A 57,516-nucleotide genomic window follows, 5' to 3' on the forward strand; every position below is an offset into this window, starting at 1 on the left:
TTCGAGAGCCCCTACCACTATGGCGGCGAGCCCAGTCGCTGGGACACCACGGACCTGACGCCCGGCTGGCACCGCGTGCGCTTCGTGGTGGTGGACACGACGGGACAGCAGGGGGCCGCCGAGGCGACGGTGTGCGTGGGGGAGGTGCCCTGCGAGCCCCTGCCTTCCGACGCCGGGACGGATGCGGGGACGGACGCGGGCTCTGAGGAGCCTCCGCCCCACGAGCCCGGGGGCTGTGACTGCTCCGCGATGCCGCTGGCGCCTGTCGTCTGGGGCTCGCTGGCGTGGCTGGCGCTCCAGCGCCGGCGGACGCGTCGTCACTGAGCGTGGCTAGGCGTGCCCTCGCGCGCGGGTCTTCTCGACCGCGTCGTGCAGGGCATCGCTCAGCAGGAGCGCTGGAGCCACCAGGGACTCCAGCGCTTCGACGCTGTTGGGGATGCCGTGCGCTTCCAGCTGGAGCCGCTCGTCCTCGATGGAGAAGCGCGCGAAGCGCTGGTGCAGCACCAGGAGCTGCCGCCGCACGGCGGGCGCTCGCAGCACATCCCGGGCCTCGTCGGACAGGTTCTGCAAGGCGAGCGCGTCATCCAGCTCCGCGTCGCCGATTTCTTCGTCCCGCCGGCCTACCCGCTTGAGGAGCCTGTCACCGAGGCGCTCGGGACGGATGCTCAGGTCGGGGGGCAGCGCCCGGCCGAGCTCCAGCTGCACCACCGTGTACTCGCGCGCCTTTCCACCGTCCCTGCGTTGCTCGGCGTTCATCCGGACCTGCCGTCCTTGGTAGAGCCCTCCGATTTCCCATGACGCCAGGGAGGAGGTGCAGCCCCAGTCTCGGCGGGCCGCGAACGTTCGCCACGCTCGGTTCCGACGCTGGTGTTCCTTCCAGAACGCGAAGGCGAAGAGGGCCAGCGCCAGGATGGCGCCGATCGGCAGGAGGTAGATGGACAGGGTGTCGAAGCTCATGCGCCGGTGCGCTCCTGGCCGGCGCCGGTCGCACGCCAGCGGGTATGGCCGTGCGTGTCCTGGATGGCGTCGGCCAGCTCGCGCGCGGGCGTCAGCAGCGCATACATCGCGACGGTGGTACGGGGGACGTCAATCACCTCCGCCGTCAGCTGGCCGCCCTCGATGGAGAAGGTCTCGAAGGTGCGGACCAGGTTCAGCAGGGGCCTCCGCATGCCCGAGCTGAGGAGGATGGCGCGGGCCTGGGGCGTGACGTTCTGCAGGTCCAGCGCGGCGTCGAGGGTGGCATCTCCAATCTCCTCGTCCTTCACGCCGAACAGCTTGAGGAACTTGTCACCCAGCTTCTCGGGCCGGATGGTCACCTCGCGCGGGAAGCTGTCGTCCAGCGCGTGTCGGACGATGGTGACGATGTGCCAGTGCTTGCCGCTGCCGCGGTGCTCGGTCTCCACGATGAAGGGCCGTCCGGCATGTTCGCCCTGCAGCTTCAGCGTGCCCGCGGAGTACATGAAGCCCGGCGCCGACTCGAAGCGCCAGCCTCGGGTCTTCGCGAAGCCCTGCCAGACCTCGAGCTGCCGCTTCCAGGTGCGCCAGCGGAAGTAGCCGATGACGGCCGACACACTGAGTCCGACGCCGATGAACGCGGCGAAGATGCCTGCTTGTAACCCGGTCATGGCCGCGAGCATCCCTGCTCGGGCCGTGTCGGCCAACCCCCTCCGCGCGTGAGGGTGCCCTGGGGGGACGTGGCAGGGCGTCCCCTCCGGAACGGCCTGGAGTTACAGGAACTTGCGCACATGTCAGGGGGAGGGAGTAAGGGAGCAGGCGCCCGCCGCTTGGAGCGAGCAGCCCCTCCGTTGGAGGCTGCCCGCCGGCCAGCGCGCCACGGGAGAGAGGGAGGGTGAACGCCTGATGCGTCTGCTGCACACGTCCGACTGGCACCTGGGGCACACGCTGTACGACGTCTCGCGGGAGGCGGAGCACGCCGCCTTCCTGGACTGGCTGCTGGAGACCCTGGAGGACCAGGCGGTGGATGCGCTGCTGGTGGCCGGGGACATCTTCGACACGGCGAACCCCAGCGCGGACGCGCAGGCGGCCTGGTACCAGTTCGTCGCCCGGGCGCGGCGCAGGCTGCCCCGGCTGGACGTGGTGGTGATTGGCGGCAACCACGACTCGGCGGCGCGGCTGGACGCGCCGGACCCGTTGTTCGCGGCGCTGGGCGTGCGCGTGGTGGGAGGGCTGCCTCGAACCCAGGGCGCGTTGGACTGGGAGCGACTGCTGGTGCCGCTGCATGACGCCAAGGGGCGGGTGGGCGCGTGGGTGGCGGCGGTGCCGTACCTGCGGCCCTCGGACCTGCCGCCCGTGCCCGGGGACGTGGGCGACCGGCTGGTGGAGGGCGTGCGCGCGGTGTACGCGGAGGTGCTGGCCGCGGCGCGGCGCAGGCGCCAGGCCGGGCAGGCGCTGGTGGCCATGGGGCACTGCTACATGACGGGCACCGAGCTGTCCGCGCTGAGCGAGCGGAAGATTCTGGGCGGCAACCAGCATGCGCTGCCCGTGGACCTGTTCCCGGAGGACGTGGCCTACGCGGCGCTGGGGCACCTGCACAAGGCGCAGCGGGTGGGCGGGCGCGAGGGGGTGCGCTACAGCGGCTCGCCCCTGCCGCTGTCACTGTCGGAGGCGGGCTACCGGCACCAGGTGCTGCTGGTGGAGTTGGAGTCAGATGCGCTGGTCGAGGTGAAGCCCCTCTCCGTGCCACGGAGCACGGACATGGTGCGCGTGCCCGCGCGAGACGCGGCGCCGCTGGACGCGGTGCTGGCGCTGCTGGAGGCGCTGCCCGCGCACGAGGCGGACGCGCTGGAGTGGCGGCGGCCCTATCTGGAGGTGTGCGTGTCGCTGCCCCGGCCGGAGCCCGCCCTGCGGCAGAAGGTGGAGAAGGTGCTGGAGGGCAAGGCGGCGCGGCTGGTGAAGCTGACGCCCGCCTACACCGGGACGGGCGGCGCGCTCGCGGAGGTGCAGCCGGGCCTGTCCCTCAAGGAGCGCACGCCCGAGGACGTCTTCCGGGCGCGCTACGCCCGTGACTTCGAGGAGCCGCCAGCGCCGGCGCTGCTGGAGGCCTTCCATACGCTGCTGACCGGCGTGCAGGAGGAGTCGCCGTGAAGGTGCTCGCGATTCGCGGTTCCAACCTGACGAGCTTCGCGGGGGACTTCGCGCTGGAGCTGGACCAGCCGCCGCTGGACCGGCTGGGCCTGTTCGCGATTACCGGCGCCACGGGCGCGGGCAAGAGCACGCTGCTGGATGCGCTGTGCCTGGCGCTGTTCGACCGCACGCCGCGGCTGGGAGGCCGGGGCGGGGTGCCGGTGGGCCGCGCGGACGAGGACGAGGACGCGCGGCTGTCGGCCTATGACGTGCGCGGCATGCTGCGCCGGGGCGCGGCCGAGGGCTTCGCGGAGGTGGACTTCCTGGGCAAGGACGGGCGGCGCTACCGGGCGCGCTGGTCCGTGTGGCGCGCGCGCAACCGCGCCGAAGGGCGCTTCCGGCCCCAGGAGATGCAGTTGATGGACGTGGCCACCGGGCAGCTCACCGGGCGCACCAAGGGCGAGGTGCTGGCCGCCATCCAGGAGCGGCTGGGGCTGTCGTTCGACCAGTTCCGCCGCTCCGCGCTGCTGGCGCAGGGCGAGTTCGCGGCGTTCCTCAAGGCGGATGCCAGTGAGCGGGCGGAGCTGCTGGAGCGGATGACGGGGACGGAGGTGTACAGCCGGCTGTCCATCGCCGCGCACGAGAAGAACAAGGCGGAGCAGGAGGCGCTGGCGAAGCGGGCGCAGGGGCTGGCGGCCATCGCGCTGATGCCCGAGGCGGAGCGGGCGGCGGCGGAGGCGGCGCTCGGCGAGGAGTCCCGGGCGCGCCAGACGGTGGAGGCGCAGCTCAAGGAGGCGGAGGGCGCGGCGGCCTGGCACGTGGCGCGGGCGGGGCTGCGGGACGCGGAGCAGGCGGCGGAGGCGAAGGCGCAGGCGGCCCGGGCGGCGCTGGAGGAGGCTGCGCCCCGCGCCGCCCGGCTGGAGGAGGTCCGCGAGGCGGAGTCCTTCCGAGGGCCGGTGGCGGCGGTGGAGGCCGCGGAGCGCCGGTGGGCGGAGGCCGAGGCGGCGCAGGTGGCGCGGGCCTCGGAGGTGGAGGCGGCGCTGGCGGAGGCCTCGGCGCGGCGGCTGGGGCAGCTGGAAGCGGAGACCGCGCGGGCCACGGCGCAGGAGCAGGAGGTGGCGGCGCGCCCCGCCCTGGACGAGGCGGCGCGGCTGGATGCGCGGCTGGAGGGTGTGTCCCGGGAGGCACGCGAGGCCCAGGCGCGGGCGGAGACGTCCCAGGCGGCGCTGGTGGAGGCGAAGGCGGAGCTGGACGCGGTGCTCGCGCGCGAGGCCGCGGCGCGGGCCGCGGGGGAGGCGGCGCGGACCTGGCTGACGGACAAGGCGCACTGGGTGGCGCTCACGAACGAGTGGCCCCGCTGGCAGCGCGAGCTGGAGCGCTACGAGGTCGCGCAGGGGGAGCGGCGCAAGGCCCGGGAGGAGTCCGGGCGGCTGCTCGGTGAAGTGGAAGGGCTCCGCGAAGCGGTGGGGCTGCGGCGGGAGGAGCGCGATGCCGCGGCCCGCGCGGAGGAGATGGCCCTGGCCGCGGCGACGCATGCCGAGGCCGCGCTGGGGACGGAGACGGGGGCGGAGCGGCGGGCCTTGCGGGAGCGGCTGCTGGCGCGGCAGGCGGCCGTGCGGGACCTGATGTCCGCCCACGCGGGGCTCGTGTCGGACGAGGCCGAGGCCCGCGAGGCGGACGCGGAGGTGACGGCGGCGAAGGCAGAGGCCGACGCCGCGACGGCGGAAGCGCGCGCGGCGGAGGTGCGGCGGACGCAGGGAGAGGCGGCGCTCAAGGAGGCGCAGCGGTCGCTGTCGTTGGCCCAGGCCACGCAGGGATACGCGTCCCACCGCGCGCTCCTTCGCGACGGGGAGGCGTGCCCGCTGTGTGGCGCCGAGGAGCATCCCTATGCGCGCGAGGTGTCCGCGCTCGAAGGGCTGGTCGCGGAGGCGGCCTCGCGCGTGGAGGCGCTGGATGCGGAGCGGACCGCGGCCACCCAGGCGGAGCTGGCCGCGAGCGCTCGGAGCGCGGCGGCGAGTGCTCGCGCCGGACAGGCGGAGGCCCGCAGGCAGTCCGCGGTGGCGCGCGCCAGGGCGCACGGCGAGGCCTGGCGGAAGGGGCACGACGCGTGGCGCGAGGCTGACGCGGACGTGACTTCATCGGCGCTGCCACCGGCCGTGGGCGGCTCGCCCGAGGCCGGAGCCTGGCTGGAGGCGGCGCGCGCCGAGCTGTCGAGCCGGCTGGACGCACTGAAGGCCGAGGAGCAGGCGGCCGAGTCACTGGCGCGGGCAGCGCGCGAGGCGCGCGCGGCGCTGGAGACGCAGCGCACGCGGCGCGAGGTGGCCACCGAGTCGCTGCGCCGGGCAGAGGAGGCGCTGTCGCGCGCGGAGGCCGTGCTCAAGGACGTGCATGCCCGGCTCGAGGCCGCGGAGCAGACGCTGCGGCAGGTGGTCGCGGAGGTGTCGCCCGTCTTCACCGCGGACGCGGGCTGGGAGCGGAAGCTGGAGGAGGACCCGGCCACCTTCCGCCGCAAGTGCGGCGAGCGGGTGGTGATGTGGAAGGGGAAGGAGGAGGCGCGCCTGAAGGCGGAGGCGCGCGAGGCCGAGGAGCAGCGCCACCGCGCCAGGGCGCAGGGCCTGGTGGAGGTGAGCACCCGCCACGCCGAGGAGCACCGGGCCCTCGCCGCGCGCAAGGAAGCGGAGCGCGGCGAGCTGGCCCGCGCGCGCGCGGCGCTGCTGCAAGGCCGCCCCACGGCGGAGGTCCGCGCCGAGCTGCAGGCCCGGCTGGACGCCACGGAGTCGGCCTACGAGCAGGCGCGTGAGCGCGCCGAAGCGGCGAACCAGGCAGTGCAGGTGGCCACGGCGCGGGCCGAGGACGCGGTGCGCGCCAGGGCGGAGGCGCTGGCGCTGCGGGACGCGGAAGGCGCCGCGCTGGCCGCCCGGCTGGCCGCGCGTGGCACCACGCTGGAGGCCGTGAGGGCGCTGCTGTCCCATGACGCCGCCTGGCGCGAGGCGGAGGCCCGGGCGCTGGCGGCACTGCGGGAGGCGCTCGCGCAGGCCACCGCCGTGCTGGCGGAGCGGAGCGAGCAGCGCGCCCGGCACGAGGCCTCCGGTCCACCGCCGCTCTCGGAGCAGGCGGCGGGCGCCGAGTGTGAGCGCCTGCGCGCGGAGGCCGAGGCACGCCGTCACGCCGAGGCCACCCTGCGAGCGCGGCTGGAAGCGGACGACCTCGCGCGGGCGCGCCATGGCGCGGAGGCCGCGGCCCTGGAGGAAGGCCGCCGAGCGGCGGAGGTGTGGAAGGTGCTGGGAGACCTCATCGGCTCGCATGACGGCAAGCGCTTCAAGGTGTTTGCCCAGAGCCTCACGCTGGATGCCTTGCTGCTGCACGCCAACGCGCACCTGCGGGAGCTGGCGCGTCGCTATCGGTTGATGCGCGTGCCCGGACACGACCTGGACCTCCAGGTGGTGGACGGGGACATGGGGGATGAGGTGCGAAGCGTGGCCAGCCTGTCGGGCGGCGAGAGCTTCCTCGTCTCACTCGCGCTCGCGCTGGGACTGGCCTCCCTCTCGTCGGAGACGACGCAGGTGGAGACGCTGTTCATCGACGAGGGCTTCGGCACGCTGGACCCGGAGACGCTGGAGGTGGCCCTGGCCACGCTGGACGCGCTCCAGGCCACGGGCCGGCAGGTGGGCATCATCTCCCACGTCAGCGGCATGGCCGAGCGCATCGGCGTGCAGGTGCGCGTGGTGAAGCAGGGCGGCGGGCGTAGCCGGCTGGTGGTGGAGGGAGACCTGGGCATGGTGCCTCCCGCCAGGGGACAGCAGGTGGCGTAGCGGGCGGCGCGGGTTCAGGTCTCCATCAGCCCGCGCACCACGGCGGCCACGGCCAGGGGCGTGGCCACGCGGTCATCACTGAGCGGCGCGAGCGCCCGGGCGAACTGCTCCGCGGAGCTGAAGCGCTGCGACGGGACGGGCGCGAGCGCGCGGTCCAGCACCAGCGCCAGCGCGTCGGACACCCCGGGCACCCGCATGCGCACCGGTGTCACCCGGCCGCCGCGGATGGAGGACTCCACCTGCTCCTCGGGCCCGGAGGGGAAGGGCGACTCCAGCGTCAGCAGCTCGTAGAGCAGCACCGCCGTCGCCCACAGGTCCACCGCCACGGAGACGTCGCCCGCGAGCAGCTCGGGGGAGCGGTAGTGCTGCTTGCCCAGGCGCCGGATGTCCTTCACCGCCCCCGCGCGAGAGCGCGCCACCCCGAAGTCCGTCAGCTTCACCTCGCCCGTGCGGGACAGCAGCACGTTGTGCGGGGACACGTCACAGTGCACCACGCCCAGGGGGCGGCCCGTGGTGCTGACGGCATGGTGCGCGTGCGCGAGGGCTTCCAGGACCTGCCGGACGATGAGCACGGAGATGTCGATGGGCAGCTCGATGCGGCGGCGGCGGCACCGCGCCAGCACGCGGCCCAGGTCCGGCCCTTCCACCAGCTCCAGCGCGAGGTAGCCGCCGTCTGGCAGCTCGCCGTACTCCACGAAGCCGACGATGTAGGGGTGGCGCAGGCAGCGCGCGAGCTCCGCCTCGTGCAGGAGCTGCTCGTGGGCCTCCGGGTCGCGCATGCGCTCGGGGCGCACGCGCTTGAGGGCCACGGACGCCCCCGCATGCGGGCCCTGCTTCATCCGCGCGAGGAACACCTCCGCCATGCCGCCGCGGCCGAGCCGGGACAGCAGCTCGAAGCGACCATGGTCGCGAGGCCAGGTTTCCCGCGCGTCTTCCATGCTCAGCCTGCGCCACCGGCGAGGCTCGCCAGGTAGCGGTCCAGCGTCTGCGCGAAGGTCGCGTCGTCGTTGAGGAACGCCAGGCCCACGCCGCCAGTGTACGGGTCGTCCACCACGTGGACCACCACCGCGTCACCCTGCAGGCGCTCGCCGTTGGGCAGCTTCACGTCCACGGTGACGACGCTGTCGGGCTGGGGCCGGTGCGCGGTGCGCACGAAGAGGCCGCCATTGGAGATGTTGAGGGCGTGCTCGCGCACGAAGTCCAGCTCGGTCCGGAACTCCATCTCCAGCTTCACCGCGAAGCGACGCCCACGCCGCTGCGGACCACCTTCCGGCCGGACCGGCACTTGATGTGACGCGCCGCTCGGTGAGGGAGCGGGGGCCTCCGCGGGAGGCGCGGCGGCCGGAGCCGGCGCGGAGGCGGGCGTCGCGCTGCCCCCGGGCCCCGAGGGACGCGCGTTCGTCACCGGAAGGGTGGACAGGTGTTGCTGGAGCGCACGGGCGGCGACGGCGCGCTCCTCGCCACGGTAGGTGGAGCCACCGCCGAAGGTCGACGCGCGGAAGGCGTCACGCTCCGCCTTGGGCAGGCGCCACAGCTCCACGAAGGTGCCGCCGCTGCGCTTCGCTTCTTCGGCGAGCCGCTCCACCGCGGCGCGGGGATAGCCGGGCGCCTCCACCTTCAATTCGATGCCTGCATCCTCCGGACGCAAAGCGACCACCAGCTGGAGCGACTGCGCGGAGGTGAGAACCTCGCCAATCCCTTCCACCCAGGCTGCCACGCGCTCCGGGGGAGCCGAGCCATTCCACAATGCCGCAAGGCCAAAGACGGGCACGGGCGGGACGATAACCGAGCGCCTCACACCCGCGAACCCTGTTTGCCAACAGTCTGGCCGCAATCCGGCCACGTCACTGCACTGGGATCATCCGGACCCCGACTCAGAGTTGCCCCAGGGGGAGCAGGCACTCGGAAAGTCGTCCATCGTTCTCTACAATGGAAGTCTCCTTCGACTCACCCCCCATCTCGAGTCGGAGTCATTGGAGTCAAAGACGATGCGCAACCCCCTGATGAAGTTCTTCACCTGCGCGTTGCTGGCAGCGTCGTTGCTGACTGGCTGCGGCGGTGGGGATGACCCCGAGCCGAATCCGCCCAACACCGACGCTGGCGTGGACGGCGGCACGGACAGCGGCACGGATGGTGGCTCGCAAGAGGAAGACGCGGGCGTGATTCCAGACCCGGACCCGGATCCGGGCCCGGTGCCCACCGATATCGACGACCCGGAGAACACGACGAAGGACTCCGACTGCGACGGCCTGACGGACGCGGAGGAGTTCGCCACCATCTACCCCGGTGGTCAGAAGACGGACCCCGGTCGGCGCGACACGGATGGCGACGGCATTCGCGACGGCGTGGAAGTGGGCCGCACGACGAGCCCCGACCCCGACTGCAACTTCCCCGGTGACCAGGACACGGCCACGCGCACCTCGCCGGTGCTGGCGGACACGGATGGCGACGGCATCCCGGACGGCCTGGAGGACCTCAACCGCAACGGCCGCAGGGACCCGGGCGAGACCGACCCGAACGCCATCGACTCGGATGGTGACGGCCTGGCGGACGGCGTGGAGGACGCCAACCGCAACGGTGTGGTGAGCCCCGGTGAGACGGACCCGCGCAGGCGCGACACGGACGGCGACGGCCTGGATGACGGCCTGGAGGTGCGCACCGGCACCGACCCGCTCGACCCGGACACGGACGGCGACACGTGCAGCGACGGTGAGGAGGACGTCAACCGCAACGGCATCGTGGACGGCAGCGAGACGGACCCGCGCGTGGCGGACTGCGCCGCTTCGATTCCGGACGCCGACTTCGACGGCATCCCGGACTCGGTGGAGACCGCGACGGGCACGGACCCGAACAACGCGGACACCGATGGCGACGGCATCCCCGATGGCGTCGAGGACAAGAACCAGAACGGGCGCGTGGACTCCGGTGAGACGGACCCGCGGCTGACGGACTCCGACTGTGACGGCCTGCAGGATGGCCCGGGCCGCAATGGCTTCCGCGGCGAGGACCCCAACGGCAACGGCCGCAGGGACCCGGGCGAGACGGACCCGACCAACCCGGACACCGACGGTGACGGCCTGGTGGACGGCCTGGAAGTGGGCGTGACGACGGCGCAGGCGCCCCGCCAGGACTGCGGCTACGTGGGCGATGCGGACCCCGCCACCACCACGAACCCGACGAACCCCGACAGCGACGGTGACGGCATCCAGGACGGCGCGGAGGACGCCAACCAGAACGGCCGCGTGGACGAGGGCGAGCTGAACCCGAACGACTCCAGCGACGGCGCGGCCAACACGCCGGCGGGACAGGCGTGCCGCACGTCCAACCTGCGCACCGTCACCTTCAAGGAGGAGAACGGCGCGGACCTCCGGCTGGCGCTGCCCTCCACCTTCACGGACGCCAACCTGCACACCATCCGCGATGGCAACGAGGCGGTGGGCATCATCGGCTGGGACGCGACCAAGCAGGTGACGCTGATTGCGTACAAGCGCGGCCGCGTGGGCTCGTCGTCCAACCCCACGAACGACGAGGCGGGCATCCGCGCGGCGTCGTTCAACTCCGCCACGCGTGACTTCCAGCAGACCTTCAACACCTGGGACGGTTACGCCGCGCTGTCGGCGCGCTATGGCATGTCGGGCAACACGGACCTGAAGACGTTCACCAACACGCTGACCCGCTCGCTGGTGCCCGGGAGCACGGGTGAGCTGTCCGGCACGGCCGGCATCAGCGGTCCGTTCACCATGCAGGCGCAGTATGTCCACCGCTCCGACGACAGCGTGGTGGTGGTGATGGCCATCACCCCCACGTCCCGCTACAACGAGGCGGGGAGCCTCTTCACCACGGCGGACACGGCGGGCGGCTCGGCGCTGGCGCAGTTCGGCGACACGGACGCGGTGCAGTGCGAGAAGTTCACCGTGCGGCAGGCGGTGGTGGACTTCATCTTCGTGGTGGACGACAGCGGCTCCATGGCCTCCTCGCAGCAGTCGCTGGCGAACGCGGCCTCGGCGGTGGCGGACAAGCTGGGTAACGCGACGCTGGACTGGCGCCTGGCGATGGTGACCACCACCTATACCCATGGCAGTGGGGCGAACTCGGGGGTGCTGCGTGGCTTCACGGACAACGTCAACCAGTTCCGTGCCTGGCTGTCTCAGGGCAGCACGTGCACGGACGGCCAGTGCTCCGGCATCACCATTCCTCCGGGGACCCAGCAGACGACGTGCTCCGCCAACACCCAGTGCTGGGTGGGGCAGAACGGCAACGGCACGGAGCGTCCGCTGGACGCCGCTCGCGCCGTCATCAACCTGCTGGCCTCGAGCGGTGGCTCGGCGGAGACGCGCTTCCGCGCGGGCGCCAAGGTCGTGGTCGTCATCCTGACGGACACGCGGGACCAGTCCAGCGGCACCATCGACACGTACACCCAGTACTTCCTGGGCACGGGCAATGAGTCGGGGACGAACCGCAACCCGCTGAACCAGCCCATCGACGTGCACGGCATCCTCTGCCCGCACGAGAACGCCACCAGCGACACCAGCACCTGGTGCCAGTACCAGGAAGACCCCCGCAACCCGCGGCACCTGGACATCATCCAGGCCACGGGCGGTGTGTACGGCAGCATCCGGGACTCCGCGTCCATCACCACCACCATCAACGGCATCATCGACAGCGTCATCGCGTCGGTGGGCTACCGGACGCAGAAGCCGCCCATCGGCGCCTCGCTGAAGGTGGCCATGGACGCGGTGGCGAACCCGTCGCAGTGCCCCACCCCGGGAGACCTGCCGCGCAGCCGCACCCACGGCTTCGACGTGGACGGCATCAGCCGCGCGGTGTCCTTCTTCGGTGGCTGCCGCCCGCAGACGCCGGGCACCACCCAGGCGGCGCTGTCCTACCGTTACTGGACGGACCGCACGTCCAACCCGGACGGCATCCCCGCTCCGTGCGAGGGCGACCGGTTCCACAACCCGGACGACCCGGACTTCTGTGACGGCAAGCTGGTGTGCAATCGCACCACGAACCAGTGCGAGTGCCCCTCGGACTGCGGCGGTGGCGGCGAGCCCGGGCAGATCTGCGACACGGACCCCGAGGTGTGCGCCTTCACCTGCGCGCCGGACTGCGGTGGCACGTGCGGCACCTACGAGACGTGCAACACGGACACCTGCTCGTGCTCGTGCGTCCAGACGGCCACCTGCGCGCCGGGCTTCACGTTCAGCCAGGACGCGTGCGGCTGCGTGTGTGACACGGCCGCGCTGAACTGCGGTGAGCGGTACCAGCCGGACGCCAACGCGTGCGCGTGCGTGTGCCAGCCGAACTGCGGCGGCTGCGGCCCGAACGCGACCTGCAACCAGAGCTACTGCGCCTGCGAGGGCATCATCGGCTGATGATGCGCAATGCGCCTCCGGCCTCCGTTGATGGAGGAGGCCGGAGGCAGCAGGGCTGAAGCCAGAACGCCCCGGGGCCCGAAGGCTCCGGGGCGTCTTCATTTCACGGCCATGTGCTCGCTAGGGCTTCGCGGGCTTCACCGCGGCGAGCCCCTCGGGCGCGGCCTGGATGCGCAGCACGGGGTAGACGCGGAGCTGGACGTCGCGGGCCGGGTGGCGCTCGTAGAAGAAGCGCAGGCGGGCCCGCGGGTCCTTGGCGAAGGCGGGGTCCTTCAGCTTCGCCTCCCACTCCGCCTTCACCGCGGCGTCCTTCGCCAGCAGCTCGCGCGCGAAGGGCTCCAGCACGTAGTCCTCGACGTACTCCTTCTGCTCGAAGTGGGCGTTGAAGAAGCCCCAGGACAGCAGTGAGTCCGGCCCCATGGGCTCCAGCAGGTGGGCCACCAGCTCCACGCCCTCCTGGGCCACCGGCACGTACAGCGTGCCCGCGGGCAGGGACTGCGTCTGAGGCTCCCACGTCCCCTTCACGCTGAGCGTCTGCCGGTTCTCCACGGACTGGGCGCTCCACTTCGAGTCGGTGGCGCGGAAGCGCTCCACCTGCGCGCTGGCCACGGGGCGGGTGAGGCGCTGCGAGCGCAGGCCGTGCGCGGCGAGCTTCGCCTCCACCCAGGCGGCGTGCGCGGGGGGCACCAGGTAGCCCCCGGCGGGCAGCGTGGCGGTGAGCGCGGGCTCGATCTCCTCGAAGTAGGGCACCTTCCAGACTTGGGGCTTCGAGTCGTCGTAGCGAATCCACGTCTGGCCGGACACGTCGGACGCGCCCCGCTCGTACGCGTAGCCCCGGAAGTCGATGGTCCGCTTCTGCCCCGTGTTCTTCCACGCGAGCACCACCTCGCGTGCCTTGCCGGCCGCGTCTTCCGCGTCCGCCGCCTTCACCGCCGCGCGCAGGGCGGCGCCGTCCCGCGCCACCAGCCGCAGCAGGCTCGCCACCACGTCCCGGGTGGCCTTCACGCGCTCCGCGTAGGGCTTCCAGGAGTGCGTCTCCACCAGCACGCCGAAGCGGCGGTTCGCGGCCCAGTAGGCATGGCTGAAGCGCGGTGGCGGCACGCCGTACGCGAAGCCGGAAGCAGGGTCATCGTCCTCGATGAAGGACGGGTAGAAGGCCACGGGCAGGTGCTTCTGGGACTCCAGCTCGGAGAAGAGCTCCTCGCGCAGCTTCACGCCCAGCGCGCGCAGTGGCGCCGGGCCGGACTTCTGCGGCTCGATGCCCACGGACACGTCGTGCTCGAACTTGGCGCCGTTGGTGGCGTGCAGGTCCGCGTAGACGAGCGGGTCCCAGGCGTGGAGGTACTTCAGCAGCGCCACCATCTCCGGGGCCTCGGCCTTGGCGTAGTCGCGGTTGAGGTTGAGGTTCTGCGCGGTGGCGCGCCAGCCCATCTCCACGGGGCCGTTCTGGTTGGGGCGGTTGTTGGGGCCGAAGCGCTCGTGGCCGTCCACGTTGAAGACGGGGACGAAGACGGCGGTGACGCGCTTGAGGACGCCGGGCTGCTCCTTTCCGGAGAGCAAGTCCCGCAGCAGCCAGAAGCCGGCGTCCTTGCCGTCAATCTCACCGGAGTGGATGCCGCCCTGGAAGAAGACGACGGGGCGCTGCTTCCGCGCCGCGGCGGCGGGGGTGAGGGTGCCATCCGCGCTGGCGACGAGCGCGAGCAGCGGGCGGCCCTCCGGTGAGGTGCCGAGCGTGTCGCAGCGGACCTTGCCGGGGAACGCCTTGGGGAAGGCGCGGCAGAGGGCTTCCACTTCCGGGTACCGGCCCGTGCGCGTCCACCCGCTCTGTTCGGAGACGGTGGTGAGCGACGACGGTGCCTGATGGAGCGTCAGGGCGAGGAGGGTGGGCAGGAGCATGCCCTTCCCACAACATAGCCCCCGGTGGGTTTCAACCGTGGCGCACGGTGCGTGTGCCACCCACCGGGAGCACCTCGACGCGCTCGCGCGCCAGGCCCCGGCGGGTCCACTCCGCGTCCAGGCGGCGGGGCGGCTCGTCGAGCGGCTCGTCGGTGAGCTTGAAGGTGCCCCAGTGCATGGCGAAGAAGCGCGCGGCGCCCAGGTCCTCGAAGGCCTGCACGGCTTCCTCGGGATTCATGTGCTGGCGGCGCATGAACCAGGCCGGGTCATACGCGCCAATGGGCAGCAGCGCGGCGTCGATGCCCGGGTAGCGCTGGCCAATCTCCTTGAAGCCCTCGAAGTACGCGGTGTCACCCGAGTGGAAGACGCGGGCGCTGGAGCCCTCGATGATGAAGCCGCCCCAGAGCATCTCGTTGACGTCGTTGAGGCCCCGGCGGCTCCAGTGCTGCGCGGGCACGAAGTGCACGGTGACGGGGCCCACCTTCGTGGACTGCCACCAGTCCAGCTCGGTGACGGACAGGTTCGAGCCCCGGAAGACGGGCAGGTGTCCCAGGCCGGTGACGATGGGCGCGCCGACCTTCTCCAGCGTGGGCAGGTCCAGGTGGTCGTAGTGGTTGTGCGAGACGAGGCTCGCGGTGATGGGCGGCAGCTTCTCCATGGGGACGCCGGGCGGGACGTTGCGGCGGATGACCCCACTGATGGTGTCGCGCAGCACCGGGTCGATGAGCAGCGACACGCCGTCGAGCTGGACGAGCCAGCTCGCGTGTCCCAGCCACGTCAGCCTGGCCCCCTCTCCGGCGGCGGGGGGCGTCGCGAGCAGCGCGAGGTCGGGCTCCACGCGGGGCACGTCGGCGCGGGCGGGCGCCTTGCGCCGCCGTCCGGCGAGCTTGTCGGCCACGGCCCACTTGAAGACGCTGCTGAACGGCTGCGGCCCGCTGCCATCGAGGTTCTTGAACCGCAAGGCCATGCACTCGCTCCTTCGCTCGGCGGGGCAGGAGGGGCCCCGCGTCCGGTGCCCCTGTCATGCTCGCCCCGCGCGTGGTGCGCAAGGAAGACGTGCGGCGCCAAGGCGTCAGAAGGCGGGCACCACCGCGCCGCCGTAGCTGGACTCGATGTGCCGGCGCACCTCCTCGGAGTGGAGCGCCTTCACCAGCGTCCGAACCTCGGGGCGGGCCTCGTCGCCCCGCCGCACGGCGAGCACATTGGCGTAGGGGTTCTGCTTCGCGGACTCGCGGGCCAGCACCTTCGCGTCCAGCCGGAGGTGCTTCTGGGCCTCCAGGAAGTAGTTGCCATTGATGACGGCGGCGGCCACGTCCTCCAGGGTGCGTGGCTGCTGCTCCGCATCAATCTCGCGCAGGTCGAGCTTGCGCGGGTTGACCACCACGTCCTTCACGCTGGCCGTGGCGCCGGCGTCCTCGCGCAGGCGCACCAGGCCCTGCGCCTCGAGCAGCCGGAGCGCCCGGGCCAGGTTGCTGGGGTCCGCGGGCAGCGTCACCTGTGCGCCCTCGGGCAGCTCGGCGAGCTGGCTGAACTTCGTGGAGTAGAGCGCCAGCGGCTCCAGGTGCACGGGCCCGGCGCTGGTCAGCGCGAGCTTCCGGTCCGCCGCGAAGCGCTCCAGGTAGGGCACGTGCTGGAAGTAGTTGGCGTCGAGCTGCCCATCCGCGAGCGCGACGTTCGGCTGGACGTAGTCGGTGAACTCCACCACCTCCACGCGCACGCCATCGCGCAGGGCCACGGCGGCGGCCGCGCGGAGAATCTCTCCATGGGGCACCGGGTTGACGCCGACCTTCAAGGTGCGGGCAGCGGAGCCGTCACCCGGGGCGGCCTCCTGCTTCTGGCAGGCGGCGAGCAGCACCGTCACCGAGAGCAGGAGCGGGGTGAGCAGGGAACGCGAGCGGGACTTCATGACAGGGGACTCCTGGAACGACTGAGGGAAGGGATGCGGGCGTCAGCGGGAGGACCGCGCGCCGGAGGGGTCGAAGCGCGCCGCCAGCGCGTCGCCGAGCCACTGGACGAGCTGCACCAGCACCAGCAGCACCACCAGGCAGCCGAGCATGACGTCGGTTCGGAAGCGCATGTAGCCGTACTTCACCGCGAGGTCGCCCAGGCCACCGCCGCCCACCGCGCCCGCCATGGCGCTGTAGCCCAGCAGGCTGATGACCACGAGCGCCGTGCCTCGCACGAGCGACGGCAGCGCCTCGGGGATGAGGACCTGGAGGATGACGCGGCGGTGGGTGGAGCCCATGGCGATGGCGGCCTCCACCAGCCCGGGCTCCACCTCTCGCAGGCTCTGCTCGACGACGCGGCCCATGAAGGGAATGGCCGCGACGACGAGGGGGACGATGGCGGCCGTGGTGCCGATGGTGGTGCCCACCAGCAGCCGCGTGAGCGGGACGATGGCCACCATGAGGATGATGAACGGGATGGAGCGGCCCACGTTGACGAGCGTGCCCAGCACCCGGTTCAGCGCGGGGCGCTCCCAGAGCCCGCCGCGGTCGGTGATGACCAACAGGATACCCAGTGGCAGCCCGGCGAGGACGACGAGCACCGCGGCCACGGAGGTCATGTAGAGCGTCTCGACGGTGGCCACGCCCAGCATGCGCGGGAGCTGGCTATCCATGGGCCACCTCCTCGTGCGGAACGCCCTGCTCGTGCAGGTACGCGAGCGCCCGGCTCACGGCGTCGGGCGCGCCCTGGAGCTCGACGAGGAGCCGGCCTACGCGGGTGCCGCCCACGCGCTCCAGCGTGCCCTCCAGCAGCAGGGCATCCACGTCGAAGGCACGGGCCAGGGTGCCGAGGATGGGGCGCGAGGCGTGCGCGCCCGCCAGCGACAGCGCGACGCGCCGGCCTCCCGGCGAGGACGCGGGAGCCGAGAGGGGCGGGAAGCACAGCCCGTGCAGCCGGCTTCCAGGACGGGCGAGCAGCTCCACCACCTTGCCCTGCTCCACCAGCCGTCCCCGCTCCAGCACCGCCACGGAGTCACAGATGGACTTCACCACCTCCATCTGGTGGGTGATGAGCAGCAGCGTCACGCCGAGCTGGCGGTTGATGTCGCGCAGCAGCTCCAGCACCGAGCGCGTCGTCTCCGGGTCCAGCGCGGAGGTCGCCTCGTCGGACAGCAGGACGCGGGGGCGGGGCGCCAGGGCTCGCGCGATGCCCACCCGCTGCTTCTGACCTCCGGAGAGCTGCGAGGGATAGGCCTTCGCCTTGTCGGACAGTCCGACGAGCGCCAGCAGCTCCTCCACGCGCTCGCGGATGTGCGCGCGTGGCCAGCCGGCCACCTCCAGCGGGTACGCGACGTTCGCCGCCACCGTCTTCGAGGCGAAGAGGTTGAAGTGCTGGAAAATCATTCCGATGCCCTGCCGCGCCCTGCGCAGCGCCTCGGGGCTCAGGGCCAGCAGGTCCTGGCCGTCGACGTGGACGCTGCCCTCGGTGGGGCGCTCCAGGAGGTTTGCGCACCGGATGAGCGTGGACTTGCCGGCGCCGCTTTGTCCCAGCACGCCGTGGATTTCGCCGGCTTCGACCCGGAACGACACGTTCCTCAGGGCCGCGACCTCCCGCCCGCCCGATGCGTAGACCTTGCTGACCCCGCGAAAGACAATCACGGCGTGGCGCTCCCGCTGGAGGTGGCTGTCGCGGCGCGAGGGGGCCGCTCATTCGTGTCCGGGGTACCGCGCATCGGCTGCTCCAGGGGCGCTGCGTTGGGAGGAAGAGAGGGGCCTCGCGCGAGGAGTGCGCGAGCGGCGGCCCGTGCCTGGACGAAGCAGGCGCCGGGCCGGACCGGAGGACGTCGATTCGTGTCGTGAGGGGATGCTCAGCGCGCGCGAACGGACGGACCCGTGGAGGCACGACAACACATGCCTCCGCGACAGGGTCCGAACATGGCGCAAACAACGAGCATTGGCGCAGACAGGTAATGGAGCTGACGCGGCCTGTCAACCCGACGTGCCTATGCCGCCGCGCGCAGGGCCTGCGCGAGCGCGCGCTCCAGGTCCTCTTGCAAGTCCTCCAGCTCCTCCAGCCCGACGGAGAAGCGGATGAGCCCGTCGGTGATGCCCCGGCGCTCCCGCTCCGGCGCGGGGACGGAGGCGTGGGAGTGCCGCGCCGGGACGGTGACGATGCTCTCCACCGCGCCCAGGGACACGCCCAGGAGCGGGAGCTGGAGTGCTTCCACGAAGGGCGCGGCCAGCGCGTCTTGCGTGAGCCTGAACGACACCACCGCGCCGGTGTCCGGGTAGAAGACCTGCCGCACCTCCGGCCGTCCGGCCAGCCACTTCGCCAGGCCCTTCGCGGTGCGCACCTGCCGCTCCAGGCGCACCTGCAGCGTCTTGATGCCCCGCTGGAGGAGGAAGCAGTCCTGTGGCCCCAGCACCGCGCCCACCGCGTTCTGGAGGAAGCCCAGCTCCTGGGCGAGCGCGGGCGTCTTCACCGCCACCGTTCCGGCGACGACGTCGCTGTGGCCGCCGAGGTACTTGGTGGCGGAGTGGATGACGATGTCCGCGCCCTCGGTCAGGGGGCGCGAGAGGCACGGGGACAGGAAGGTGTTGTCCACGATGAGCAGCGCCCCGTGGCCCTTTGCCAGCCGCGCCATGGCGGCGATGTCGGTGCGCTTGAGGAAGGGGTTGCTCACGCTCTCCACCAGCAGCGCCTTCGTGTTGGGGCGGAGCGCCGCGCGCACGGCGTCCGGGTCGCTGGTGTCCACGAAGGTGGCCTCCAGGCCGAAGCGGCTGAAGACGCGTGTGAGCACCCGGTAGGTGCCGCCGTAACAGTCGTCCGTGACGACGAGGTGGTCGCCCGCGCTGAAGAGCATCAGCACGCTGGACACGGCGGCCATGCCGGAGCCGAAGGCAAAGGCCGCGGCGCCTTCATCCAGCGCGGCGAGCACACCTTCGAGGGCCTTGCGCGTGGGGTTGCCGGAGCGCGCGTAGTCGAACTCGCCGGGCGTCTCCAGGCCCGGCTGGTCGAACATGGACACCTGGTAGATGGGGACGGCGGCGGCGCCCGTCGTGGGGTCCTGCTCATGCCCCGTGTGCAGCAGACGGGTCGCGAAGCGCGTGGGCCAGGTCGGCGATGATGTCATGGGAGTCCTCGATTCCTACGGAGAGCCGGAGCAGGCGGTCGGAGATGCCCAGCGCCTCCCGGCGCTCGGCGGGGATGTCGGCGTGGGTCTGCGTGGTGGGATAGGTGATGAGCGTCTCCACGCCGCCGAGCGACTCGGCGAAGAGACACAGCTGCACGGACGCGAGCACCTGGGGCACCAGGGACGCATGGGTGACGGTGAAGGACAGCATGCCGCCCACGCCGGGATAGAAGACGCGCTCCACGCCGGGATGGGCGCGCAGCCACGCGGCCACCTCGCGCGCGTTGGACTGGTGCCGCTCCATGCGCAGGTCCAGCGTCTTCAGACCGCGAATCACCAGGTAGGCGTCCTGTGGCCCCAGAATCGCGCCGATGCCGTTCTGGAGGGATGCGAGCTTCTCGCCCAGCGCCGCGTCTTTGGCCACCAGCGCGCCCGCGACGACGTCGTTGTGCCCGGCCAGGTACTTCGTGGCGCTGTGCACGACGAGGTCCGCGCCCAGCTCCAGCGGTCGCTGCAGCCACGGCGTGAGGAAGGTGTTGTCCACGATGAGCAGCGCCCCGGCCTTCCGGGCGATGTCCGCGAGCGCGGCGATGTCGGCCGTGCGCATCATCGGGTTGGTGGGCGTCTCCACGACGATGGCCCGCGTGTTGGGGCGCAGCGCGTCCCGCACGGCGCTGGGGCGCGAGGTGTCCACGAAGGTGCAGGGCACGTGGAGGATGCGGTCCACCAGCCGGTAGGTGCCGCCGTAGAGGTCCTCGGTGAGGAGGACGTGGTCCTCGGGGCCGAAGAGCTGGAGGGCACAGTGCAGCGCCGCCATGCCCGAGCTGAAGGCGAGCCCCCGGCTGCCGCCCTCCAGCCGCGCCAGCGCGTCCTCCAGCGCGGAGCGGGTGGGGTTGCGCGTGCGCGAGTAGTCATAGCCGGTGGACTGGCCGAGCGCGGGGTGCTGGTAGGTGGCGGATTGGTAGATGGGGACGGCGACCGCGCCGGTGGCCGGGTCGCGGCGCACGCCTGCGTGGACGAGAGCGGTGGCGAGTTTCATGGGAGCAGCCCTTTCGGTGACGCGCTCAGCGGCCCCGCAGCGTCTGTGAGATGCGGAGGATGTCGGCCAGCACGCCGGAAGCGGTGACGGCGCCGCCGGCGCCCGCGCCGCGCACCGTGAGCGGGAAGTCGCTGTGGCGGGTGGTGGTGAAGGACACGAAGGACTCGGAGCCCCGGAGGTCGGCCGCGGGGTGGCCCGCCTCGATGCCCACGGTGCCCACGCGGATGACGGGAGCGCCGGTGCCCGCCTTCGACGGGTCGATGCGGGCCAGGTAGCGCAGCACGGTGCCCGCCTGGCGGCAGCGGGCCACGCGCTCCGCGTAGGCCGTGTCATGCCCGGCGAGCTCCTGGAAGAACGCCTCCACGGACGTGCCCTCGCGCGTGGTGACGAAGGGCTCCAGCGCCACGTCGGACAACGAGAGCGGAAGGCCCAGCTCCCGGGCGAGGATGAGCGCCTTGCGCGCGACATCCGTGCCGCTCAGGTCCTCACGCGGGTCGGGCTCCGTGTAGCCGCGCTCGCGGGCCGCGCGGACGGCCCGGGACAGGGGCACGCCGGCCGTCAGCTCGTTGCAGATGAAGCCCAGGCTGCCGGACAGCGACGCGGTGATGAGGTGGACCGTGTCGCCGGTGCGCACGAGGTTCGCCAGTGTGTCGATGACGGGCAGGCTGGACGCCACCGTCGTCTCGTAGTGGTACGCGACGTGATTCCGCCGCGCGGTGGCCAGCAGCGCCTCGCGCGCCTCCCACGGGAGCGCCAGGGGCTTCTTGTTGGCCGCCACCACATGGATGCCGCGCTGGAACGCCTCGGTGTAGAGCGTCTCCAGCCCGCTGGCGGCGGTGCAGTCCACCAGGATGGGCACGGGCAGCCGGCGCAGCGCGTCCAGCAGGGGCACCAGGGTGCGCGTCTCCGGCGCCTCGGGCGTCGCGCTCGCGAGCTTCGCCTCCAGCCCGTCCAGTGACAGACCCGCCGCATCGAACAGCGCGCGCCGGCTGTCCGCGAGGCCGACCACGCGCAGCGCGATGCCGTGCCTGTCCCGGAGCAGCGCCTGCTGGGACCGCAGCTGCGCCAGGAGCTGGCCGCCCACCGTGCCCCGTCCCAGGACGAAGAGGCTCACCTGTTGATGGGCCAGGTTGAAGGCCGCGTGGGTGGTGCGCGCGGCGATGGCGGTGTCCGCCGCGTCGACGACGCACGACAGCGAGCGGGAGCTGGCCCCCTGGGCGCTGGCGCGCACGTTGACGCCCACCGCGCCCAGGGCGCTGAAGAAGCGCCCGGCCACGTTGACGCCGTGGCCCATGGCCTCTGCGACCAGCGTCAGCAGCGTCACCGGCTGGCGGACCTCCAGCGGCTCCACCTCGCGGCGCGATAGCTCCTGCTCCAGCTCCGATGCGAGCACGGCCCTCGCGCGCTCCGCGTCGGGACGGGGGACGACGACGGCCAGCGACTGGCCGTTGGCGGACTGCGCCGTCATCCACACGGTGATGCGCGCCACGCGCAGCGCGGCCAGCACCCGCTCCCCGAGCTGGAACTGGTCCGACAGCTTGCGGACCTCCACGCCCAGCAGCGCCAGGTCCTCGCGCGTCGCGATGCAGGTGGGGCGCTGGCCATCTCGCGAGCCGATGGCGTCGATGAGCGTGCCCGGGTGCTCCGGCTCCATGGTGTTGCGGATGCGCAGGGAGATGCCGGACTCGATGAGTGGAATCATCGTGCGCGGGTGCAGCATGCGCGCGCCCACGGCGGCCAGCTCCAGGCCCTCGCCATGGGTGAGGTGCGCCACGGGGTAGGCGTCCGCGACCAGGTCCGGGTCGGCCGTGTGCAGGCCGAGCACGTCCGTCCACACCGTGACCTCCGTCGCGCCCAGGCCCTGGGCCACCAGCGCCGCGGTGTAGTCGGAGCCATTGCGGCCCAGCGTGGTGGTGCGCCCGTCCGGCGTCGCGGCGATGAAGCCGGGGATGATGGGAACCTCGTGGCCCCACGACTCCGCCGCGGCCTGGAGCCGCTCCCGCGTGCGCGCGAGGTCCACGCGCGCCGCGCCGAAGCGGTCATCCGTCACCAGGAGCTGCCGCGCATCGCGGAAGGTGGCGGCCGTCCCGTGCGCCGTGAGCAGCTCCGCCAGGAGCGTCGCGGACACCAGCTCGCCGAAGGACAACACCCGGTCGCGCGTGGGCGCCGAGCACTCCCGCGTGAGGGAGATGCCCTGGAGCAACTGCCGGAGCGGGCTGAGGAGCCCGTCGACGCGCTCCGCCAGCGCGGTGGCCTGTGCGGGGGCGAGCGCCGCTGCATTGGCCTTCGCGAGGTCCGCGATGCGCGTGGCCACCGCGAGCGCGCCCTCCAGGTCACCCGCCGTGGCGAGGCTGGCTGCGTCCAGCAGCCAGTCGGTGGTGTCGCCCATGGCGGAGACGACCACCGCCAGCGGGCCTCGCCGCGCGTGGCTGCCAATCAGCTCGACGACCTGGCGGAGACGGGCGGGTGCGCCCACGGACGTGCCGCCGAACTTCATCACCTGCAACGGAGTGCTGCTCATCGGAGAACCTCGAACGGGCCAGATGGCCCTGCGTCGGAAGAGCGAGGTGGACACGGCTCCGCGCGCCGGGCACACGCCGGCCGGACGCGGCGCGCGAGCGCCCACGGCAAGAAGGAAGCGGGAAGGAAGGGGCGCCCTGGCGGACTAGTGCATGCCGCCAGGCCAGCGCATTCGATGCGCGGCGAGGACGTGGACGTGCGCGAGCAGCACGTGAGGAGCGGCAGCGGACGGTGCGGAGCAGGTGGATGGAACCACGGAGGCCCTCTCTCACCGAAGCGGGAGGAGTCCTCCGGCCTCGGACGCTTGGATTGCTCGGGGAGCCCCTGCTCCCCGAACCGCATCGTTTGGACACCTTGGAGGTCCGACTCCAGGTTGTCGGGCCACCGCGCGAGGCGGGACCGCTCTGGATGCTGCGGACGAAATAAACGTGGACCCCGGTGTCTGTCAATGCCTCACGCGGTTTCACGCACCACGGGGTGGCTTCCATTCACGTCAGGGTTTGATGGGAATGCCCGGTGGCCGGGGCCGCTGCCTGCGTCAACGCGTTGAAAACAGGTCCGTGGATGAGCAGATGACGGTTGAGAAAGGAGCCCCCTGTGACGGAGACCGAGGACCTCGGCGACGAGGGGGGCGTGCGCTGGTGGACAACCACCGCGCGAGGCCGGCATCACCGCGAACCACGCGGGCGTGCGGCTCCACCGGGCACGGCAGGCGTTGAGGAAGCAGCTGGAGCGAAGCTGCGGCCCTTGTGCCTCGCATGGATGCCCGGACTGCTCGTGCAAGCCTGCCCGCCGGACGGACGGGCCCTCTGTCTCCGAACCGCCCGGCGCCTGAAACCCCTTGCACCGGGACGATGCCCTTCGTTAACTCCCGGCCAGGTGCCGAGGGGCGCCTGCCCGAAAAGACGACGTCACCCTCGATTCTCCCGGCAGTTCGACAGTTCTCGGTGAGTTCCTTCCACGGCCCGCAAACGGGTGAGGGCCGACGCCAAGGGACTTGTCATGGGAACCGACGCCACCACCGCCGAGCCTGTCTCCCTCCAGGAATGCAAGGTCCGCGCGTCGCTCCTTCTCAAGGCGCTGGGCTCCTCCGACGCGTCACGGGCCGCCAGCGCGGCGGAGCGCCTGCGCGTGCTGCCCGGCTTCGCGGGCCTGCCGCTGGGCGAGGTGCTCGCGCGGAAGGAGACGGTGCGCCGCAAGCATGCGCTGGCCGTCATCGCACGTGAGCAGGGGCATGCCACCTGGGCGGCGTTGAAGGAGGCTCGCGAAGGCGCCGCCGGACCGCACCGGGTCGACTTCGAGCACCTGCTCGCTCGCGTCGGTGCTGCCCACCTCAATCGCTGGTTCACCTCGTACGCGGAGGCCGCTGCCTCGCTGCGGGCGCACGGCGGCTTTCTCTTTCCGTTCCGCGAGCAGTTCTTCGTCTGCGAGGCCAGCCTCCTCGAAGCGGTGGGCATGGACCCGGCGGACGAAGACTGGGCGCGCATGGGGCGCGACTGGGTGTCGCCGCTGGATGGCGACGCGAGGGAGCGGCTCGCCCGGAAGTTCGCCCGTCTCACCCCTTCACCTTCTTCCACCCCGAGGTCCTCCATGTCCGCCGATGAATCGTCCCAGGCTCCAGGCAGCCGCTCCCGCCGCTCCGACCTGAAGCGCTCCTACAGGGAGACGCCGCCGCCCATGGGCGTGTACGCCGTGCGCTGCCGCGCCAATGGCAAGGTGCTGGTGGGAGCGAGCGCCAACGTCCAGGGCATGCTCAACCGCATCCGCTTCGAGCTGACCACGGGCATGGACCGGATCCCCGCGCTGCTGGAGGACTGGAACCGCTACGGCGCGGACCAGTTCACCTTCGAGGTGCTCGACGTCCTCAAGCCTTCCGAGGAGCCCGGCGCGGACCCGAAGGAAGACCTGAAGGTGCTGGAGGCGCTCTGGCTGGACCGGCTCAAGCCCTTTGGCGAGGCGGGCTACAACGTGCAAGGCGGCTGAGGCGGGCCGCTGGCTGACCTTCACGGCGCAACGACCTGGGGCTGTGGCAACTTGCCACGTTCTCGGCCCGGCGGGATTGCGTTACGCGGAGACTCCATTTCACGGGAGTCCACATGGTGTCCGCTCGTCGTTGTGCCGTCCGCTCGCTTCCCTTCGTGATGCTTGGCGCCCTGGGCTGTGGTGACGAACCCCGCCTGGAGGTGGCCATCCCCTTCGAGGCTCGCATCGGCAGCGAGCCCTACGCGTGTGGCCGTACCTACACCGGGGTGGGGACAACGGGGACGACGTACGAGCCCATGGACTTTCGCGTGTACGTCCATGACGTCCGGCTCGTCACGGCGGACGGGGACGAGGTGGCGCTGGACCTGACGGAGGATGAGCGGTGGCAGAGCCAGGGGACGGCGCTGCTCGACTTCGCGGACAAGTCAGGCCAGTGCACCCAGGGGACGGACGCGACGAACCTGCGTATCATCGGCACGGCACCGGAGGGCGAGTACGCAGGCCTGCGCTTCAAGCTGGGCGTGCCGGAGACGCTCAATCACCTCGACGTGTCCACGGCGCCGGCGCCCTTGAATGACACGAGCCTCTACTGGAGCTGGCGCTCCGGCTATCTGTTCACGCGCATCGAGGGCCGGACGACAGGGTTGTCCGAAGGACACGTCATGCACCTGGGGAGCACGGACTGTGCGCCGCCACCCGAGGGCCAGACACAGGGCACCGCGGGGTGTACGTTCGGCAACCGTCCGGAGGTGGCGCTGGACACGTTCAACCTGGCGTCTGGCAAGGTGGTGCTGGATTTGGGGGCGCTCTTCGCGGGCTCGAACCTGGATGTGAACGCGGAGGTGCCCAACACCTCCGTGGGATGCATGTCGCAGCAGACGGACCCGGACTGTGCGCCCCTGTTCAGCCGGATGGGGCTGACGCACCGGAGCCAGGAGGGGGCTCCGGGGCCCCAGTCGTTCATCAAGGCGGAGTAGGAGGGGGACGTCATGGTGTGGCGCGTGGGAAGACGAGCCGGGGTGCTGGCGGTGCTGGCCGGGTTGATCGCGGGATGTGGTGACAAGGCGGGCGAGACGGAGACCTACGCGTGGAAGCTGCCCGCGGGGTTTCCCACGCCGAAGGTGCCCGCGGACAACCCGATGACGGAGGAGAAGGTGCAGTTGGGGCGGAAGCTCTTCTTCGACGTGCGTCTGTCCCGGAACGAGACGCAGTCCTGCGCGTCCTGCCATGACCCGGCGCGAGCCTTCACCGAGCCGCTGAGGACGTCGCAGGGCAGCACGGGCGAAACGCACCGCCGCAACTCCCAGGGGCTGGCCAATGTGGCCTATGCCACGAGCCTCACCTGGGCGAATCCCTCGCTCACGACCTTGGAGGCGCAGGCGTTGGTGCCCTTGTTCGGCAAGGAGCCGGTGGAGCTGGGCTTCGGCGACAGGGAAGAGGAGTTGCTCGGTCGGCTGCGCGCGGTCCCAGGCCTGGAGGCGGAGTTCCAGCGCGCGTTTCCGGACGCCGTGGAGCCGGTGTCCGTGGCCACGCTCACCCGGGCGCTGGCGTCGTTCCAGCGGACGCTCATCTCTGGCAACTCCGCGTACGACCGCTATGTGTATGGCAATGACGTGGAGGCCATGACGCGGCAGCAGAAGCGGGGCATGGAGCTGTTCTTCTCGGAGCGGCTGGAGTGCGACCACTGCCACTCTGGCTTCAACTTCCAGGACGCCACCGTGCACGAGGCGACGTCCGAGCCCATCCTGCCCTTCCACAACACGGGCCTGTACAACGAGGACGGCCAGGGGGCGTACCCGGCCAAGGACCCCGGCCTCATCGAGCTGACGGGCCGGCCCGAGGACATGGGGCGCTTCCGCGCGCCATCACTGCGCAACGTGGCTGTCACCGGGCCGTACATGCATGACGGCAGCCTGGCCACGCTGTCGGACGTGCTGGACCACTACGCGGCGGGAGGACACGCGCGGCGCCGGAATGGCGGCGAGGCCAGCCCACTGCAGAGCGGCTTCGTGCGGGGCTTCACCCTGACGGCGCAGGAGAAGGAGGACGTGCTGGCGTTCCTCGAGGCGCTCACCGACACGGAGTTCCTGACGGACCCGCGCTTCTCGGATCCGTCCAGCACGCCGTGACACCAGGAGAGATGGGACGCAGCAATCCCATCTCTCCTGCTGTCCGGAGATGCCAATATCAGAGATGTGCTGGTGTGAGGGGTGTGTGTCTATTCTGTGCTGCAGGATTCGACGCTCAAACCCTCATGCCTTCAAAGTCTCCAGGGACAGCTGGCATTGGATGCCAGACGCCGAAGATGCGCTGCACTCAGAGGCCGACGTGAGTGCACGCCCCACCGCAGAAGGACACGCACTCGGCGCGGACGAAGTTGGCGGTCTCCTCGGGACCGCCAGCGCACGCAGGCGACCAGAAGTAGAAATAGGTGTCAGGATAGGCCGGGCAGTAATAGTAGCCAGCCGGACCGGGGCAGGACAGAGCGGCGGTGTTCTCGCCAGTGGCGGGAGTTTCTGACGGATCAGCCTGCTCGGGACCACAGGCAGTCAGTCCGGTCATGGTCGAGAATGCCAGTATCAGCGAAATGGCGATGCGCTTCATGGCTTTGGATGTCCTTTTAGACCAGAGGTCTTTTCTAGGGCCCGCTGCATTGCAGGTTTGTTCTGTCTATTTGATCTTGGCGGCGAGATGCTAGTCAATTCTGTGTGAGTGCAAAGTTTGTTGGAGTTCTTTGTGTTTTGGTGGGGTGGTGGTGTTGATGTTTGGTGTTTGTGTATTTTGATGGCGAGGCCAGTCCGCTCCAGCGGGCTTCACCCTGACGGTGCGGGAGAGGGAAGACGTGCTGGCGTTCCTCGAGGCGCTCACCGGCACGGAGTTCCTGACGGACCCGCGCTTCTCGGACCCCGGAGGACCTTGAGCTCCGGGCGCATGAGTGTGGCGTGCGTCGTGGGCGCCAGCCGCCTTCGGCTCAGGTGCCCGCGGCGGGCTCCGCCTCCACCGCCTGGACGCGACGCTGCTCGTTGTAGACGGACAGCCGCAGCGTCAGCACATACGTGACGCAGCAGGCGAGGACGGCGGGCGGCCCGTACGCGGAGCCGAACACCTCCAGCACCAGGGCAATGGCTGCCAGCGGCACGCCGACCACCGCCACCAGCGCGGAGGCAATGCCCACCACCACGAACACCGTCACGTCCGCGGGCCCCATGCCCGTCACCGTGGCGAGTAGCTGCGCCGTGGCGGCGCCGGACACGCCGCCCAGCACCATGCTGGGGATGAGCATGCCCGCCGAGCCACCCGACTGCACCGTGAAGCCCGTGGTCAGCAGCTTCCCGCCCACGATGAGCAGCAGGAACCACCACATGGCCAGCGGCCCCGGCGTGTCCGAGAGCAGCTGGGCAATGGTGTACTCGCCCATGCCCAGCACGTGCCGGAAGTCCATGCCCACGCCGTAGTAGAGGCCTCCGGCCACCAGCACGGTGCACAGCGCGCCCATGGCGCCGCGCAGCACCGGGCTGACGCGCTCCACCACCTGGCGCGTGTGCTTCATCGTCAGGCCGAACAGCAGCGCGATGGGCGCGGACACCGCGACCGCCACCAGTGCGGTGAGCCCGTACTCCGCCAGCGTGTACGTGTGCGGGTGAGGCGGCGCCACGAAGATGGGGCGGAAGCCGAGGAAGCGGTTGTTGAGCGCGTAGGTGATGATGGCCGCCAGCAGGCAGTACGCCAGCTTCCGGTAGACGATGCGGTTGCCGTAGACGACCTCGAGCGCGAAGAGGGCCGCGGCGAAGGGCGCGTTGAGCAGCGTGCCCACCGCCGCGGCGATGCCCGCGAGCTGACAGGTGCGCAGCGTGTGCTCGGAGCGGGCGCGGGTGAGGCGGGCCACGCCCGCGCCCAGGGACTCGCCCACCAGCACCACCGGGCCTTCCAGCCCGCCCGATGCCCCCGTGCCCAGCGTCAGCAGCGTCGCCACCGCCTTGCGGAGCGCCAGCCGGATGGCGGGCAGCGAGTAGCGCGGGCGTGGGTCGTCCGCCGGGTCCTCGTAGGTGATGTGATAGTTGTGCAGCGCGACATTCACCCCATCCGACGCCACGTCGCTCCAGCCGGGCCGGCGGTTGAGCAACCCGCGCAGCAGCCCGCCCAGCAGCAGCACGGCCGCGAGCGCCAGCGGCGCCCACCAGAAGCTCCGCTCCGAGGCGAAGGCGAGCAGCGTGTCGCTGGTGGCGTGGACGCCATAGCGCAGGGCCGAGCACACGCCCCAGATGAGCATCGAAGCCAGCACCACCCGGCCCACCGTGCGGAGCACCGTGTCCCACGAGTCGTGAAGGGCTCGCTGCTCCTCATCCAGGGGTTCGCGACGACCGGCCATGGGGCGGAAGGCTACGTTGTTTGTGTTCAAAGTAAATGCCCGTGGGCACAGGAGGACTTACCTCTGGAGGGACCCCCTGTAAGAGCCGGCCGGGTGCTTCGTTGGCCTGGGCGAAAGGAGCCTCGAAGCGTCATGTCCCAACCCGACTCGCACCCCCACGCCTCATCTCATCGGGCGCCTCCTCCCTCGCCCGCCGGGGAGGCGCCCGCCATCGACCCCGTCTGCGGAATGAAGGTCGACCCGCGCGCCCCGAAGGGGGGCTACCTGGAGCACGCCGGGCACACGTATTTCTTCTGCAACCCGAAGTGCCGGGAGCGCTTCCGCGAGAACCCGGAGCGCTACCTCTCGCCACCGGAAGCCGCGCCAGAGCCCGTGCCCGGTGCGATGTACGTCTGCCCCATGGACCCGGAGGTCCGGCAGCCGCATCCCGGCGCCTGCCCGAAGTGCGGCATGGCGCTGGAGCCCGAGGCGCCGCCTGTCCCCGTGGCCCGCGTGGAGTACGTGTGCCCCATGCACCCGGAGGTGGTGAAGGACGGCCCTGGGAGCTGCCCCATTTGCGGCATGGCCCTGGAGCCGCGCACCGTGCTGCCCGAGGCGGCGCCGGACCCGGAGCTCCAGTCCATGCGGCTGCGCTTCCGCGTGGGGCTGGCGCTCACCGTGCCGCTGCTCGTGCTGGCCATGTCGGACATGATTCCGGGCCAGCCGGTGCAGCACGCGGTGTCCGCGAGCGTGCTGGCCTGGGTGCAGCTCGTGCTGGCCACGCCGGTGGTGCTGTGGGCGGGCGCGCCCTTCTTCCAGCGCGGCTGGGCCTCGGTGCGCAACCGGCACCTGAACATGTTCACCCTCATCGCGCTGGGTACGGGCGCCGCCTATCTGTTCAGTGTCTTCGCCACGTTGCTGCCGCAAGCCCTGCCGCAAGGACTGCGCACGGGACATGGGGGCTCCGCGCCCCTCTACTTCGAGGCCGCCGCCGTCATCGTCACCCTGGTGGCGCTGGGGCAGGTCCTGGAGCTGCGCGCCCGACACGCAACGTCCGGCGCGCTGCGTGCGCTGCTGAGCCTCGCACCCGCGGTGGCCCGGCGCATCGGGGCGGACGGACATGAGGCGGACGTGCCGCTCGCGCAGGTGCAGCCCGGCGACATGCTGCGCGTGCGCCCGGGGGAGAAGGTGCCCGTGGACGGCGTGGTGCTCCAGGGCACCAGCGCGGTGGACGAGTCCATGGTGACGGGGGAGTCGCTCCCGGTGGAGAAGGGCCCGGACGCGCAGGTGACGGGCGGCACGGTGAACGGGACGGGCTCGCTGGTGATGCGCGCCGAGCGGGTGGGACAGGACACGCTGCTGTCGCGAATCGTCCAGCGGGTGAGCGAGGCGCAGCGCACGCGGGCACCCATTCAGCGGCTCGCGGACAAGGTGGCGGCCGTCTTCGTGCCGGTGGTCATCGCGGTGGCGGTGGTGACGGCGGTGGTGTGGGGCGTATGGGGGCCCGAGCCCCGGCTGGCGCACGCGGTGGTGAACGCGGTGGCGGTGCTCATCATCGCCTGCCCCTGCGCGCTGGGCCTGGCCACACCCATGTCCGTCATGGTGGGCACGGGGCGAGGCGCCCAGGCGGGCGTCCTCATCCGCGACGCGGCGGCATTGGAGCGACTGGAAGCGGTGGACACGCTCGTGGTGGACAAGACGGGCACGCTCACCGAGGGCAAGCCGCGCCTGGTGACGGTGATTCCCGCGCCGGGCTTCGATGAGACGCGGCTGCTGCACCGGGCCGCGAGCCTGGAGCGCGGCAGCGAGCACCCGCTGGCGGCCGCCATCGTCGCCGGCGCGAAGGAGCGAGGCGTGTCGTTGTCGCCGGTGGAGGACTTCCGCTCGCTCACGGGGAGGGGAGTCATGGGCCGGGTGGAGGGCGCCCGGGTGGCGCTGGGCAACGCGGCGCTGATGGAGGCGCTCCCCGTCGAGGCGGGGGAATTGGCCGCCCGCGCCGAGGCGCTGCGCGCCGAAGGCCAGACGGTGGTGCTCGTGGCCGTGGAGGGCCAGGTGGCGGGCGTGCTCGGCGTGGCGGACCCGGTGAAGGCGTCCACGCCCGAGGCCCTGGCGCTGCTGCGCGAGGAGGGGCTCCGCGTGGTGATGCTCACGGGGGACAGCCAGACGACGGCCGAGGCGGTAGCGCGGCGGCTGGGCATCACCGAGGTCATCGCCGGCGTGCAGCCCGAGGCGAAGGGTGACGTCGTCCGGCGGCTCCAGAAGGAGGGCCGCGTGGTGGCGATGGCGGGTGACGGTGTCAACGACGCGCCCGCGCTGGCGCAGGCGGACGTGGGCATCGCCATGGGCACCGGCACGGACATCGCCATGGAGAGCGCGGCGGTGACGCTGGTGAAGGGCGACCTGCGCGCCATCGCCCGGGCCCGGCGTTTGAGCCAGGGCACGCTGCGCAACATCCGGCAGAACCTCTTCTTCGCCTTCATCTACAACGTCGTGGGCGTGCCGGTGGCAGCGGGCGTGCTGTACCCCGTCTTCGGCCTGCTCCTGAGCCCCATCTTCGCCAGCGCCGCCATGAGCCTGTCGTCGGTGTCCGTCATCGGCAATGCGCTGCGGCTGCGGCAATTGACGCTGTAGCCCCGGGCGCCAAGGGAGGCTTCCAGCCCCGGGCCTCCTTCCTCGGGCCGAGGGCAGGCGGCCCGCCCCGGCCCACGGGAGCGGCTGCGAGGGATGCCCACCGTTGGGTTGCAACCCGATGCAATCCGGAGAGGTGGAACCCATGGCTCCAGCCGAAGTGATGAAGTCCGACACCGACATGCGCCAGTGCATCGAAGACTGCCTGTCCTGTCACCGCGTCTGTGTGGAGACGTTGACGTACTGCCTGGGGAAGGGCGGCAAGCACACGGAGGCGAAGCACCTGCGCCTGCTGATGGACTGCGCGGAAATCTGCCAGACGAGCGCGAACTTCATGCTGCGCGGCTCGGAGCTGCACACCCGCACCTGCTATGCCTGCGCGGAAGTCTGTGGGCGCTGTGCGGAGTCCTGCGCCAGCATGGGTGATGACGCGGTGATGAAGGCCTGCGCGGACATGTGTGCGCGGTGCGCGGAGTCGTGCACGCGGATGAGCGGAGGCATCATGCCGCAGGCCCCCAACCCCGAGGCCGCGCAGCGCGCCGCCAACCTGCCCGCGTGAGCTGGCCGACCGGGAGCCCCGCCGTACCCGGGCGGGGGGCGGGGATTCAGACCGCCCGGGCTACGGCATGGCTGTCCTCGAACATGCGATAGCGCGTGATCTTCCCTGCGCGCACGGTTAGGTCGAAGGCGAAAGCGGTCTCGATCAGCCGGCCCGTGGCTTTCACCAGCGAGGCGAGTTCGCCCAGGATGACCGCCGTCTCATCGTCAGCGAGGATGGTACGTGCCTCGAAGCGGCGGGGCTCCACGTAGGAAATCAGTTCGCGGAAGAAGTCGCCCACCGCCGCGTGGCCGCGCCTCGGGCCAATCCACGGGACGCGCGCCACATCGCCATCGATGCTCCAGTCGACGTCCTCGTCGAAGAGCGCAACGACCTCCGCGAGTGTCGCGGACGCCGTGGGATTGGCATGAAATGCTTGTACCGCCTGGAGGTATCGCTCCGCGACTTCGCGAGGCGTGGGGGCGGGCGCGTGCTCCCGGTAGAGGCGGACACGCCGCCGATCGGCATTGGTGAAGTCCGGATCGACGTAGATGTGAACCCGGCTGATGAACGGGCCACTGAACTCGAAGACGTTGCAGAACCGCCCCTGCGAAATCTCGCCGTCCGGCCAGCGCACACCCTCCCGCGTTACGCCCCGCTCTTGCCCCTCGACGGCAATCCGGTCTCCATCGACCGTGAAGACCAGCCCGTCGATGTCATGGACCAGGCTCGCGACCTCTCGCCCGAACCGCTCGCTGAACCGTACCAACGCGGCCTTCCCCCGGGCTGGCCCGAACTTGGGGAAGTAGAACTGCACGTCATCCGTGAAGAGGTCCGACAAAGTCGAATCCTTCTCGTCCACCTTGCGGAAATAGCTGCGGATCGCCTCGATGCGCTGACTGTCCGTGCCGGGTGCCATCTGCCTTGCTCCATATATGTAGGATGGTTTACATATATTGGGCATCCCCATCGTGATGGTGTCAAGGGTTGTGTATTCTGGAATACAGAAAGGGTGCCGTATGGCTGTCCGGGGACGTCCACGCAGCTTCGACCGTGACGCCGCGCTTGCGCAGGCCATGTCGCTCTTCTGGGAGAAGGGGTACGAGGCAACCCAGATCGCCGACCTGATAGCGGCGATGAAAATCAACCCGCCGAGCTTCTATGCCGCCTTCGGCTCGAAGGAGCAGCTCTTCCATGAGGCGGTAGAGCTCTATCTCGCCACCAGCGGCTCGGGCAGCATGAAGGCGCTGGCGGAGGCAGCGCACGCTCGGGACGCAGTCAAGGCGATGCTCTTGGCGAGCGCCGACATCGCGCTCGCGAGCCCCTCGAGCGGCGGCTGCCTGGTCAGCCTCGGGCTCGTCAATTGCCAGCCGCAAAACCGGCCGCTGCGTGACCACATGCGGGAGTTGCGGCGTAAAACGGTGGCGCTCATCCGCGAGCGCCTCGCGAAGGGGGTTGTGGACGGGGACCTGCCCGCTGGCCTCGACGTCCCTCGCATCGCGACCTACTTCGCAACGGTGATGCAGGGCCTCTCCCTCCAGGCCCAGGACGGAGCTTCACCCGAAGAGCTCGCCGGTATTGTCGAGACCGCGATGGCGGCACTCGACCAGGGCAGCGCGAGCGGCCCCTCCGGACGCATCGACGGCCCCGCGAAGAGACACGGCACCTCCGCCCGAGTCCGTCGGCGACCGTGAGGCTGACGCGGACGTGGAGGCCGGGGACGGACTGTCTCGCGCTCGTTGACGGAGAGTGCCGCGCACGGTGCTGACGGAGGAGCGCCACCGGACCTGGAGCTGCAATCCATGCGGTTGCGCGTCCGCGTGGGACGGGGGCTCACGGTGCCGCTGCTCACGCCGGCCATGATCTCCGGATGGCCGGTGCTACAGCTCGCGAGCGTCCTGCCTGGTGTCCTGCTGCGGACGCCCAACCCGGCGGCGGCCCCGCGCGCCGCCGACCTCCCCTCGTGAGGTGTCCGCCCGGAAGAGTCCAGGCAAGCTGATACGGGTCCGAAGCGGAGCCCTTCACTCGGCGTCGGGCCCGATTAGAGTGCGCTACATGAGCTCTCGCGAGGAGGGGCGCACCTCGGGTGTGCCCGCCGGACATATCTCCGTTGTCCACCTGCCGAATGCCTGGTTCATCCTCTGCGCGTCGAGCGAGCTGGGCGACAAGCCCCTGGCCCGCACGCTCCAGGGTTCGCCCCTGGTGCTCTTCCGGGGCGAGGGCGGCAAGCCCGCGGCCCTGGTGGACCGGTGTCCGCACCGCAACGTTCCGTTGTCGCTAGGCCGGGTGAAGGAAGGGCAGCTCCAGTGCGGCTATCACGGCTGGCGCTTCGACGGGACGGGCCAGTGCCGCGCCATTCCCGGCTTCCTGGGCGAGCCTGGGGCGCGGGCCCGCTGCGCCACCGCGCATGCCACGCGTGAGCAGGACGGCTTCGTGTGGGTCTACTCCACGCCCGGGGTGGAGCCCACGACGGAGCCCTACCGCTTCCCGCTGCTGGAGGCGCGGGAGTACACGACCGTGCGCCGCATCCTTCGCGCGCCCGGCTCGCTGCACGCCACGCTGGAGAACACGCTGGACGTGCCCCACACGGCGTACCTGCACGGCGGGCTGTTCCGCACCGAGGAGAAGCGGAACGAAATCGAGGTGGTGGTGCGCCGCAGCGCGGACAAGGTGGAGGCCGAGTACATCGGCGAGCCCCGTCCCAGCGGCCTCGTGGGGCGGCTCCTCGCGCCGGGCGGCGGGGTGGTGCAGCACTTCGACCGCTTCCTGATGCCATCCATCGCCCAGGTGGAGTACCGCATCGGAGACGCCAGCCACGTCATGGTGACCTCGGCGATGACGCCGGTGTCCGACTGGGACACGCTCGTGTACGCGGTGGTGACGTTCCGCCTGCCCGTGCCTCGCTGGCTGGTCCGCGCGGCGCTCCCGGTCATCATGCCCGTGGCGCTCCACATCTTCGGGCAGGACGCGCGCATCCTCCGGCAGCAAACGGAGACCATCCGCCGCTTCGGCACGGAGTCCTATGCCTCCACCGAGATCGACGTGCTCGGCCCCGGCATCCTCCGCCTGCTCCGCGCCGCCGAACGCGAGAAGCCCGGCGCCGTGGGCGATACAGTTCATGAAACACGGCTGAAGATGCGGACCTGAGAGGGATTGCGAGGCCATGTGCCGTGCGTCAGGCGGACTTGCGACGAGATGTTGAAAGATAGGTCGTGATGCAGAAGAAAAGGCAGCGTCGCAGGGTGGGGGACGTGGTGGCTGTGGACCTGGGGGAGGGATACACGGCCTTTGGCCAGGTGCTGTCAGAGCCGCTTGTCGCGTTTTATGACTTGAAGTCTCGTGATGTGCCGCCGGTTGAAGAGATAACTGTTTGTCCCGTTTTGTTTGTTGTGAATGTAATGAACTATGCCGTGACAAGGGGGGAGTGGCCGGTGATTGGACGGGCGCCTGTTGATGCGGAGCTTGTTGAGGGGTTGCGCTTTGGCAAGGTTGACCATTACGGCGATGAGCATTGTGTTGTTCTATGGGATGGGAGGCAGGAGCCTGCTAGCCTGGAGGAGGCTGAGGCCCTTGAGCCTGCCGCCGTGTGGGACCCCTCACATGTCGTTGATCGTCTGAATGACCATTATGCGGGAAGACCCAATAAGTGGTTGGAGTCGCTTAGGTCGATGTGAGTCGTTTCTTTCTCGCTGATTCAATGCAGTGAGCGCAGACGTCAGCTCTTGCTCGGAGTGGCTCGGGGCTGCAGCCCAGGACCTGCCGGGCTGCAGCCCTCGCCATCATTATTCGGGCGTGGCTTGGCCTCTCGCGGCCCTCCGTGACGCCAGCCGCTCCGCCACCCGCACCTGCCACCCGTGCACGAAGGCGTAGAAGGTGGGCAGCACCAGCAGGGTGAAGAGGGTGGACGTGACGAGCCCGCCCACCATCACCACGGCCAGGGGGCGCTCCACCTCCGTGCCGTGGAGCGGCAGCACGAGCAGCGGTAGCAGGCCCAGGATGGCCGTGGACGCTGTCATCAGCTTGGGACGCACGCGGCCGATGCTCGCCTCGCGCACCGCCTCGTCGAAGGGCTTGCCGTGCTGCATGAGCAGTTTCGTCTGCGCCACCAGCACCAGTCCATTCTGGACGGCGATGCCGAACAGGCCGATGAGGCCGACGAGGCTGGACACGTTCCACGTCTCCCCGGCGATGAGCAGCGCGACGATGCCGCCGACGAAGGCGTCCGGCAGCGTGGCGATGATGACCATGGCCTCCGCCAGGGAGCCCAGCGCCAGGTACAGCAGGATGAACACCGCGAGCACCGCCACCGCGATGGCCACCGTCATCGCCTGCGCCGCGCGCTGCTGGCTCTCCACGCGGCCACCCACGTCGAGGAAATAGCCGGTGGGCAGCTTCAGCTCCGCGGCCAGTCGCTCCCGCACCTCGGCCGCCGTGCTGCCCAGATCCCTGCCCGCGACGCTGGCCTCCACGGCGATGCGCCGGCTCCCCGCCTCGCGGCGGATGCTGCCCGCGCCGAACGTCTCCTCGATGGTGGCGAGCTGGCTCAGCGGAATGCGCGTTCCATCATGCCCATCCACCAGCAGGCTGCGGATGGCGCTGGCGTCTCCCCGGCGGTGGTCCGCCAGCCGCAAGAGCAGGTCGTAGCGCCGCTGGCCCTTCCACACCTGGGCGAATTCCTGGCCGACCAGTCCCACCTGCACCGCTCGGATGACGTCTCCGGGCGTCAGGCCCACGCGGGCCACCGCGGCGCGGTTCACCGTGATGCGCAGCTGCGGCAGGCCGGTGAGCTTCTCCGCGCGCAGGTCCTCCACGCCTTCCACCTTCGCCATGATGGCCTGCGCCCGCTCCGCCAGCCCGGCCAGCGTCTCCAGCTCCGGACCGAAGATGCGCACGGAGAGGTCCGCCGGGCTGCCTCCGAGCCCCTCGTCGATGCGCATGCCCAGCGGCGTGGTGAACAGCGTCGTCACGCCGGGGACCCGCTCCACCGCCTCGCGCATCGCGGCCTCGAGCGCTTCCATCGACCGCCCCCGCTCCGGCTTGAGGACGACGAGCACGTCGGACAGCGTGTGCGGCATCGGGTCCTCCGTGCGCTCGGCGCGGCCCGTGCGGCGCACCACGTCCTCCACTTCGGGAAACTTCAGCAGCGCGTCCTCCACCAGGTGGTTGAGCCGGTCCACCTCCTCCAGCGAGGCCTCCGGCGGCAGCACTGTCTGGAGCAGCAGGGCGCCTTCATCCAGCTTGGGCATGAAGTCGCTGCCCACCACGAAGGCCAGCGCCAGCGCGGGCACGGTGACGGCGAGCGCCACCAGCCGCACGAGGCCCGCGTGGCGCATGCATGCCTCCAGCATGGGCGCGTAGGCGTCCTTGACCTTGCGGATGAGCCAGACGTCCTCGGGCTGTCCCTCGCGGGGCGCGCGGAGGAAGAGGCCGGACGCAACGGGAACGAGCGTGAGCGCTAGACCCAGCGAGGCCGTCAGGCAGGCCACCACCGCCGCCGCGAGCGGCTGATACATGCGCCCCTCGATGCCCGTCATGGCGAACAAGGGGATGAACACCGACACGACGATGAGGGTGGCGAAGGCGATGGGCCGGGCCATCTCCATGGAGGCGGCCAGCGCCACCTCCTTCCGGGGACGCTGGCCCTTCGACTCGCGCAGGCCGTGGACGATGTTCTCCGTGACGATGATGGCCGCGTCCACCAGGAGGCCCACGGCGATGGCCAGGCCTCCCAGCGTCATGGTGTTGATGCCGATGCCGGCGACCTTCAGCAGGATGCCCGCGAGCGCCAGGGATAGGGGCAGGGTGAGCGTGACGATGAGCGCCGCGCGCCAGTCCCCCAGCAGCAGGAAGAGGACGAGCACCACCAGCACCGCGCCCAGCAGGATGGCCCGGCTGACGCCGCCCAGCGCCGAGTCCACCAGCACCGACTGGTCATAGACGACGCGCAACTGCACGCCCGGCGGCAGGCCCTGCTGCAATTCCTGGATGGCGGCGCGGACACCCGCAGTCACCCGCTGCGTGTCCGCGCCGAACTGCTTGATGACGCGGCAGCTCACGACCTCGCCCTTCAGCCGGTGGGCGATGCCGCGTCGAACGGCGGGTGCCTCGCGGATGTCGGCCACGTCGCCCAGGAGCACGGGCGTGCTGTCGCGCACGGCGACCACGGTGTCGCGCAAATCCTCCACCGTCTCCGCCCGGCCCACCGCGCGCACCGTCCACTCCATGGGCCCCTGCACCACGAAGCCGCCCGAGGCGTTGAGGTTGGCGCCCTCCAGCGCGTGCTCCACCTCATTCAAGGTGATGCCGCGCGCCACCATCTGATCCGGGTCCAACTGCACCTGGAACTGGCGCAGGTAGCCGCCCAGCCGCTCCACGCCCGCGACCCCGGGCACGGCGAGCAGGCGGTTCTTCACCTCGAACTCGGCCAGGTCGCGCAGTGTCATCAGCTCGGCGGCGCCGGGCTCGGCCTCCAGGGTGAACTCGAACACCTCGTTGAGCCGCCCGGTGAGGCTGGAGACGAGCGGCACGTCCGTGCCCGGCGGCAGCTCGTTCTGTGCCTGGGCCACGCGCTCGACGACGTACTGCCGGCTGCGGAAGTAGTCGGCGTCCGGCTCGAACTCCACCGTGAGCTGGGTGACGCCGAGCTGCGAGGTGGAGCGGATGCGGCGGACCTCGGGCAGGCCCGCGAGCGCCACCTCCATGGGGATGGCCACCGCCGTCTCCAGCTCCTGCGCGCCCATCGCCGGGTTCTGCACGATGACGTTGAAGATGGGGGCGGACAGGTCCGGGAACACGTCGCGCGTCAGCCCCTGGAGCGCCACCGCGCCGAAGGCGGAGAGCGCCAGGGCCAGCAGGACGGTGAGGCCGGGCCTGGCGAAGGAGGACCGCAGGATGCGGTTCATCAGGGAGTCGGGGCCCTCAGTGCGCATGGGGGTCACCTCCTCCGCCGCTGAGCTTCTCCGCCTCCGCCTTGAGCAGGAACGCGCCTTCCACCACCACCTGCTCGCCGGGCTTCAGGCCGGAGAGGACCTCCACGTCGCCGCCCAGCGTGCGGCCGCGGCCCACCTCGCGCCGCTCGAAGACACCGCGGGCCTCCGTGGGCAGGAAGGCCACCCAGCCGCCTTCCAGCCGCTGGAGCGCCGCGGCGGGGACGGCGGTGATGGGCGCGCCCGGGTCTCCCAGGGGGATGTACGCCGTGGCGGACATGCCGGGCCGCAGGTGCCCGTCGGCGTTGTCCAGCTCCAGCCGCACGGGGATGGTGCGCGAGGTCGGGTCCACGCGCTGTCCCACGTGGCCCACCTTCGCCATGAACTCCTGGCCCGGGAAGGCCGCGAAGGTGACGCGGGCCTGCGTGCCGCGCTGGATGCGCACGGCGTCCCGCTCGAAGGCGTGCACCACGAGCCACAGCGAGGACACATCGCCAATGCAGAAGAGCGGTTGGTTGGGGTCGGCCATCTGCCCCATCCGCGCGGTGCGCTCGACGACGGTGCCGGACAGCGGCGCGCGCAGGACGAAGCCCGGCGGGACGTTTCCTCCGCGCAGCTCTTCGTCACTCACGCCCAGCGCCATCAGCTCCGCGCGCGCGGCGGCCACCGAGGCCTCGGCGGCGGCGGCCTCCGCTTCGGCGGTCTGCACGTCCTTGCGCGCGACGATGCGCTCCTCGGCCAGCGCGCGCTTGCGTTCGGCGGCCTGGCGCGCGGCCGAGGCCTGGGCCTGGGCGGCCTGTAGTGAGGCGCGTGCCTTGCCGAGCTCCGGGCTCTGGAGGTCCGCGAGTCGGTCGCCCCGCTTCACTTCCTGACCGGTGGTGACGAAGACGGCGCTCACGCGGGCGGCGATGGGGGCCGCCACCTCGGCGTAGGCGTCCTCGCTGAAGGTCAGCTCGCCCAGGGCGGTGACGCTCTCTCCGCCCGGCCGTACCCCCACGGGCGCGGTGGTGATGCGCAGGTCCCGCAGCATCTCCGAGGCGATGCGCACGTGCGGCTCGCCATGGTCGTCATGGTGCTCGCCCTCGTGCGCGGCGCCTTCTTCGTGCGCGTGTCCCTCCTCGGCGTGCGGCGTCTCGCGCTTGCAGGCGGCGAACAGGAGGAGGGCGACCAGAGAACAATGGAGGGGCTTCATGGAAGGACTCCGGTCTCCACGGCCAGCTGGACGCGGGCGAGCGCTGCCTGGAGGAGGCTGTCGAGGTAGGCGGCACGCGCTTCCAGCGTGTCGCGGCGAACGAGGAGGAACTCGGCGAGGCCCATCTCTCCGGCTTCGTAGGAGCGGCGGGCGAGGTTTTCGTTGTCGGTGAGCAGCGGCAGGGCGTCGGCTTCCAGCAGGGCCACGGCCTCCAGCCGCTTGCGGTGCTGCACGCGCGCGGCCTCCACCTGGACGTCCACTTCCGTCCGGGCCGTGGCCAGCAGGGACTGGAGCCGCCGCACGCGGGCCTCGCCCGCCACCCGGGCGCTGTCTCCCCGGTCGAAGAGCGGCAGCGGCACGCTCAGCGTGCCGAGGTAGGCGACCTCATCAATCTCCCGCGAATACATGAACCCCGCGGTGACGTCCGGCCAGGCGCCGGCCCGGCCCAGGCGCCGGTCGGCGTCCGCCTGCGCCAGCTCTGCCTCCAGCGCGGCGATGTCGGGCCGCGCCACGCCCGTGGCCTCCATCACCGGCTGGAGCGCGAGCCGCCGCAGCTCACCGCGGATGGCCAGCGGGTGGGCGAGGGGCAGGCCCAGCATCGCGCGCAGTTGGTGGAGCTGGACGGCCTCCTCCCCCTCCGCGACGGCCACTTCCGCGCGCACGCGAGCCAGGGCCACGCGCGCCACGTTGACGTCCACCACGGGCACGTCGCCGGCCTCGAAGCGCCGCTGGGTGGCGCTCGCGGTGTCCCGGGCGGCGGCCTCGGCCTCTCGTGCCAGGTTCAGCCGCTCCCGCGCATGCAGCGCCTGGAGGAAGCGCGCGGCGACATCGCCCAGCACCCGGCGCTCGGCGTCGCGGTGGTGGGCCGTCTCCAGCTCCAGGCCGGCGCGCGCGGACTCCCGGCGGGCGCCGCCCTTGCCGCCCAGCTCGAAGGCCTGGCTGATGCCCACGCTCAGGTCCAGCCCGCGCGTGGCGGGGTGCCCCGGCGAGCCAGGGTCGCTGCGCGGCCCTGCCTGGAGCTGGAAGGTGGGGTTGTCGTTCAGCAGGGACGCGGCGGCCGCCACGGGGCCCTGGGCCTCGGCGGCGCGGCCCGCGGCATCCAGCAGCGCGGGCGCGCGCTGGCGGGCCAGGGCCAGGGCTTCTTCCAGGGTCAACGCTGTTTCGGCAGGGCTCGACTGGGCCGCGGCAACGCGCGGCAGGAGGAGGGCGGCGGCCAGCCCGATGGCTGCCACCGCGGAGGGAAGGTGCACGGCAAGAACCTCGCGAAAGGGAGGCGAGCGTCAGGCCTGAGCGTGCCCCGCATATGCCACGGGCACACCTGTCCTGATGGACGCGAGCGAACGGGATGACGAACGCGACCTACGCGAGGGGCACTATGGGCACGTGGAGGATGTCCCCCACGTCCACGGACGGCGGTTCGGCTTTCTCGTAGGCGACGCGCAAGGGCCGCGACACGAGGAGCACGATGGAGGGCGGCGGGGCGTGTGCGGCGACCGAGCGCACGTGGCTGCAGCAGGTGCAGTCGATGCAGTCCGGGGCGCACTGGCCCTGCGCATCATCGTCCGGGCAGCTCTGCGAGCAGACCTCGCCCACCGCGCCGGTGAGGGTGGGCATCAAGCCCCCCAGGCCCGGGGCGAGCAGGAACAGGCAGACGAGGAGCCAGATTCGGAGCACGCTGGCGGCCTTCTACCACGTTTCCCAATGCAATGCGTGCGAGGGACTCGCACGGAGTGAGCCTCCTCGCCCGCAGGGGAAGTCATGTGTCAGGAAATGCCCTGACGCAGGCGGCTCCAGTCGAAGTTGGGCGCCGGGTCGTTCTTGCGGCCCTTGGGCACCGCCACGTCCGCGTGGCCCACGATGTTCTTCATGGGCACGTCGTACTGCTGCTTCAGGTAGCCGGTGAGCTGGGTGAGCGCCTTGTACTGGGCCTCGGTGAAGGGCGTCTTGCCGCTGCCGTCGTTGACGAGCTCGATGCCGATGGAGCGGTTGTTGATGTCGGAGGGCACGCCGTGCAGCTCGCCCTTGCCCGCGTGCCAGGCGCGCTTGTCGTCACCGACGAGCTGATAGATCTTGCCGTCGCGGTCCACCATGTAGTGCGCGGACACCTTGCTCTGCGGGTTGCGCATCCACGCCAGGTCGCCCGCGCCGTTGTTGGTCGCGGTGTGGTGCAGGACGATGGTGTCGATGTCCGTCCCGCCGCGCGAGTTGTAGTTGGGCGAGGGCGCGTTGATGACCGCGGGCTTGGTGAACGTGCCGCCCGGCGTGGTCGGCGTGGTGGGGCCGGGGCCGCTGGAGCCCAGTGCCTTCTTCAGCGCGGCGTGCGTCTGGTCGCCGTAGTAGCCGGTGGTGGGCAGCTTGTTGTCCGCCTGGAACTTCTTCACCGCTGTTTCCGTCTGCGGACCGAAGGTGCCGGGGCCCGTGGCCACCTGCGTCTTCGTCATGTAGCCCACCTGCACGAGCGCGTCCTGGAGCTGCTTCACCTTCGGCCCGGTGTCGCCCTTGCGCAGGCCCGCCGGCGGCGCGGAGACCGAAGCGGCAGTGGCGGTGGTGCGGGACGCCTGCGCCTGGGGGGCGCGGAACACGGGGCTGAACGAGGGCAATCGCATGGAGGGGTCCGGAGGGGGGTGGAAGCGGAGTGAATCTGTCCGGATTATCGGCCCCGAAACCCCGGGAGTTGCGTAACTCCCGGGGCCAGGGCCCGGCTGTCTGAGTGTGGCTGTTTATTGAATTCTCAGACTGCTTGTGGATTGGCGGGGAGCGTCGGCTCGCCCGTGCCTTCCTGGGGCTCCTCCTGGGGAAGGCGGCGCCGCTTCCAGAGGGCGAAGATGGCCGGATACACGGTCAGCTCGAGCAGGAAGGACGTCACGAGCCCGCCCACCAGCGGCGCGGCGATGCGCTTCATGACATCCGCGCCCGTGCCGGTGCTCCACAGCACCGGGAGCAGGCCGATCATGTCCGTCATCACCGTCATCAGCTTGGGGCGGATGCGCCGCGCCGCGCCATCGACGATGGTCTCCGTCAGGTCGGCCATGGAGCGCAGCCGGCCCTCCTGGTCCGCCTTCTTATGGGCGAGGGTGAGGTAGAGCAGCATCACCACGCCCGTCTCCGCGTCGAGCCCGGCCAGCGCGATGAGCCCCACCCACACGGCGATGCTCATGTTGTAGCCGAGCAGGTACAGCAGCCACACCGCGCCAATCAGGCTGAAGGGCACCGCCAGCAGGACGATGGCCGTCTCCGCCACGGACTTCGTGCTGAAGTACAAGAGCAGGCACACCAGCAGCAGGGTGACGGGAATCACGACCTTGAGCTTCTCGGTGGCGCGCTCGAAGTACTTGAACTGGCCGCTCCACTCCACGCGCACGCCGGTGGGGGTCTTCACCTCGCGCGCCACCGCCGCCTTGGCGTCCTCCACGTAGTCCGCGATGGGCCTGTCGGTGTCCACGAAGACATACGTGACGAGCTTGCCGCCCTCGCTGCGAATCATGGGCGGCCCCTGCACGAAGCGCACGTCCGCCACCTGGGCCAGCGGCACCTGTGCGCCGCCCGGCGTGGGCACCAGCACCTCCTTCAGCAGCTCCGGGCTGTCGCGATACTCGCGCGCGTAGCGGACGTTGATGGGGTAGCGCTCGCGGCCCTCCACCGTCTGGGAGACGTTCTCCCCGCCGATGGCGCCCAGCACCACCTCGTTGATGTCCTTCACGCCCAGGCCCAGGCGCGCGGCTGCTTCCCGCTTCACCTCGACGTCCACGTAGAAGCCGCCGGTGGAGCGGTCCGCGAACGCGCTGCGCGTGCCGGGCACCTGGGCCACCGCCTTCTCGATGGCCACGGCCGTCTGCTCCAGCGTGTCCAGGTTGTCGCCGAACACCTGGATGCCCAGCGGGCTGCGGATGCCGGTGGCCAGCATCTCCGTGCGCGTCTGGATGGGCATCCAGAAGATGTTGGGCATGCCGGGGTACTGGAGCGTCTCGTCCATCTCCGTGAGCAGGGCTTCCCAGGTGAGGCCCTTGCGCCACTCGGACTTCGGCTTGAGCACCACCGTCGTCTCGAACATGGACAGCGGCGCCGGGTCCGTGGGGGTCTCCGCGCGGCCCGCCTTGCCGAAGACGCTGACCACCTCCGGGATGCGCTTCAGCTGCGCGTCCATGGACTGGAGGATGCGCGTGGCCTCGGTGATGGACATGCCCGGCGGCGAGGTGGGCATGTAGAGGATGGCGCCCTCGTTGAGCGGCGGCATGAACTCGTGGCCCAGGCGCAGGAAGGCCGGCACCGTCAGCACCATGGCCACCACGGACAGCGCCACCACCGCCTTCGCGTGGCGCACGACGAAGCGCACCACCGGCGTGTAGAGGGCCACCAGCCAGCGGTTGAGCGGGTTCTCCTCCTCCCGGCGGATGCGCCCGCGGATGAAGAGCACCGCCAGCGCGGGCGTCAACGTCACCGCCAGCACCGCGGCGAAGCCCATGGAGTACGTCTTGGTGTACGCCAGCGGCTTGAAGAGCCGGCCTTCGGTGGCCTCCAGCGTGAAGACGGGCAGGAAGGCGACGGTGAGCACCAGCAGCGTGCCGAAGATGGAGGGGCCCACCTCCTGCATCGCGGAGATGATGACCTCGCGCCGCGCGCCGGGCCGGCCTTCCGCCTCCCACGCCTCCAGCTTCTTGTGGATGTTCTCCACGATGATGATGGAGGCGTCCACCATGGCGCCGATGGCGACGATGATGCCGCCCAGGCTCATGATGTTGGCGGTGAGCCCCTGGTAGTACATGGGGATGAAGGCGAGCAGCACCGCCACTGGCAGCGTGAGGATGGTGACCAGCGCGCTGCGCGCGTGCATCAGGAAGAGGAAGATGATGAGGCTGACCACCAGCATCTCCTCCACCAGCGCCCGGCTGAGCGTGGCGATGGACTCCTCGATGAGCCCGGAGCGGTCGTACGTGACGACCAGCTCCACGCCCTCCGGCAGGCCCGCCCGCACCTCCTCCAGGCGCGCCTTCACCGCCTCGATGACGGACAGCGCGTTCTCCCCGTAGCGCATGACGACGATGCCGCCGGCCACCTCGCCCTTGCCGTCCAGCTCCGCCACGCCCCGGCGGATGTCCGGCCCCAGGCTCACCTGGGCCACGTTGCGCACCAGCACGGGCGTGCCGTCCTCGCTCACCTTGAGCGGGATGTTCTCGATGTCCTGCGTGGAGCGGATGTAGCCGCGCCCGCGGATGACGTGCTCGTGCCCGGCAATCTCCATCACCCGGCCGCCCACGTCCTCGTTGGACTCGCGGACGGCGCGCGTCACCTCGCCCAGCGTCACGCCATAGGCGCGCAGCTGGTTGGGGTCCACCTGCACCTGGTACTGCTTCACGATGCCGCCCACGCTGGCGACCTCCGCCACGCCCGGCACGCTGGACAGCGCGTAGCGCACGTTCCAGTCCTGGAGGCTGCGCAGGTCCGCGAGCGAGTGCTTGCCGCTCTCGTCCACGAGCGCGTACTCGAACACCCAGCCCACGCCGGTGGCGTCCGGCCCCAGCGTGGGCGTCACGCCCGCGGGCAGGCGCCCCCGCGCCGTCTCCATGTATTCGAGCACGCGGCTGCGCGCCCAGTACATGTCCGTGCCGTCCTCGAAGATGACGTAGACGAAGGACATGCCGAACATGGACTGGCCGCGCACGGCCTTCACCTTCGGCGCCGACAGCAGGGACGAGGAGATGGGGTAGGTAATCTGGTCCTCGACCAGGTCCGGCCCGCGCCCCATCCACTCGGTGAAGACGATGACCTGCGTGTCGGACAGGTCGGGGATGGCGTCCAGCTTGGTGCCGCGAATCGCGTGGACGGCCCACGCGGCCATCGCCCCCACCAGCAGCAAGGTGAGGAACGGGTTGCGCGCGCAGGCCCCGATGAGGCGGCCGATGACGCTCTGTCCGCCGTGCTCAGTGGGCTGCATGGCTGCCTCCGAACGCGTCCGTGGCCGAGCGCAGGCGGCTCTCCGCGGCGATGAGGAAGTTGCCGCTCGTCACCACCACGTCCCCCGGTGACAGGCCCTCCAGCACCTCGTAGGTGCCCTCGCCCTTGAGGCCGAGCTTCACCTCCTGGGGCCGCAGCCGCCCCTCCCCCAGGTCCACGAACACCAGCCGGCGCGGGCCGGTGTAGATGATGGCCGAGTCGGGGACCTGGAGCCGGGGGCCGCCGTGCAGGACGAAGCGGACGTCCGCGTACATGTCCGGCTTCAGCTCCAGCCCGGGGTTGGGCAGCTCGATGCGGATGCGCCCGGTGCGCGTCGTGCCCTGGAGGGACGGGTACACGTAGCCCACGCGGCCCGTGTACGTCTTCCCAGGCAGGTAGGGCAGCGTGACCTCCACCGGCTGGCCCGGCTTCACGCGCGCCAGGTCCTGCTCGTACACGTCCGCCTCCACCCAGACCTTCTCCAGCGGGGCGATGCGGAACAGGCGCTCACCGGCCTTCACCGCGGCGCCCTCCACCACGTTCTTCTCCAGCACGAAGCCGCTGGCGGGCGCCAGGAAGGGCATGTTCTCCACCGGCTGGCCGCGCTGGGCGACGCGCTCGATTTGCGCCGCGGACAGGCCCCACAGCTCCAGCCGCTTGCGCGCCGCGCCCACCAGCGACGCGTTGGCCGCGCTCTGGCTCTGGCGCGCCAGCAGGTACTCCTGCTGCGCGGCGTAGAGCTCCGGGCTGTAGAGGGTGAAGAGGACCTCGCCCTTCTTCACTGGCTCTCCGGTGGCGTTGACGCGCAGCTCGTGGATGTAGCCATCCAGCTTGAGGGTGACGTCCACCAGCGCCTTCTCGTCGAAGGTGACGCGGCCGAGCGCGCGCAGGGACAGGTCCATGGGCGCCGCCTTCACCGGCGCCGTCTTCACGCCGATGCGCTGCCGCCGCAGGTCGTCCACGTGGATGACGCCGCTCTCCAACTCGGCGCGGGTGACGGGCGTGAGGTCCATGCCGCAGATGGGGCACTGCCCCGGCCCGTGCTGCTTCACGGACGGGTGCATGGGGCAGGTGTAGTGCGCGATGTCCCCCTCGCCGTGGGCGCCGGTGGGTGTGGCCGCGCGCCACTCGCTGGTCGTGCCACACGCCAGCATTCGCCGGCCCATGTACGGGTTCTCCAGCTTCGGCTCGCGCTGGAGCCACTGGTTCACCCCGTCCACCATGGGGCATTCGAAGATGTGCCAGCCTTCCTGGAGCCGCGGGTCGGCGGCGGCCAGGGCGATGAGCGCCTCGCTCACGCGCGCGAAGTGCTGGCGCGCCACCTCGGCGTCCTTCGCCGAGGCGAGCTGGGACGCGGCCTCGGCGCCCTGGTGGAGCCAGGGCGTCAGCGGCGAGGCGTCCGCGTGGGCGGCCTCCGCGGCCTGCTGGAGCGCGGTCTTCAGCTCGCCGGCTCGCGCGGCGAGTCCCTCCAGCGTGTCCTGGGCGAGCAGGGCCCGGGCGGCCTCGTAGGACTCGAAGGCCGCGCGCGTGTACTCCAGCGCGGGAGCGGGCAGCGGCGCCCCGGAGCCACCCTGGGCGTCGTGGGTGGCGGGCGCGTTGCCGGTGTGGGACGCATTGCCGGAGAACCAGCCCACCAGGGGCTTCCAGGCCACGATGACGAGGAGGGCGAGCCCGAGGAGGCCCAGCCACGGGGCGATACGGCGGCGGGTCGGGGTGCTCATCGCGTCTCTCCGTTCCGGGGCAGCCCCGGGATGTGGCCCAGGGCCTTGTCCAACTCCGCCTGGCGGCGCTGCACGTCCGCCAGGGCCGTCTGTTCACGCAGCTCCACGCGGCGCAGGTTGCGCTCCGCTTCGATGAGGACCTGGAAGCTGTTCTTGCCGCTCTCGAAGCCGGCGCGGGCGGCGGCCACCTGGTCCTTCGCCGCGGGGACGAGCCGCTCCTGGAAGAGCGCCACCACGCGCCGCGCCTCCTCGGCGCGCGAGCGGGCCTGCTCCACCTCGACGCGGATGTCGTCGATGAGCTGCTCCTCGTCCCGCCGCAGGCGCTTCAGGCCCGCCTCCGCCGCTCGCACCGCTGCCTTCCGCTTGCCGAAGTCGAGCGGGATGTTGACGGTGACGCCCGCCATGAACTGGTGAGGCGTGTCCATCCACATGGAGTTGTACTCACCCATCACCATCACATCCGGGTAGTAGTCGCGCTTCGCCAGCCGGACGGCGGCCTCGCCTCCACCGAGCCGGGCCCGCAGTCCCTCCAGCTCCGGCCGCAGGCGCAGCGCCTCGTCCTGGAGCTGCTCCGCGGGCAGGGCCTCCGCCGCCAGCGCGGGAAGGGCTTCCGGCAGCGGCGGCAGCGGGGCCTGGGGCGCGCGGTGCAGCAGGCCGTTGAGCTGGGCGCGCAGCCGCTCGCGCTCGGCCTCGAACATCACCTGCTCGCGCAGCACCTCGCTCAGCTCCACCTCCGCCTGGAGCGGGTCCTGCTGCGAGGCCCGGCCGGTGACGTACTGCGCCTCCGCGCTCTTCTTGAGCTGGCCCAGCAGCCGCAGGTGCTCCTCGGTGACGGCGAGCGAGCGCTCCACGACGAACAGGTCATCGAAGAGCGTGGACGCCATCAGCGCCAGCCGCAGGCGCAGCGCCTCGCGGTCCTCTCGCATCGCCTCGGCCTCCGCCAGCGCCACCTCCCCGCGCAGGCCGCGCTTGCCGGGGAAGGGGAGCTGCTGGCTCAGCTCCACCGACTGCCCGAAGCGCGCGCTGCCGGTGATGCTCAGCGGCGCGACGCTGTAGGAGAGCATCGGGTCCTCGAGCGCCGTCTCGCGTGGGTAGCGTTCGAGGCTGGCGCGCCAGGCCTCCCGGGCTGCCTCCAGCGAGGGATTGCGCGCGAGCACCTGCCGCACCAGCTCGGCGCGCTCCAGCAGCTGCGCGCCCGAGAAGGGCTCCGCTTCCGCGGCCTGTGGCGCCTGCCGGGCGACGGCTTCGAGCTGGGATTGATACCGCTGCTCATTGGCTCCGGCCGCGCCGGGGCCCAGCCACACGGCGGCGCCGGTGGCGAGCACGGCCCGCGTGGCGGACCGCACCCATCTTCCATGGGACGACATGACTTCCTGCTCCAGATGACGGGAATCGAGCCTGTCGCCGGGAGAAGGACGTCACCGGCGGCGGGCGGAATCCGGCCGGTGGGCACACGCCCACCCGCCAGGCCTCAACGCATGCGGGCCGGACGTCTCAAATGAGATAGGAGCAGTGCTGGATGTACAGCGGTGGCGCGGTGGCGCGATGCACGCCCCGGGTGCGCACCCACGACGTCGGCAGGGCCTCGGGCGCCGGAGGCGCCAGGACCACCGCCTGGGGAATCACCGCCATGGGCGTGAGCGTCCACGATGGCCCGGAGCTCGCGGTGACGGGCTCGGGCGCGGGGAGCCGGACGGCCAGCTCACCGCAGCAGTCGTGGTGGTCGACGTGGAGGCCCGCTTCCGGGCTGGTCGGCGCGGCCTTCGCCCGCTTCGCCTGGTGGCAGGCGCACGTCAGGTCGAGCTTCACCGTGCCCTGGCAGAGATGGAACAGCCCCTCGGCGGCCCCCGCGACGGGAGGCAGCAGCAGGACCGCCAGCAATGTCAGGACTCGGAAGAGCATGACCGTGGGCTTGCCGAGCAGATAGCGCGAGAGGCCGGGGCGTGCAACTCCGGGCACGTCCCGTCATTCCCATCTGAACTATGCCGCGCCGCGTGCCGCCACGGGCTTGGGCTGGATGAGCTCGGTGGAGAAGTAGCGCTCCATCCGGTCGGGGAACACCGTCACCACCTGCGCGCCCGGACCCAGCCGCTTCGCGGCCTCCACCGCGGCCACGTAGTTGAGGCCGGAGGACGGGCCCACCGGGAAGCCGCGGCGGATGAGCGCCCGCGCGGTTTCCATGGCCTCGTCGTCCGACACGTCGATTTCGACGCGGCCCGGCATGTCCGCCTCGCGGTACAGCCGGGACATGCCGTCCACCACGCCGGGCACCCGGGGGCTGAAGCTGCAACACTCGACGTCGCAGCCGAGCCCGGCGATGGGGCGCGCCACGAACGCCGTCACCGGACAGCCGGCCTCCGCGAAGGCCTGGTACAGGCCGACGACGGTGCCGCCCGTGCCCACGCCGCTGACCACGCCATGCACCAGTCCGCCCGGCACCTGCGACAGAATCTCCTGGCCCGTCCACACGCGGTGGGCCTCGGCGTTGTCCAGGTTCTCGAACTGACGGGGCGCGAAGGCCTTGCGCTCACGCGTCAGCTCCTCCGCCTTCAGGATGGCGCCGTGCACGCCCGATTCGCGCGGCACCAGCACCACGTCACCGCCGTAGGCGCGGATGGTCAGGATGCGCTCCCCGGTGACGCCCTCCGGCATCACCGCGGTGAAGCGCAGGCCCATCTGGGCGCAGGCCAGCGCCAGCGCGATGCTCGTCGAGCCGCTGGACGCCTCGATGACTTCGCCGCCGGGGGCCAGCTCTCCCTGGCGCCAGGCCTTCTCCAGCATGTAGCGCGCGATGCGGTCCTTGGTGGAGCCGCTGGGATTGAGGAACTCCAGCTTGCACCAGATGGTGGGCCCTTCCTCGTGCAGGCGCACGGGGACGAGCGGGGTGGGACCCACGGCCTGGAGGAAGCGGCCGTCCGCGGGAAGAGGGCGACAGGGAGGGCGCATGGGACCTTCCCTATCGCGAAACCGTCCCTTCGGCACGGGCCATGAACTTTTTGCCGGGTTCCGGGAGTGCCGCCTGTCTGCCTGCCCTGACAGGCGACCTGTTGGAGTCCGTAACATCTGGCGTTCAGGTGGAGGCACAGCTACGAAAGAGCCGGCCCGCGCTCCCACATGACTTCGACATCCGCGCTCATTCTCAACGTCAACGACGATGCAGCCAGCCGCTACGTCACCTCCCGTGTGCTGGGGCTGGCGGGCTACCGCGTGGTGGAGGCTGGCTCCGGGCAGGAGGCGCTCGCCCTGGCGGACGAGCAGACGGACCTCGTCATCCTCGACGTGCGGCTGCCGGACATCAGCGGCCTGGAGGTCTGCCAGCGGCTGAAGTCCTCGCCGCGCACCCAGGGTGTGCTGGTGCTCCACCTGTCCGCACAGGCCGTGGGGCCTGGCGACCGGGCGCTGGGACTGGAGCACGGCGCGGATGGCTACCTCATGGCGCCGGTGGACCCCGAGGAGCTGGTGGCCCAGGTGCACGCGCTGCTCCGGCTGCGTCAGGCGGAGCGGGAGGTGCGGGCGCTGTCCCGTGAGGTGGCGCACCAGCGCCAGCTGCTGGAGGTGGCCATCTCCTGCGCGGCGGAGCCCATCGTGCTCTACGACGACACGGGGCGCGTCCTGCTGGCCAACCAGGCCCTGTATGCGTCACGGGGGGGTCGCGCGGTCCATGCGCCAGGGAAGACGCTCGACGCGATGCAGGAGGAGGACCCGGCGCTGGGGCCGTACATCGAGCTGGTGCGGGCCGCCCTGCGGACGGGGACGGTCCAGCGGGGCACCGTCTCGCTGGACTCGGACCGGGGCCCGCGGCACTTCGACGTCGTGTTGTCTCCGACCGTGGGGAGCCACGGCGAGGTGCTGGCGGTGATGTCGTCCATGCGCGACGTCACCGAGGCGCGCAGCGCGGAGGAGTTCCGCGAGCAGTTCATCGGGATGCTCGGGCACGACCTGCGCAACCCGCTCAACGCCCTGTCCATGTCCGCGCAGCAGCTGCGCCGAAAGGGCGGGCTGGACGAGCGCCAGGGCATGCTCACCGAGCGCATCCTCTCCAGCGCCGACCGCATGGACCGGATGATCCGTCAGCTCCTGGATTTCGCGCGCTCCCGCCTGGGGGGTGGCATCCCGGTGGTGCGCGCCCCGGGCGACGTCTTCGAGGTGGTGCGCCGCACCGTGGAGGAGCTCCGCGCCAGCCACCCCGGCCGGGTGGTGCAACTGGAGGCGCGCGGCGACGGTCAGGGGAAGTGGGACTCGGACCGGCTGGAGCAGGCGGTGAGCAACCTGGTGGGCAACGCCCTGAAGTACAGCCCGGCCGAGAGCACCGTGTGGGTGGGCGCGGAAGGCTCCGAGCGGGAGGTGGTGCTGCGCATCCACAACCGCGGCACGCCCATTCCGGCGGAGGACCTGCCCCACGTCTTCGGCGCCTGGCGCCGGGGCCGGCGCGCGGCGAGCGATGCGGGCGCGCCCAGCGGCCTGGGCCTGGGGCTCTACATCACCCGGCAGATTGTCCGGGCGCATGACGGAGAGGCCCAGGTGGCCTCCAGCGCCGCGGAAGGCACCACCTTCCTCATCCGGCTGCCGCGATGATGACCAGTTGACGGTCGCGGCGCGGCACGACTCCCGGATTGGGGTTGCCGCTACCACCTTCCGTGCATGGCGCCAGAGAAGCTCATTTTCGCTCAGTCCGTGGAAGCCCTCTTCGTGCGAGCGCTCGGGCCGTATCTCACCCGGGAAGGGCGCCAGCGGCTGAAGGCGCTGGGGCTCGACCTGTCGGAGCCGCTGCGCCCCCAGTACACGTTGGAGCAGTGGCGCGCCTTCCTGCGCGTGGCGGCCCAGGACGTGTTCCCGGACCTGCCGTCCCACGAGGCCAGCTTCGCGCTGGGCGCGCGCTACCTCCAGGGCTTCCGGCAGACGTCGGTGGGGCGGGCCAGCATGGCGCTCGTCACCCAGCTGGGGCCGCGGCGCACGCTGGAGCGGGTGCCGTACAACGTGCGGGCGGGAAACAACTTCAATGAAGTCCGCGTGGAGGAGTCCACGCAGGACAGCGCCACCCTGTGGATGAAGGACGTCACGGCGGACACGCCGGACTTCGCGGCGGGCTTCCTGGCGGAGACGCTGCGGTCGGCGGGCGCGGGGCAGGTGGACGTGAAGCCCATTGCCTTCGATGGCACGGCGGCCACGTTCCGCGTCACCTGGGCGAAGGCCGCGAGCCGCGCGCCGGTGGCGGGCGCTGGGCCCCGCCGCGTCCACTGACTGCGTACCCACTCCGGGCTGCACCAGGGTATCAAGCTCGCCTTGGCGGCCATTGCCCCGGGTGATGCAGTGGGCTGGTCCGCCCACTGCGGCTACTCCGTCGCTCATCCCAACTGAACCCCGCTGTGAGGAGGGAGCGCCGCCTCGCTCGCGGTGGAAGCGCTGGTGCGCCTTTGCACGGTGCGCTGACGCTGGCCCCCGTCCGTGAGCTGTCGCACGATGCCGACCGGACGTTGTCCCCGTCCGGAAGGGAGCTCCTCCATGGCCCGGTTGCTCGTCGAGGACGTCCACGTCCGGCTCGGCGCGAATGACATCCTGAAGGGCATCACCGCCGACTTCCGGGACGGCGAGGTGGTGGCGCTGCTGGGGCGCTCGGGCAGCGGCAAGTCGACGCTGCTGCGCGCCGTCGCCGGGCTGGAGACGCCGGTGCGGGGACGCATCCACATCGGGGAGCGCACGGTGTTCGACGCGGCGGCGAAGGTGAACCTGCCGCCGGAGCGGCGCGACCTGGGGCTGGTGTTCCAGTCCTACGCGCTGTGGCCTCACAAGACGGTGTTCGACAACGTGGCCTACGGCCTGCGGCTGCGCAAGCAGTCCCGCGAGCAGGTGGACCGGGCGGTGCGCGAGGTGCTCCAGGGCGTGGGCCTGGAGGGGTATGGCGACCGCTTCCCCAGCCAGCTCTCCGGCGGGCAGCAGCAGCGCGTGGCGTTGGCGCGGGCGCTCGTCTACGGACCGCCGCTGGTGCTCCTGGACGAGCCCCTGTCCAACCTGGACGCGAAGCTGCGGGAGGAGGCGCGCGTCTGGATTCGCGCGCTCATCAAGCGCCTGGGGCTCACCGCGCTCTTCGTCACCCACGACCAGGTGGAGGCCATGGCCATCGCCGACCGCATCATGCTGCTGGATGGGGGGCGCATGGTGCAGGACGGGACGCCGGAGCAGCTCTACACGGAGCCCCGGAGCCTCTTCGCCGCGAACTTCATGGGCGTGAACAACACCCTGTCGGGCCGCGTGGTGGAGCGGCGCGACGGCGAGGCGCGGCTCCAGGTGGGCGGCCAGTCGCTGTGGGGGCAGCTGCGGAGCGATGGCGCGGGGGACGGCTCCGCCACCGGCGTCATCCGCGTGGAAGAGCTCCAGCTGGCGTCCGGCGCCGGTGAGAACCGGCTTCCGGCCGCGCTGACGAGCTCCCTCTATGTCGGCGGGCGCTGGGAGCACCAGTTCCAGCTCGAAGGGCAGACGCTGCGCGCCACCACGCGCGAGTCGTTGGCTCCGGGGGCGTACACGCTCGCCTTCCCGAAAGAGCGCCTCTGGATTTTCTAGGGCGACGGGAGGGACACCTGCCCTGCCGCGGGGGCGATGGGCGGGAAGGCTTCGTGCCGGTTCTTCCAGAACGGCGCGCCTGGCCACCGCTGCTCCTCGCGGTACGTATGGCCTCGAAGGCGCAGGTGCTCGTCGAACCGCCGCTGGAGTGTTTCCTCATAGTGGCGCAGCGCGCCCTCATCGCCCCGGAGGTATCGCTCCAGGGCTTCCGCGGCGAGGAGCGCGGACTCCAGCGCGGCGGCGACGCCCTGGGCGGACAGCGGGTCATGGGTGCAGGCCGCGTCGCCCACGGCCAGCCAGCGCTCACCCTGCATCCGGTCCAACTGCCCGACGAGGATGGGCGCGGCGACGAGGGACTCTCCGCTGAAGTCACACGCCGCCAGCCGGGCGCGGGTGACGGGGGCTTGTTCGAGCAACGCCAGCCAGGGCTCCGGCGTCGCCCAGCGCAGCCCGTGCAGCGAGTCCCCATCTCCGACCAGGGTGACGGCGACGCGCCCCGAGGGCAGGAGCGCGGAGTGCCACCAGCCCTCCGGGCAGGCCTCCACCAGGGCGTCGGTGGGGAAGGACTCTTCCGTCCGAAGCTGGAAGGTGCCGCACACGGCGAAGCAGCGGTCGCGAATGCGTCGCCGTGCGCCCTGGGACATGGCGAAGGTGGCCTTCCAGCCCGTCGCGTCCACGACGAAGCGCGCGCACAACGTGCCAGCGCCAGACTTGCGCTGGGAGACGTGCAGTCGATAGCCCTCCTTCGCCAGCGGCTCCGAATCCAGCAGCGTCGTCAGCCGGAGGACCCGGACACCTTGCCGGGTGGCCTCCAGGCTCAGTCGCTCGTCGAAGCGAGCCCGGTCCAGGTGCCAGGCGGAGCCCCAGGGCGAGCTCCGCATGTCCCGGAGGTACGGCTCCGCGCGGTTCCAGCACGACGTGGTCCCCCGGGAGGCCAGGTGGCCATCCCGCAGGAAGCTGGCCCAGACACCGAGGCGGGACAGCGGGACGCGGATGTCCGGCGACAGCGCGTCGCCCGAGCGGGGCGTGTCGTAAGCGGTGCGCTCCAGCAACGTGATGGAGAGGAAGGGGGCCTGGTCGCGCAGCGCCACGGCCAGGGCCGCGCCCGCAGGACCGCCTCCGATGATGGCGACGTCGCAGAAGGCCTCGCTCATGGTGCGCCCACCCGCGCGGCGGCGCGTGTCCGTTCGCCTGGCAGGGACGGGCTTCTGCTCGTGTCGTGGGCCCGGAGAATCTCATGGGTGGGGCGCATGCTTTCGCTCCTCATTGGTGCTGAGGGGCGGTGTGCAAGGCACATTCCTCCTGTCCGTGCCGGGCGCGAGCACTGGAATGTTGCGCTGTCTCGATAGATGGAGGGGCTGTCAGGCATTGCGGATGACGTGTCCTGCGTGGGCGATGACGCGTCAGCGTGCTGCTCGGACGCAGGGGCGGCTTCCTGTCGGGCCCCCGGCCGGCGCCTGCGGCACCCGCGGGGGAGGGCGACTCACCGAGTTCCGTCGCGTTGACGCCGGGCTGTACCTGTGTTCAGGCTTGGCCTGGAGGTTCTCGATGGCCCCTCAAATCAGCCTCGATTTCGCCGCGGAGTTCGCGGCGCACCCGGCGCTGGCGCCGTTCCATCCGGTGGTGCGCCGCTGGTTCGCGGAGCGTCTGGGAGAGCCCAGCCGGCCCCAGGTGGAGGGCTGGCCGCTCATCCAGGCGGGCGAGGACGTGCTCATCGCGGCGCCCACGGGCAGCGGCAAGACGCTGACGGCCTTCCTCGCCGCGCTGGACGCGCTCTTCCGGCTGGCGCTGGAGGGAACGCTGCCGGACTGCACGCAGGTGCTCTACGTGTCGCCGCTCAAGGCGCTGGGCAACGACGTGCAGAAGAACCTGCTCCAGCCGCTGGAGGAGTTGCTCACCCGGGCCCGCTCGGAGGGCTACCGGCCACAGGAGCTGCGCGTCCAGGTGCGCAGCGGGGACACCCCGGCCTCCGAGCGCGCGCAGATGGTGCGGCGCCCTCCGCACATCCTCATCACCACGCCGGAGTCCTTCTACCTCTACCTGACGGCGGAGAAGGCGCGGGCCACGCTGCGCGCGGTGCGCACCGTCATCGTGGACGAAATCCACGCCCTGGCGCGGGACAAGCGGGGCAGCCACTTCGCGCTGTCCCTGGAGCGGCTCAAGGCGCTCACGGACGTGCGGCCCCAGCTCATCGGCCTGTCGGCGACGCAGAAGCCACTGGACGCCATCGCCGCGTTCCTCACCGGCGCCTCCCACCGGGACTGCAAGAAGGTGGAGGTAGGCCACCTGCGTCCGTGGGATTTGACGCTGGAGATTCCGGACGCCGAGCTGTCCTCGCTGGCCAGCCACGAGATGTGGGGGCAGGTCTACGACCGGCTGGTGGAGCTGACGGGGACGCACCGCACGACGCTCGTCTTCGTCAACACGCGGAAGATGGCGGAGCGCGTGGCGCACGACTTGGGCGAGCGCCTGGGCGAGGGCACCGTGGCGGCGCACCACGGCAGCATGTCGCGGGAGATTCGCCTGGCCGCGGAGGAGAAGCTGAAGTCCGGCCAGCTGCGGGCCATGGTGGCCACCGCGTCGCTGGAGCTGGGCATCGACGTGGGCAACGTGGACCTCGTCGTGCAGCTGGGCAGCACGCGCGCCATCTCCGTGCTGCTCCAGCGCGTGGGCCGCGCGGGGCACCACAAGGCCGGCATCTCCAAGGGCATCCTCTTCGCGATGACGCGCGACGAGCTGGTGGAGTGCGCCGCGCTCCTCAACGCCGTGCGCGAGGGAGACCTGGACGCGGTGCGCATCCCGGAGAAGCCGCTGGACGTGCTGGCGCAGCAGATTGTCGCCGCGTGCGCCTGCGAGGAGTGGGACGAGCGCGCCCTCTTCAGCCT

General features: G+C 71.3%; 43 protein-coding genes, 1 pseudogene and 1 riboswitch (2 of these 45 only partly in view). Of the genes and pseudogenes, 18 read left to right on the forward strand and 26 right to left on the reverse strand.

Annotation, left to right across the window (positions count from 1 at the left end; translation table 11 throughout):
* Window positions 1–324, forward strand: partial view of a PQQ-dependent sugar dehydrogenase gene (locus VZL07_RS19145; RefSeq protein WP_426757327.1) — the final stretch only. Its footprint begins 2,376 nt before the window's first position; the window shows 324 of its 2,700 coding nt (coding positions 2,377–2,700); its start codon lies off the left edge, out of view; the stop codon is at window positions 322–324.
* A 6-nt stretch (window positions 325–330) separates the two neighbouring features.
* Here VZL07_RS19145 and VZL07_RS19150 read toward each other — a convergent pair whose 3' ends face one another.
* Window positions 331–957, reverse strand: coding sequence for a hypothetical protein (locus VZL07_RS19150; protein WP_426757032.1), 627 nt, complete (start codon window positions 955–957; stop codon window positions 331–333).
* Window positions 954–1,625, reverse strand: coding sequence for a hypothetical protein (locus VZL07_RS19155; RefSeq protein WP_426757033.1), 672 nt, complete (start codon window positions 1,623–1,625; stop codon window positions 954–956). Before VZL07_RS19155 ends, VZL07_RS19150 begins: the two co-directional genes overlap by 4 nt.
* A 235-nt stretch (window positions 1,626–1,860) precedes the next feature.
* On the opposite strand from VZL07_RS19155, the gene VZL07_RS19160 reads away from it, so the two are divergent.
* Both VZL07_RS19160 and VZL07_RS19165 read left to right on the forward strand, forming a co-directional pair.
* Window positions 1,861–3,105 (forward strand): exonuclease SbcCD subunit D C-terminal domain-containing protein, encoded by a 1,245-nt coding sequence (locus VZL07_RS19160; protein ID WP_426757034.1) that lies wholly within the window; start codon window positions 1,861–1,863, stop codon window positions 3,103–3,105.
* The gene (locus tag VZL07_RS19165; RefSeq protein WP_426757035.1) at window positions 3,102–6,896 is read left to right on the forward strand and encodes an AAA family ATPase; all 3,795 of its coding nucleotides are present in this window, start codon (window positions 3,102–3,104) and stop codon (window positions 6,894–6,896) included. The genes VZL07_RS19160 and VZL07_RS19165 overlap by 4 nt, the downstream gene beginning before the upstream one ends.
* A gap of 14 nt (window positions 6,897–6,910) precedes the next feature.
* Here the strand turns inward: VZL07_RS19165 and VZL07_RS19170 are convergent, their stop codons facing one another.
* Together VZL07_RS19170 and VZL07_RS19175 are read right to left on the reverse strand one after the other, a co-directional pair.
* Complete coding sequence (locus VZL07_RS19170) at window positions 6,911–7,834, reverse strand: serine/threonine-protein kinase (RefSeq protein ID WP_426757036.1); 924 nt, start codon at window positions 7,832–7,834, stop codon at window positions 6,911–6,913.
* A 2-nt stretch (window positions 7,835–7,836) separates the two neighbouring features.
* Entirely contained in the window at window positions 7,837–8,667 is an 831-nt protein-coding gene (locus tag VZL07_RS19175) for a TIGR02266 family protein (RefSeq protein WP_426757329.1), read from the reverse strand.
* A 217-nt stretch (window positions 8,668–8,884) separates the two neighbouring features.
* Between VZL07_RS19175 and cglD the strand changes: the two genes are divergently transcribed.
* Window positions 8,885–12,271 (forward strand): adventurous gliding motility lipoprotein CglD, encoded by a 3,387-nt coding sequence (cglD, locus tag VZL07_RS19180; RefSeq protein ID WP_426757037.1) that lies wholly within the window; start codon window positions 8,885–8,887, stop codon window positions 12,269–12,271.
* A 120-nt stretch (window positions 12,272–12,391) separates the two neighbouring features.
* Here the strand turns inward: cglD and VZL07_RS19185 are convergent, their stop codons facing one another.
* The 8 genes from VZL07_RS19185 to thrA all read right to left on the reverse strand — a co-directional run bounded on the left by VZL07_RS19185 (window position 12,392) and on the right by thrA (window position 22,807).
* Window positions 12,392–14,167 carry a M14 family metallopeptidase gene (locus VZL07_RS19185; protein WP_426757038.1) on the reverse strand — a complete coding sequence of 592 codons (1,776 nt, stop codon included), beginning with the start codon at window positions 14,165–14,167 and terminating at the stop codon, window positions 12,392–12,394.
* A gap of 31 nt (window positions 14,168–14,198) precedes the next feature.
* Complete coding sequence (locus tag VZL07_RS19190) at window positions 14,199–15,134, reverse strand: MBL fold metallo-hydrolase (protein ID WP_426757039.1); 936 nt, start codon at window positions 15,132–15,134, stop codon at window positions 14,199–14,201.
* Window positions 15,135–15,239: 105 nt separating this feature from the next.
* Complete coding sequence (locus tag VZL07_RS19195) at window positions 15,240–16,073, reverse strand: MetQ/NlpA family ABC transporter substrate-binding protein (RefSeq protein WP_426757040.1); 834 nt, start codon at window positions 16,071–16,073, stop codon at window positions 15,240–15,242.
* A gap of 42 nt (window positions 16,074–16,115) precedes the next feature.
* Window positions 16,116–16,787 (reverse strand): methionine ABC transporter permease, encoded by a 672-nt coding sequence (locus VZL07_RS19200; protein WP_426757041.1) that lies wholly within the window; start codon window positions 16,785–16,787, stop codon window positions 16,116–16,118.
* Window positions 16,780–17,772, reverse strand: coding sequence for a methionine ABC transporter ATP-binding protein (locus VZL07_RS19205; protein WP_426757043.1), 993 nt, complete (start codon window positions 17,770–17,772; stop codon window positions 16,780–16,782). The genes VZL07_RS19200 and VZL07_RS19205 overlap by 8 nt, the downstream gene beginning before the upstream one ends.
* Window positions 17,773–18,116: 344 nt before the next feature.
* Complete coding sequence (locus VZL07_RS19210) at window positions 18,117–19,247, reverse strand: trans-sulfuration enzyme family protein (protein WP_426757044.1); 1,131 nt, start codon at window positions 19,245–19,247, stop codon at window positions 18,117–18,119.
* A complete protein-coding gene (locus tag VZL07_RS19215) occupies window positions 19,186–20,286 on the reverse strand; it encodes a PLP-dependent transferase (protein ID WP_426757045.1) in 1,101 nt (366 codons plus the stop codon). The genes VZL07_RS19210 and VZL07_RS19215 overlap by 62 nt, the downstream gene beginning before the upstream one ends.
* 25 nt (window positions 20,287–20,311) lie before the next feature.
* Window positions 20,312–22,807 (reverse strand): bifunctional aspartate kinase/homoserine dehydrogenase I, encoded by a 2,496-nt coding sequence (gene thrA, locus VZL07_RS19220; protein WP_426757046.1) that lies wholly within the window; start codon window positions 22,805–22,807, stop codon window positions 20,312–20,314.
* A 294-nt stretch (window positions 22,808–23,101) separates the two neighbouring features.
* Window positions 23,102–23,223, reverse strand: a riboswitch (SAM-I-IV-variant riboswitch).
* Window positions 23,224–23,461: 238 nt separating this feature from the next.
* Between thrA and VZL07_RS19225 the strand changes: the two are divergent.
* From VZL07_RS19225 to VZL07_RS19240, 4 genes and pseudogenes are all read left to right on the forward strand, one after another.
* A pseudogene (locus VZL07_RS19225) lies at window positions 23,462–23,641 on the forward strand (RNA polymerase sigma factor); the annotation flags it as partial.
* A gap of 167 nt (window positions 23,642–23,808) precedes the next feature.
* On the forward strand, window positions 23,809–24,789 hold the full coding sequence (locus VZL07_RS19230; RefSeq protein ID WP_426757047.1) for a GIY-YIG nuclease family protein: 981 nt from the start codon (window positions 23,809–23,811) through the stop codon (window positions 24,787–24,789).
* A gap of 113 nt (window positions 24,790–24,902) precedes the next feature.
* Window positions 24,903–25,766, forward strand: coding sequence for an MbnP family copper-binding protein (locus VZL07_RS19235; protein WP_426757048.1), 864 nt, complete (start codon window positions 24,903–24,905; stop codon window positions 25,764–25,766).
* 12 nt (window positions 25,767–25,778) lie between these two features.
* Window positions 25,779–26,918 (forward strand): MbnH family di-heme enzyme, encoded by a 1,140-nt coding sequence (locus tag VZL07_RS19240; protein WP_426757050.1) that lies wholly within the window; start codon window positions 25,779–25,781, stop codon window positions 26,916–26,918.
* 187 nt (window positions 26,919–27,105) lie between these two features.
* Here VZL07_RS19240 and VZL07_RS19245 read toward each other — a convergent pair whose 3' ends face one another.
* Together VZL07_RS19245 and VZL07_RS19250 are read right to left on the reverse strand one after the other, a co-directional pair.
* Window positions 27,106–27,393, reverse strand: coding sequence for a hypothetical protein (locus tag VZL07_RS19245; RefSeq protein WP_426757051.1), 288 nt, complete (start codon window positions 27,391–27,393; stop codon window positions 27,106–27,108).
* Between the two features lie 367 nt (window positions 27,394–27,760).
* Entirely contained in the window at window positions 27,761–29,158 is a 1,398-nt protein-coding gene (locus tag VZL07_RS19250) for a chloride channel protein (RefSeq protein ID WP_426757052.1), read from the reverse strand.
* Between the two features lie 132 nt (window positions 29,159–29,290).
* Here VZL07_RS19250 and VZL07_RS19255 point away from each other — a divergent pair, with 132 nt between their 5' ends.
* Window positions 29,291–31,768, forward strand: a complete 2,478-nt coding sequence (locus VZL07_RS19255; protein WP_426757053.1) for a heavy metal translocating P-type ATPase — start codon at window positions 29,291–29,293, stop codon at window positions 31,766–31,768.
* Between the two features lie 142 nt (window positions 31,769–31,910).
* Complete coding sequence (locus VZL07_RS19260) at window positions 31,911–32,324, forward strand: four-helix bundle copper-binding protein (protein WP_426757054.1); 414 nt, start codon at window positions 31,911–31,913, stop codon at window positions 32,322–32,324.
* A gap of 46 nt (window positions 32,325–32,370) precedes the next feature.
* Here VZL07_RS19260 and VZL07_RS19265 read toward each other — a convergent pair whose 3' ends face one another.
* Window positions 32,371–33,222, reverse strand: coding sequence for a nuclear transport factor 2 family protein (locus VZL07_RS19265; RefSeq protein WP_426757055.1), 852 nt, complete (start codon window positions 33,220–33,222; stop codon window positions 32,371–32,373).
* A 100-nt stretch (window positions 33,223–33,322) separates the two neighbouring features.
* Here VZL07_RS19265 and VZL07_RS19270 point away from each other — a divergent pair, with 100 nt between their 5' ends.
* The 4 genes from VZL07_RS19270 (at window position 33,323) to VZL07_RS19285 (ending at window position 35,977) form a co-directional block, all read left to right on the forward strand.
* Window positions 33,323–33,997: a TetR/AcrR family transcriptional regulator gene (locus VZL07_RS19270; RefSeq protein ID WP_426757056.1), complete on the forward strand. Its 675-nt coding sequence runs from the start codon at window positions 33,323–33,325 to the stop codon at window positions 33,995–33,997.
* A 108-nt stretch (window positions 33,998–34,105) separates the two neighbouring features.
* Complete coding sequence (locus VZL07_RS19275; RefSeq protein WP_426757057.1) at window positions 34,106–34,270, forward strand: hypothetical protein; 165 nt, start codon at window positions 34,106–34,108, stop codon at window positions 34,268–34,270.
* Between the two features lie 88 nt (window positions 34,271–34,358).
* Window positions 34,359–35,450 carry a Rieske 2Fe-2S domain-containing protein gene (locus VZL07_RS19280; RefSeq protein ID WP_426757058.1) on the forward strand — a complete coding sequence of 364 codons (1,092 nt, stop codon included), beginning with the start codon at window positions 34,359–34,361 and terminating at the stop codon, window positions 35,448–35,450.
* Window positions 35,451–35,518: 68 nt separating this feature from the next.
* Window positions 35,519–35,977, forward strand: a complete 459-nt coding sequence (locus VZL07_RS19285; protein WP_426757331.1) for an immunity 26/phosphotriesterase HocA family protein — start codon at window positions 35,519–35,521, stop codon at window positions 35,975–35,977.
* 108 nt (window positions 35,978–36,085) lie between these two features.
* On the opposite strand, the gene VZL07_RS19290 is transcribed toward VZL07_RS19285, so the two are convergent.
* The 10 genes from VZL07_RS19290 to VZL07_RS19335 all read right to left on the reverse strand — a co-directional run bounded on the left by VZL07_RS19290 (window position 36,086) and on the right by VZL07_RS19335 (window position 51,019).
* Window positions 36,086–39,232 (reverse strand): efflux RND transporter permease subunit, encoded by a 3,147-nt coding sequence (locus VZL07_RS19290; protein ID WP_426757059.1) that lies wholly within the window; start codon window positions 39,230–39,232, stop codon window positions 36,086–36,088.
* Window positions 39,222–40,421 carry an efflux RND transporter periplasmic adaptor subunit gene (locus VZL07_RS19295; protein ID WP_426757060.1) on the reverse strand — a complete coding sequence of 400 codons (1,200 nt, stop codon included), beginning with the start codon at window positions 40,419–40,421 and terminating at the stop codon, window positions 39,222–39,224. Before VZL07_RS19295 ends, VZL07_RS19290 begins: the two co-directional genes overlap by 11 nt.
* Window positions 40,418–41,671, reverse strand: a complete 1,254-nt coding sequence (locus VZL07_RS19300) for a TolC family protein (RefSeq protein WP_426757061.1) — start codon at window positions 41,669–41,671, stop codon at window positions 40,418–40,420. Before VZL07_RS19300 ends, VZL07_RS19295 begins: the two co-directional genes overlap by 4 nt.
* A 109-nt stretch (window positions 41,672–41,780) precedes the next feature.
* Window positions 41,781–42,095, reverse strand: coding sequence for a hypothetical protein (locus tag VZL07_RS19305; protein ID WP_426757062.1), 315 nt, complete (start codon window positions 42,093–42,095; stop codon window positions 41,781–41,783).
* An 89-nt stretch (window positions 42,096–42,184) separates the two neighbouring features.
* Window positions 42,185–43,027 (reverse strand): peptidoglycan recognition protein family protein, encoded by an 843-nt coding sequence (locus VZL07_RS19310; protein ID WP_426757063.1) that lies wholly within the window; start codon window positions 43,025–43,027, stop codon window positions 42,185–42,187.
* Window positions 43,028–43,152: 125 nt separating this feature from the next.
* A complete protein-coding gene (locus VZL07_RS19315) occupies window positions 43,153–46,353 on the reverse strand; it encodes an efflux RND transporter permease subunit (RefSeq protein WP_426757064.1) in 3,201 nt (1,066 codons plus the stop codon).
* Window positions 46,340–48,073: an efflux RND transporter periplasmic adaptor subunit gene (locus VZL07_RS19320; protein WP_426757065.1), complete on the reverse strand. Its 1,734-nt coding sequence runs from the start codon at window positions 48,071–48,073 to the stop codon at window positions 46,340–46,342. The genes VZL07_RS19315 and VZL07_RS19320 overlap by 14 nt, the downstream gene beginning before the upstream one ends.
* Entirely contained in the window at window positions 48,070–49,419 is a 1,350-nt protein-coding gene (locus VZL07_RS19325; RefSeq protein WP_426757066.1) for a TolC family protein, read from the reverse strand. The genes VZL07_RS19320 and VZL07_RS19325 overlap by 4 nt, the downstream gene beginning before the upstream one ends.
* A gap of 148 nt (window positions 49,420–49,567) precedes the next feature.
* The gene (locus tag VZL07_RS19330) at window positions 49,568–50,032 is read right to left on the reverse strand and encodes a hypothetical protein (RefSeq protein ID WP_426757067.1); all 465 of its coding nucleotides are present in this window, start codon (window positions 50,030–50,032) and stop codon (window positions 49,568–49,570) included.
* Window positions 50,033–50,053: 21 nt separating this feature from the next.
* Window positions 50,054–51,019: a PLP-dependent cysteine synthase family protein gene (locus VZL07_RS19335; RefSeq protein ID WP_426757068.1), complete on the reverse strand. Its 966-nt coding sequence runs from the start codon at window positions 51,017–51,019 to the stop codon at window positions 50,054–50,056.
* 168 nt (window positions 51,020–51,187) lie between these two features.
* Here VZL07_RS19335 and VZL07_RS19340 point away from each other — a divergent pair, with 168 nt between their 5' ends.
* The 3 genes from VZL07_RS19340 to VZL07_RS19350 all read left to right on the forward strand — a co-directional run bounded on the left by VZL07_RS19340 (window position 51,188) and on the right by VZL07_RS19350 (window position 54,631).
* Entirely contained in the window at window positions 51,188–52,648 is a 1,461-nt protein-coding gene (locus VZL07_RS19340) for an ATP-binding protein (RefSeq protein ID WP_426757069.1), read from the forward strand.
* Window positions 52,649–52,714: 66 nt separating this feature from the next.
* On the forward strand, window positions 52,715–53,314 hold the full coding sequence (locus VZL07_RS19345) for a DUF2378 family protein (RefSeq protein WP_426757071.1): 600 nt from the start codon (window positions 52,715–52,717) through the stop codon (window positions 53,312–53,314).
* A gap of 261 nt (window positions 53,315–53,575) precedes the next feature.
* Entirely contained in the window at window positions 53,576–54,631 is a 1,056-nt protein-coding gene (locus VZL07_RS19350; RefSeq protein ID WP_426757072.1) for an ABC transporter ATP-binding protein, read from the forward strand.
* Here VZL07_RS19350 and VZL07_RS19355 read toward each other — a convergent pair.
* Complete coding sequence (locus tag VZL07_RS19355) at window positions 54,628–55,785, reverse strand: FAD-dependent monooxygenase (protein WP_426757073.1); 1,158 nt, start codon at window positions 55,783–55,785, stop codon at window positions 54,628–54,630. The genes VZL07_RS19350 and VZL07_RS19355 overlap by 4 nt on opposite strands.
* Before the next feature lie 394 nt (window positions 55,786–56,179).
* Here VZL07_RS19355 and VZL07_RS19360 point away from each other — a divergent pair, with 394 nt between their 5' ends.
* On the forward strand, window positions 56,180–57,516 hold the start of the coding sequence (locus VZL07_RS19360) for a DEAD/DEAH box helicase (RefSeq protein WP_426757074.1). Its footprint extends 3,007 nt past the window's final position; 1,337 of the gene's 4,344 nt are visible here — the first part of the coding sequence; the start codon lies at window positions 56,180–56,182; its stop codon lies beyond the right edge, outside the window.

The sequence above is a fragment of the Pseudomyxococcus flavus genome, assembly GCF_050038885.1.
GTDB lineage: Bacteria > Myxococcota > Myxococcia > Myxococcales > Myxococcaceae > Myxococcus > Myxococcus flavus.

What these genes read in the sequence shown, in the direction of transcription:
- VZL07_RS19150 (WP_426757032.1), bottom strand. Translation starts at nt 957, where the DNA reads ATGAGCTTCGACACCCTGTCCATCTACCTCCTGCCGATCGGCGCCATC.
- VZL07_RS19155 (WP_426757033.1), bottom strand. Translation starts at nt 1,625, where the DNA reads ATGACCGGGTTACAAGCAGGCATCTTCGCCGCGTTCATCGGCGTCGGA.
- VZL07_RS19160 (WP_426757034.1), top strand. Translation starts at nt 1,861, where the DNA reads ATGCGTCTGCTGCACACGTCCGACTGGCACCTGGGGCACACGCTGTAC.
- VZL07_RS19170 (WP_426757036.1), bottom strand. Translation starts at nt 7,834, where the DNA reads ATGGAAGACGCGCGGGAAACCTGGCCTCGCGACCATGGTCGCTTCGAG.
- cglD (WP_426757037.1), top strand. Translation starts at nt 8,885, where the DNA reads ATGCGCAACCCCCTGATGAAGTTCTTCACCTGCGCGTTGCTGGCAGCG.
- VZL07_RS19185 (WP_426757038.1), bottom strand. Translation starts at nt 14,167, where the DNA reads ATGCTCCTGCCCACCCTCCTCGCCCTGACGCTCCATCAGGCACCGTCG.
- VZL07_RS19190 (WP_426757039.1), bottom strand. Translation starts at nt 15,134, where the DNA reads ATGGCCTTGCGGTTCAAGAACCTCGATGGCAGCGGGCCGCAGCCGTTC.
- VZL07_RS19195 (WP_426757040.1), bottom strand. Translation starts at nt 16,073, where the DNA reads ATGAAGTCCCGCTCGCGTTCCCTGCTCACCCCGCTCCTGCTCTCGGTG.
- VZL07_RS19200 (WP_426757041.1), bottom strand. Translation starts at nt 16,787, where the DNA reads ATGGATAGCCAGCTCCCGCGCATGCTGGGCGTGGCCACCGTCGAGACG.
- VZL07_RS19210 (WP_426757044.1), bottom strand. Translation starts at nt 19,247, where the DNA reads ATGACATCATCGCCGACCTGGCCCACGCGCTTCGCGACCCGTCTGCTG.
- VZL07_RS19215 (WP_426757045.1), bottom strand. Translation starts at nt 20,286, where the DNA reads ATGAAACTCGCCACCGCTCTCGTCCACGCAGGCGTGCGCCGCGACCCG.
- thrA (WP_426757046.1), bottom strand. Translation starts at nt 22,807, where the DNA reads ATGAGCAGCACTCCGTTGCAGGTGATGAAGTTCGGCGGCACGTCCGTG.
- VZL07_RS19230 (WP_426757047.1), top strand. Translation starts at nt 23,809, where the DNA reads ATGGGAACCGACGCCACCACCGCCGAGCCTGTCTCCCTCCAGGAATGC.
- VZL07_RS19235 (WP_426757048.1), top strand. Translation starts at nt 24,903, where the DNA reads ATGGTGTCCGCTCGTCGTTGTGCCGTCCGCTCGCTTCCCTTCGTGATG.
- VZL07_RS19240 (WP_426757050.1), top strand. Translation starts at nt 25,779, where the DNA reads ATGGTGTGGCGCGTGGGAAGACGAGCCGGGGTGCTGGCGGTGCTGGCC.
- VZL07_RS19245 (WP_426757051.1), bottom strand. Translation starts at nt 27,393, where the DNA reads ATGAAGCGCATCGCCATTTCGCTGATACTGGCATTCTCGACCATGACC.
- VZL07_RS19250 (WP_426757052.1), bottom strand. Translation starts at nt 29,158, where the DNA reads ATGGCCGGTCGTCGCGAACCCCTGGATGAGGAGCAGCGAGCCCTTCAC.
- VZL07_RS19255 (WP_426757053.1), top strand. Translation starts at nt 29,291, where the DNA reads ATGTCCCAACCCGACTCGCACCCCCACGCCTCATCTCATCGGGCGCCT.
- VZL07_RS19260 (WP_426757054.1), top strand. Translation starts at nt 31,911, where the DNA reads ATGGCTCCAGCCGAAGTGATGAAGTCCGACACCGACATGCGCCAGTGC.
- VZL07_RS19265 (WP_426757055.1), bottom strand. Translation starts at nt 33,222, where the DNA reads ATGGCACCCGGCACGGACAGTCAGCGCATCGAGGCGATCCGCAGCTAT.
- VZL07_RS19270 (WP_426757056.1), top strand. Translation starts at nt 33,323, where the DNA reads ATGGCTGTCCGGGGACGTCCACGCAGCTTCGACCGTGACGCCGCGCTT.
- VZL07_RS19275 (WP_426757057.1), top strand. Translation starts at nt 34,106, where the DNA reads ATGCGGTTGCGCGTCCGCGTGGGACGGGGGCTCACGGTGCCGCTGCTC.
- VZL07_RS19280 (WP_426757058.1), top strand. Translation starts at nt 34,359, where the DNA reads ATGAGCTCTCGCGAGGAGGGGCGCACCTCGGGTGTGCCCGCCGGACAT.
- VZL07_RS19285 (WP_426757331.1), top strand. Translation starts at nt 35,519, where the DNA reads ATGCAGAAGAAAAGGCAGCGTCGCAGGGTGGGGGACGTGGTGGCTGTG.
- VZL07_RS19290 (WP_426757059.1), bottom strand. Translation starts at nt 39,232, where the DNA reads ATGCGCACTGAGGGCCCCGACTCCCTGATGAACCGCATCCTGCGGTCC.
- VZL07_RS19295 (WP_426757060.1), bottom strand. Translation starts at nt 40,421, where the DNA reads ATGAAGCCCCTCCATTGTTCTCTGGTCGCCCTCCTCCTGTTCGCCGCC.
- VZL07_RS19310 (WP_426757063.1), bottom strand. Translation starts at nt 43,027, where the DNA reads ATGCGATTGCCCTCGTTCAGCCCCGTGTTCCGCGCCCCCCAGGCGCAG.
- VZL07_RS19315 (WP_426757064.1), bottom strand. Translation starts at nt 46,353, where the DNA reads ATGCAGCCCACTGAGCACGGCGGACAGAGCGTCATCGGCCGCCTCATC.
- VZL07_RS19320 (WP_426757065.1), bottom strand. Translation starts at nt 48,073, where the DNA reads ATGAGCACCCCGACCCGCCGCCGTATCGCCCCGTGGCTGGGCCTCCTC.
- VZL07_RS19335 (WP_426757068.1), bottom strand. Translation starts at nt 51,019, where the DNA reads ATGCGCCCTCCCTGTCGCCCTCTTCCCGCGGACGGCCGCTTCCTCCAG.
- VZL07_RS19340 (WP_426757069.1), top strand. Translation starts at nt 51,188, where the DNA reads ATGACTTCGACATCCGCGCTCATTCTCAACGTCAACGACGATGCAGCC.
- VZL07_RS19345 (WP_426757071.1), top strand. Translation starts at nt 52,715, where the DNA reads ATGGCGCCAGAGAAGCTCATTTTCGCTCAGTCCGTGGAAGCCCTCTTC.
- VZL07_RS19350 (WP_426757072.1), top strand. Translation starts at nt 53,576, where the DNA reads ATGGCCCGGTTGCTCGTCGAGGACGTCCACGTCCGGCTCGGCGCGAAT.
- VZL07_RS19355 (WP_426757073.1), bottom strand. Translation starts at nt 55,785, where the DNA reads ATGAGCGAGGCCTTCTGCGACGTCGCCATCATCGGAGGCGGTCCTGCG.